Annotated in this window: 46 protein-coding genes (1 of these 46 running past the window's edge); 19 read left to right on the top strand and 27 right to left on the bottom strand. The window is 40.3% G+C overall.

Features of this window, described 5'->3' with window-relative positions:
• Positions 1-86: 86 nt before the first annotated feature.
• On the bottom strand, positions 87-833 hold the full coding sequence (locus GGR21_RS13585; protein WP_183307780.1) for a ThiF family adenylyltransferase: 747 nt from the start codon (positions 831-833) through the stop codon (positions 87-89).
• Positions 808-1,470: a multiubiquitin domain-containing protein gene (locus GGR21_RS13590; RefSeq protein WP_183307781.1), complete on the bottom strand. Its 663-nt coding sequence runs from the start codon at positions 1,468-1,470 to the stop codon at positions 808-810. Before GGR21_RS13590 ends, GGR21_RS13585 begins: the two co-directional genes overlap by 26 nt.
• 642 nt (positions 1,471-2,112) lie before the next feature.
• On the opposite strand from GGR21_RS13590, the gene GGR21_RS13595 reads away from it, so the two are divergent.
• A complete protein-coding gene (locus GGR21_RS13595) occupies positions 2,113-2,433 on the top strand; it encodes a helix-turn-helix transcriptional regulator (RefSeq protein ID WP_183307782.1) in 321 nt (106 codons plus the stop codon).
• Between the two features lie 5 nt (positions 2,434-2,438).
• Positions 2,439-2,960: an ImmA/IrrE family metallo-endopeptidase gene (locus tag GGR21_RS13600; RefSeq protein WP_183307783.1), complete on the top strand. Its 522-nt coding sequence runs from the start codon at positions 2,439-2,441 to the stop codon at positions 2,958-2,960.
• 282 nt (positions 2,961-3,242) lie between these two features.
• Here the strand turns inward: GGR21_RS13600 and scpA are convergent, their stop codons facing one another.
• Positions 3,243-5,390 carry a methylmalonyl-CoA mutase gene (gene scpA / locus GGR21_RS13605; RefSeq protein WP_183307784.1) on the bottom strand — a complete coding sequence of 716 codons (2,148 nt, stop codon included), beginning with the start codon at positions 5,388-5,390 and terminating at the stop codon, positions 3,243-3,245.
• 29 nt (positions 5,391-5,419) lie between these two features.
• Positions 5,420-7,306, bottom strand: a complete 1,887-nt coding sequence (gene mutA, locus GGR21_RS13610) for a methylmalonyl-CoA mutase small subunit (protein ID WP_183307785.1) — start codon at positions 7,304-7,306, stop codon at positions 5,420-5,422.
• A gap of 332 nt (positions 7,307-7,638) precedes the next feature.
• Here mutA and GGR21_RS13615 point away from each other — a divergent pair, with 332 nt between their 5' ends.
• From GGR21_RS13615 to GGR21_RS13640, 6 genes are all read left to right on the top strand, one after another.
• Entirely contained in the window at positions 7,639-8,241 is a 603-nt protein-coding gene (locus GGR21_RS13615) for a DUF4377 domain-containing protein (protein ID WP_183307786.1), read from the top strand.
• Positions 8,242-8,570: 329 nt separating this feature from the next.
• Entirely contained in the window at positions 8,571-9,344 is a 774-nt protein-coding gene (locus GGR21_RS13620; RefSeq protein WP_183307787.1) for a class I SAM-dependent methyltransferase, read from the top strand.
• Between the two features lie 4 nt (positions 9,345-9,348).
• Positions 9,349-10,377, top strand: coding sequence for a GNAT family N-acetyltransferase (locus GGR21_RS13625; RefSeq protein WP_183307788.1), 1,029 nt, complete (start codon positions 9,349-9,351; stop codon positions 10,375-10,377).
• Between the two features lie 166 nt (positions 10,378-10,543).
• Positions 10,544-10,930: a diacylglycerol kinase family protein gene (locus GGR21_RS13630; RefSeq protein WP_183307789.1), complete on the top strand. Its 387-nt coding sequence runs from the start codon at positions 10,544-10,546 to the stop codon at positions 10,928-10,930.
• A gap of 32 nt (positions 10,931-10,962) precedes the next feature.
• Positions 10,963-11,826: an endonuclease/exonuclease/phosphatase family protein gene (locus GGR21_RS13635; protein ID WP_183307790.1), complete on the top strand. Its 864-nt coding sequence runs from the start codon at positions 10,963-10,965 to the stop codon at positions 11,824-11,826.
• Between the two features lie 32 nt (positions 11,827-11,858).
• Complete coding sequence (locus GGR21_RS13640) at positions 11,859-14,669, top strand: M16 family metallopeptidase (RefSeq protein ID WP_183307791.1); 2,811 nt, start codon at positions 11,859-11,861, stop codon at positions 14,667-14,669.
• Between the two features lie 90 nt (positions 14,670-14,759).
• Here the strand turns inward: GGR21_RS13640 and leuB are convergent, their stop codons facing one another.
• The 7 genes from leuB to GGR21_RS13675 form a co-directional block, all read right to left on the bottom strand.
• A complete protein-coding gene (leuB, locus tag GGR21_RS13645) occupies positions 14,760-15,827 on the bottom strand; it encodes a 3-isopropylmalate dehydrogenase (protein ID WP_183307792.1) in 1,068 nt (355 codons plus the stop codon).
• Positions 15,828-15,846: 19 nt separating this feature from the next.
• Positions 15,847-17,865, bottom strand: a complete 2,019-nt coding sequence (locus tag GGR21_RS13650) for an LTA synthase family protein (protein WP_183307793.1) — start codon at positions 17,863-17,865, stop codon at positions 15,847-15,849.
• A gap of 46 nt (positions 17,866-17,911) precedes the next feature.
• The gene (locus GGR21_RS13655; RefSeq protein ID WP_183307794.1) at positions 17,912-19,423 is read right to left on the bottom strand and encodes an alpha-isopropylmalate synthase regulatory domain-containing protein; all 1,512 of its coding nucleotides are present in this window, start codon (positions 19,421-19,423) and stop codon (positions 17,912-17,914) included.
• Between the two features lie 71 nt (positions 19,424-19,494).
• A complete protein-coding gene (gene leuD, locus GGR21_RS13660) occupies positions 19,495-20,085 on the bottom strand; it encodes a 3-isopropylmalate dehydratase small subunit (RefSeq protein ID WP_183307795.1) in 591 nt (196 codons plus the stop codon).
• A gap of 50 nt (positions 20,086-20,135) precedes the next feature.
• Positions 20,136-20,486, bottom strand: coding sequence for a four helix bundle protein (locus GGR21_RS13665; protein WP_183307796.1), 351 nt, complete (start codon positions 20,484-20,486; stop codon positions 20,136-20,138).
• Between the two features lie 46 nt (positions 20,487-20,532).
• A complete protein-coding gene (gene leuC / locus GGR21_RS13670; protein WP_183307797.1) occupies positions 20,533-21,927 on the bottom strand; it encodes a 3-isopropylmalate dehydratase large subunit in 1,395 nt (464 codons plus the stop codon).
• A gap of 101 nt (positions 21,928-22,028) precedes the next feature.
• Complete coding sequence (locus tag GGR21_RS13675; RefSeq protein ID WP_183307798.1) at positions 22,029-23,519, bottom strand: 2-isopropylmalate synthase; 1,491 nt, start codon at positions 23,517-23,519, stop codon at positions 22,029-22,031.
• 336 nt (positions 23,520-23,855) lie between these two features.
• Between GGR21_RS13675 and GGR21_RS13680 the strand changes: the two genes are divergently transcribed.
• Both GGR21_RS13680 and GGR21_RS13685 read left to right on the top strand, forming a co-directional pair.
• On the top strand, positions 23,856-24,590 hold the full coding sequence (locus GGR21_RS13680; RefSeq protein ID WP_183307799.1) for an HAD family hydrolase: 735 nt from the start codon (positions 23,856-23,858) through the stop codon (positions 24,588-24,590).
• A gap of 280 nt (positions 24,591-24,870) precedes the next feature.
• Positions 24,871-25,329, top strand: a complete 459-nt coding sequence (locus GGR21_RS13685; protein ID WP_183307800.1) for a DUF937 domain-containing protein — start codon at positions 24,871-24,873, stop codon at positions 25,327-25,329.
• A 27-nt stretch (positions 25,330-25,356) separates the two neighbouring features.
• On the opposite strand, the gene GGR21_RS13690 is transcribed toward GGR21_RS13685, so the two are convergent.
• From GGR21_RS13690 to GGR21_RS13700, 3 genes are all read right to left on the bottom strand, one after another.
• Entirely contained in the window at positions 25,357-27,045 is a 1,689-nt protein-coding gene (locus GGR21_RS13690; protein WP_183307801.1) for a B12-binding domain-containing radical SAM protein, read from the bottom strand.
• Positions 27,046-27,097: 52 nt separating this feature from the next.
• A complete protein-coding gene (locus GGR21_RS13695) occupies positions 27,098-28,234 on the bottom strand; it encodes an LA_2272 family surface repeat-containing protein (protein WP_183307802.1) in 1,137 nt (378 codons plus the stop codon).
• A gap of 424 nt (positions 28,235-28,658) precedes the next feature.
• Positions 28,659-30,038: a C1 family peptidase gene (locus GGR21_RS13700; RefSeq protein WP_183307803.1), complete on the bottom strand. Its 1,380-nt coding sequence runs from the start codon at positions 30,036-30,038 to the stop codon at positions 28,659-28,661.
• Between the two features lie 243 nt (positions 30,039-30,281).
• Here GGR21_RS13700 and GGR21_RS13705 point away from each other — a divergent pair, with 243 nt between their 5' ends.
• A complete protein-coding gene (locus GGR21_RS13705; RefSeq protein ID WP_183307804.1) occupies positions 30,282-31,487 on the top strand; it encodes an MFS transporter in 1,206 nt (401 codons plus the stop codon).
• 5 nt (positions 31,488-31,492) lie between these two features.
• Positions 31,493-32,263, top strand: a complete 771-nt coding sequence (locus tag GGR21_RS13710; RefSeq protein WP_183307805.1) for a class I SAM-dependent methyltransferase — start codon at positions 31,493-31,495, stop codon at positions 32,261-32,263.
• Here GGR21_RS13710 and GGR21_RS13715 read toward each other — a convergent pair.
• The 4 genes from GGR21_RS13715 to GGR21_RS13730 all read right to left on the bottom strand — a co-directional run bounded on the left by GGR21_RS13715 (position 32,260) and on the right by GGR21_RS13730 (position 36,223).
• The gene (locus GGR21_RS13715) at positions 32,260-33,159 is read right to left on the bottom strand and encodes a PfkB family carbohydrate kinase (protein WP_183307806.1); all 900 of its coding nucleotides are present in this window, start codon (positions 33,157-33,159) and stop codon (positions 32,260-32,262) included. The genes GGR21_RS13710 and GGR21_RS13715 overlap by 4 nt on opposite strands.
• Positions 33,160-33,308: 149 nt before the next feature.
• The gene (locus tag GGR21_RS13720) at positions 33,309-34,547 is read right to left on the bottom strand and encodes a nucleoside permease (RefSeq protein WP_183307807.1); all 1,239 of its coding nucleotides are present in this window, start codon (positions 34,545-34,547) and stop codon (positions 33,309-33,311) included.
• Positions 34,548-34,630: 83 nt separating this feature from the next.
• A complete protein-coding gene (locus GGR21_RS13725) occupies positions 34,631-35,452 on the bottom strand; it encodes a bifunctional metallophosphatase/5'-nucleotidase (RefSeq protein ID WP_183307808.1) in 822 nt (273 codons plus the stop codon).
• A 21-nt stretch (positions 35,453-35,473) separates the two neighbouring features.
• Positions 35,474-36,223, bottom strand: coding sequence for a 5'-nucleotidase C-terminal domain-containing protein (locus GGR21_RS13730; protein WP_183307809.1), 750 nt, complete (start codon positions 36,221-36,223; stop codon positions 35,474-35,476).
• A gap of 357 nt (positions 36,224-36,580) precedes the next feature.
• Between GGR21_RS13730 and GGR21_RS13735 the strand changes: the two genes are divergently transcribed.
• A complete protein-coding gene (locus GGR21_RS13735; RefSeq protein ID WP_221233006.1) occupies positions 36,581-37,006 on the top strand; it encodes a helix-turn-helix transcriptional regulator in 426 nt (141 codons plus the stop codon).
• 391 nt (positions 37,007-37,397) lie between these two features.
• Here GGR21_RS13735 and GGR21_RS13740 read toward each other — a convergent pair whose 3' ends face one another.
• The 5 genes from GGR21_RS13740 to GGR21_RS20795 all read right to left on the bottom strand — a co-directional run bounded on the left by GGR21_RS13740 (position 37,398) and on the right by GGR21_RS20795 (position 40,961).
• Positions 37,398-38,417, bottom strand: a complete 1,020-nt coding sequence (locus GGR21_RS13740; protein WP_183307810.1) for a radical SAM/SPASM domain-containing protein — start codon at positions 38,415-38,417, stop codon at positions 37,398-37,400.
• A complete protein-coding gene (locus GGR21_RS13745; protein ID WP_183307811.1) occupies positions 38,414-38,884 on the bottom strand; it encodes a carboxypeptidase-like regulatory domain-containing protein in 471 nt (156 codons plus the stop codon). The genes GGR21_RS13740 and GGR21_RS13745 overlap by 4 nt, the downstream gene beginning before the upstream one ends.
• A 6-nt stretch (positions 38,885-38,890) precedes the next feature.
• Positions 38,891-39,790 carry a TonB family protein gene (locus GGR21_RS13750; RefSeq protein ID WP_183307812.1) on the bottom strand — a complete coding sequence of 300 codons (900 nt, stop codon included), beginning with the start codon at positions 39,788-39,790 and terminating at the stop codon, positions 38,891-38,893.
• A gap of 40 nt (positions 39,791-39,830) precedes the next feature.
• Entirely contained in the window at positions 39,831-40,568 is a 738-nt protein-coding gene (locus GGR21_RS13755) for an energy transducer TonB (RefSeq protein WP_183307813.1), read from the bottom strand.
• Positions 40,569-40,790: 222 nt separating this feature from the next.
• A complete protein-coding gene (locus GGR21_RS20795) occupies positions 40,791-40,961 on the bottom strand; it encodes a hypothetical protein (RefSeq protein WP_221233007.1) in 171 nt (56 codons plus the stop codon).
• Positions 40,962-41,383: 422 nt separating this feature from the next.
• On the opposite strand from GGR21_RS20795, the gene GGR21_RS13765 reads away from it, so the two are divergent.
• Positions 41,384-42,835: an amino acid permease gene (locus GGR21_RS13765; protein ID WP_183307941.1), complete on the top strand. Its 1,452-nt coding sequence runs from the start codon at positions 41,384-41,386 to the stop codon at positions 42,833-42,835.
• Between the two features lie 46 nt (positions 42,836-42,881).
• Here GGR21_RS13765 and GGR21_RS13770 read toward each other — a convergent pair whose 3' ends face one another.
• From GGR21_RS13770 to GGR21_RS13780, 3 genes are all read right to left on the bottom strand, one after another.
• A complete protein-coding gene (locus tag GGR21_RS13770) occupies positions 42,882-44,423 on the bottom strand; it encodes a family 43 glycosylhydrolase (protein ID WP_183307815.1) in 1,542 nt (513 codons plus the stop codon).
• A gap of 114 nt (positions 44,424-44,537) precedes the next feature.
• Positions 44,538-45,887: a 3-keto-disaccharide hydrolase gene (locus tag GGR21_RS13775; RefSeq protein ID WP_183307816.1), complete on the bottom strand. Its 1,350-nt coding sequence runs from the start codon at positions 45,885-45,887 to the stop codon at positions 44,538-44,540.
• Between the two features lie 43 nt (positions 45,888-45,930).
• A complete protein-coding gene (locus GGR21_RS13780) occupies positions 45,931-47,349 on the bottom strand; it encodes a Gfo/Idh/MocA family oxidoreductase (protein WP_183307817.1) in 1,419 nt (472 codons plus the stop codon).
• A 450-nt stretch (positions 47,350-47,799) separates the two neighbouring features.
• Here GGR21_RS13780 and GGR21_RS13785 point away from each other — a divergent pair, with 450 nt between their 5' ends.
• From GGR21_RS13785 to GGR21_RS13805, 5 genes are all read left to right on the top strand, one after another.
• On the top strand, positions 47,800-49,485 hold the full coding sequence (locus GGR21_RS13785; RefSeq protein WP_183307818.1) for a tetratricopeptide repeat protein: 1,686 nt from the start codon (positions 47,800-47,802) through the stop codon (positions 49,483-49,485).
• Between the two features lie 167 nt (positions 49,486-49,652).
• Positions 49,653-52,916 (top strand): SusC/RagA family TonB-linked outer membrane protein, encoded by a 3,264-nt coding sequence (locus GGR21_RS13790; protein ID WP_183307819.1) that lies wholly within the window; start codon positions 49,653-49,655, stop codon positions 52,914-52,916.
• 21 nt (positions 52,917-52,937) lie between these two features.
• Positions 52,938-54,350: a RagB/SusD family nutrient uptake outer membrane protein gene (locus tag GGR21_RS13795; protein WP_183307820.1), complete on the top strand. Its 1,413-nt coding sequence runs from the start codon at positions 52,938-52,940 to the stop codon at positions 54,348-54,350.
• A gap of 17 nt (positions 54,351-54,367) precedes the next feature.
• Entirely contained in the window at positions 54,368-55,543 is a 1,176-nt protein-coding gene (locus tag GGR21_RS13800; RefSeq protein WP_183307821.1) for a redoxin family protein, read from the top strand.
• A gap of 14 nt (positions 55,544-55,557) precedes the next feature.
• The gene (locus tag GGR21_RS13805) at positions 55,558-57,525 is read left to right on the top strand and encodes a protein-disulfide reductase DsbD family protein (protein ID WP_183307822.1); all 1,968 of its coding nucleotides are present in this window, start codon (positions 55,558-55,560) and stop codon (positions 57,523-57,525) included.
• 104 nt (positions 57,526-57,629) lie between these two features.
• On the opposite strand, the gene GGR21_RS13810 is transcribed toward GGR21_RS13805, so the two are convergent.
• Positions 57,630-57,671: the end of a GNAT family N-acetyltransferase gene (locus GGR21_RS13810; protein WP_183307823.1), read on the bottom strand. It continues 606 nt past the right edge of the window; only the last 42 of its 648 coding nucleotides appear in the window; the start codon falls outside the window, past its right edge; its stop codon occupies positions 57,630-57,632.

The raw sequence follows: 57,671 nt of genomic DNA on the forward strand, positions 1-57,671 counted from the left end.
ACAGAGCTTTATTATATGCTCTCCTAAATTTTACTTAACTGGTGGTATACTTTTCAATTATTTTAGTGGACTACTTTTCAATTATATTATACAATCCCTTTATGCATATTCAGATATAAACTGGCAAAATAATCAGCTTTATATTTTTGACTACTTAGAATCTCCTTACTAGGGGCACCAGGTGCTCTGAACGCATTATGTTGTAGAAATTTATCCCCATCATAAAGGTGGATTTCAGATACAGGTGTCTTTGCCACTAAATCCAAGATATATGAACCGGTACCACCAAGTCCAATAATAGCAATTTTTTGCCCTCTAAACTTATTGTTCAGATAGTAAGTATTTGCACGACTGGAGCATGTATCAGCATACTGGAAAACATCATCGTCTGTACTATCAATAACCTTATAGGTCCGAACTTCAACTGAAGGATCAAGAGATATCGCCGGAGATGATATTATTTCAATATACCTTGTAATCTGTTCATAATAATCCTTATAACCTTTTGGCGGTTTATTAGAGAAGGAATAATTCATTATTATATCATCTGTTAGTTTCTGATTAGGATTCGCATGACTAATAGCTGATATCGGAGAACCATCTTTATGGCATGGAAAATCACCCATAAACTGGATAACATGATTACCAGAATACTTTGCAATATTATTGTTTAAAGTAAGCGCAACAATCAGTTTCCCATACTTAATACATCTATCTTTATCTACATAAGGTATGTGGTGGGTAATTAGATACCCACCTTTTATTTCAATTTCATACCCTTCATCTTGCAGCCTTTTAAGGTCTGGACTATGATCTATTAGTTGGAGTGACATTGAAAATCATTTTATTTTTAACATAAACAATATCTCCTTTATCCATAGAACCCTTAGGATTTTGACGAGGTCCGTTGCTATACTTCACCGGATATGCTATCTGATCGTGATTAATAGACGAAAAAGCCAAAGAAAGTACTTCCTCAAAAGAAATTACGCTCTTTTTCCATTCCTTTTCATCTCCATTAACACGAATGATATAGCTAGTCGGTTTTGCGACAGTTACGAATCGCTCTTTTCCTGGTCTAGCCAAGTCTACAAGCTCGTCATCTTCAATAAAGTCATCCTGCCAGCCTTCATCCACTTTGAGGTAAATATCCATGTTTGCAGGAACATCTCCTTTCTCTCGCAATTCAGCACCGGAAATCCATTGTTTATATGAAGTGTATTCTACCTCATTTATAAAATAATATAATTTTCGTTGCTTTGTAAAGAACTGTTCGATATCAGGTCTTGCCAGATTTACACGAGTTTCGTTCTCTATAAGCTCGTCCTCGAAGGGGCTTTTTATAGCAAGATATAATTCTACTTCAAGCGGAATACCCCCTTGCTTTTTTAGCTCAGCACCAGTAATATACTGTTCTGTTGTTTTGAAGGTTTTCCCTTCGATTTTATACACTAATAAATTATTATTCATTTTGTTTGAATATTTAAATTTGTAAAAAAAGTTAATTTCAATATAATACACTTGAAATAGTAAATTTATTCTGAATAGATTTATCTATATCTAAAAACATTGAATTTCACTCATTTATAAAATTAAATATTCAACATGCCAGCAGCAACTATTGACACTTTAAGTATCTCAAGTTGTGTTAAAAGAAAGGAGAGGCTCGGAAATATTTATAAAGTTTGCTACATTTACATCGTCACAACATAAAAATTAGCTGAAGAAGTTACCTGAGTGAGGGTTTTCTTCCTTTAGTAAAATTTCTAGCCAGGTTTCTTTTAACCTGGTTTTTTTTTATCTCTACAAAGTAAAAATACTTTTTTTTAATATCCAAATAAAAACCAACAAAAAAATGAATACCCTGTTTGTATTCCAAACTACAATATTTATTTAATTGAACTATAGGTTGTTATAATTATAATTAAAAAAACAAATAATATGACGTTTATTTTGTAAAACATTATTAACTTTGTGTTGTTAATAAACAAATGTCTTTTTATTAATAGAGTTAGTAGAGAAAATCAAGAAAGGAGGTTTTGAGTTAACTGTTTATGAGATTCTCCTGACGCTAATAAAAAAACTATAATTTGAATTTAAAAAGAGCGACCTATGGAAACAGATTTTTATTATTCTCTATTAGGAGAAAAGATTGCAGTATTGAGGAGCTCTATGAATATTAAACAAGAGGAGCTCGCCGAGGTTTTGAATATTTCACGACCATCAATGGTAAATATAGAGAAAGGACGTCAACGCCCATCAATCTATATGCTTCAGTTAATCGCTGAATACTTTAGTGTTGAAATTGAAAGTTTGCTGCCGGATATGCAAAAACGTCCATTAACTCAAATATATGCAATTGGTGCTGATGAGACAATGTTGCAAAGTGCTACAGTCAATAGGTTTTTTAAACTTGTTACATCTGGAAAATAATTATTATGGCTATCTTGAAAAGTATTGTAGAAAAAACTAAATCGTTCATTGATAAATATGTTAATGAATTGACATTTCTTCCAATTGACATTAAACAAATAATCGAAAGCGAAAAAATATCAGTTAGACCTTACTTTTTTGATAATGACTTATCTGGTATTTTAGTTTTGGATAATGGGACTAAGACAATTGGGTATGATATGAGCGAGTCAGAGGTCAGACAAAGATTTACTCAAGCGCATGAATTGGGTCATTATGTTTTACATAGTGCCAAATCTAATGTGTTTATGGATGCTGTTTTATTTAAGAGACAATCCGAAGGTTATACAACACAAGAGGCGCGTATGGAACAGGAAGCTAATTATTTTGCTGCAAATATATTGATGCCAGAGATGTTAGTTAGGAGAGAAGTAGAATCACTTCATAAAGATTTGCATGATGAAGAAAATGTAAGAGAATTGGCGGATCGGTTTCAAGTAAGTTTACCAGCAATGACTTTTAGGTTAATTAATCTTGGGCTGATCTGAAAAATAATATAATGTAGAAAAATAATTTCTAACCAAACGAAAACAAAAAGCCTATAAATGTAAGACTTCAAAATCTTATCATTTATAGGCTTTTAAATTAAAACAAACTGTATATATTTGCATTCATATAAATGTAGTAATAACCAAGCCATTATGTAGAAATATATGTAGGATATGGCAAAAATCACAAGTATCTACATCTGATATACAGTATATTACTCTTTAAAAGGGTTATCTCAAAAGTAGGACAGCCTCTTTCTGATATTATTGTGTCAGCTAATTTTATTCAGCCAACAAAATTTGCATTATCTGCACGGCGGCCTTAGTCACCGATGTACCCGGGCCAAAGATAGCAGCAACACCCGCTTTGTACAGGAAGTCATAGTCTTGTGCAGGAATCACACCACCGGCAATTACGATGATATCTTCACGTCCCAGTTTCTTCAATTCTGCTATTACCTGTGGTACAAGCGTTTTGTGTCCTGCTGCAAGAGAAGATACTCCAAGCACATTCACGTCGTTTTCTACAGCCTGACGGGCAGCTTCTTCCGGAGTCTGGAACAATGGTCCCATATCTACGTCAAAACCACAGTCGGCATAACCTGTCGCTACAACTTTTGCACCACGGTCGTGTCCGTCCTGCCCCATCTTAGCGATCATGATACGTGGCTGACGGCCTTCTTTCTTAGCGAATTCCTCAACAAGCTTCTGAGCTTCGTGGAATGTAGGGTCTTTTTTACTTTCTGATGAATACACGCCTGAAATTGTTCTGATTACAGCTTTATAACGTCCTACTATTTCCTCGCAAGCATCGGAGATTTCGCCCAATGTAGCACGAAGACGGGCAGCTTCAACAGCAAGTTCGAGTAGGTTACCTTTCTTGGTTTTCACACATTCTGTGATGGCAGCCAATGCTTTTTTCACAGCTTCATTATCTCGTTTCGATTTCAGATCGTTCAAACGTTCGATCTGCTGGCGGCGAACTTCGGTGTTGTCCACGTCAAGAATATCGATAGGGTCTTCTTTTTCAAGACGGTATTTGTTGATACCTACAATAGTCTGAGTTCCCGAGTCGATTCTTGCCTGTGTACGTGCGGCAGCTTCTTCTATACGCATTTTAGGAAGACCTGTTTCGATAGCCTTAGCCATACCACCCAGTTTCTGAACTTCCTGAATCAGATCCCATGCCTTGTGCACAAGCTCGTTAGTCAGTGTTTCCACATAGTAAGAACCTGCCCAAGGGTCGATTTCCTTAGTGATATATGTTTCTTCCTGAATGTATATCTGAGTATTACGTGCAATACGTGCTGAAAAGTCGGTCGGTAATGCAATAGCCTCATCCAGTGCATTGGTGTGCAATGACTGAGTGTGACCAAGTGCGGAAGCCATCGCTTCGATACAGGTACGGCCAACGTTATTGAACGGATCTTGTTCTGTCAGTGACCATCCCGAAGTCTGGGAGTGAGTACGAAGTGCAAGCGATTTCGGATTTTTTGCTCCGAAACTTTTCACGATCTTCGCCCACAACAGGCGTCCGGCACGCATTTTAGCGATCTCCATAAAGTGGTTCATACCGATAGCCCAGAAGAAAGACAGGCGGGGTGCGAAGGCGTCCACATCGATACCGGCGTCGATACCAGCTTTCAGGTATTCCATACCGTCGGCAAGGGTATAAGCCAACTCGATATCCGCTGTCGCTCCGGCTTCCTGCATGTGGTAACCCGAGATAGAGATAGAGTTGAACTTCGGCATCTTTTGAGATGTATATTCGAAAATATCAGCAATGATCTTCATCGAAAATTCCGGTGGATAGATATATGTATTACGCACCATGAATTCTTTCAGGATATCATTCTGTATTGTTCCGGCCATTTCTTCCAGTTTAGCACCTTGCTCAAGACCTGCATTGATGTAGAATGCAAGTACAGGAAGCACAGCGCCGTTCATTGTCATCGAAACCGACATCTGATTCAATGGAATTCCTTCGAACAATACTTTCATATCTTCTACCGAGCAGATAGATACCCCTGCTTTACCAACGTCACCTACTACACGGGGATGGTCGGCGTCGTATCCGCGGTGTGTGGCAAGGTCGAATGCTACGGAAAGACCTTTTTGTCCCGAAGCAAGATTACGACGGTAGAATGCATTCGATTCGGCTGCGGTAGAGAATCCGGCATACTGACGGATCGTCCACGGACGCATAGCGTACATACCAGAATATGGCCCGCGAAGGAATGGAGGGATACCCGAAGCATAATTAAGGTGTTCCATACCTTCAAGGTCTTCTTTGGTATAAACAGATTTAACCGGGATCAGTTCGGGAGTCATCCAGTCAGCCTCTATACCATTATCAGCAGCCCATTTCGCAGCATTTGTAGCTGCAAAACCTGCTTTGTTAATGTCTATATCTTTAAAATTTGGTTTCATTTTTTACTTTAAATTTTTTAGCTACTTAATTATTCGATTCCCAGTTTAGCATTGAACATCTTTAAAGTTTCAAGGACATTGCTCTTCACATTCACGAAGTGTTCTATTCCCTGAGCTTTCAGTTCTTCCATAGAAGCCGGAGCACCTGCTACAACAAAATGTGCTTTACCTTGTATAAGCTTGTAAGCTTCCGGTGCATAAGTTGCATATTCATCGTCACTCGAACAAAGAACGATGATATCAGCTTTCTTGTCAAATGCAGCTTTCACACCATCTTCTACTGTTTGGAATCCTAAGTTATCGATAACCTTGTAGCCTGCACAAGCAAAGAAGTTGCTGGAGAATTGTGCACGAGCAAGGCGCATACCCAGATTACCGATAGTAAGCATGAATACTGTAGGAGCGCCATGTTTTTCGGTAGCCAGACGCATTTCCTCGAATGCCGTTCCTAAGCGGTCTGTAGGAAGAGCCATGTATGGAGCATCTTTTCCACATCCGCACCCGCAAGCTTCTTTTTCAACGATCTTGCTTTCGGCTTTTTCGGTGAAATTAGGGAATTGATTTGTTCCCAACAGCACTTCACGGCGTGTTGCTAATGCTTTGAAACGGTTGTCGGCAGATGCTTTTACTGCAGTCTGTACAGTTCCGGCTTTCAATGCATTGTAGAAACCTTTCTCGTCTGTTTCGAGGAATAATTTCCAGGCCTGTTCGGCGATCGATTTCGTAAGGTTTTCTATATAATATGAACCAGATGAAGGGTCTGTGATCTTATCGAAGTGGCATTCTTCCTTCAACAATAATTGTTGGTTACGGGCAATACGTTCCGAGAAGTCATCGGATGTTTTATATGTTTCATCAAACGGACGCACAGTAAGTGAATTAACACCTGCAATAGTTGCAGACATAGCTTCGGTTTGCGTGCGAAGCAGGTTCACATGGGCGTCATAAATTGTCTTGTTGAATGTTGATGTTTGCGCGTGAGTATATATTTTAGATGCGCAACGGCAAATACCATCTTCTGTTTTGCTCGGGCAGTCGTTAGGACAGATAGGGTTGTAAGCATTTACAATTTCGGCCCATAACCAGCGTGCCGCACGGAATTTGGCGATCTCCATAAAATAGTTTCCGCCGATACCGAAATTGAACTTAATCTTCTTAGCAACTAAAGTTGGATCGAGTCCTACTTCAACTAATGCACCCAATAACTGGTTGCCATTAGCCAGAGCATAGCCTAATTCCTGGAAGATGTATGATCCGCCATCGTTCAATGCGTGAGCGTTAACAGCTAATACACGGAAACGGGGTAGGGGAGCGGCAGCCTTCACTATTTCGGCGGCCTTTTCTACCCAGCCTTCTGCATCACGGCCTTTTTTCAAAAGAGGTTTGAATGGGTCGTAATTTACAGAACCGAAGCATTTCATAACGTCTGCTCCTGTGCCCTTGATGTATTCAACAAGGATTTTGGTCAGTTCCAATGCTTTACGGTGGCATGTGTTAAAATTTAATTCTACGGCTTCGGGATGGATGTCTTTCAACAAAGTCTTGATGTTTTCGGCACTTACATCATCTCCGTCTATTTTAAATCCGATAGAGTTGATGCCTTTGTACAATACGTCAAGAGCCTTTGCATTGGCAGCCTTGAAGTCATTAACGCAAATATCCTGACGGATGTACCAGTCATTGTCTTTCTTGGTACCGCGAACGTAAGGAAATTCGCCCGGAAGTGAATCGGTCGTTTGCAGGCCTGTTGTGTTTTCACTTCTGTAGAAAGGGTTTACATTGAACCCTTCGTTTGTTCTCCAAACAAGTTTTTTCTCAAAGTCAGCGCCTTTCAGGTCGGCTGTGATCTTCGCCATCCACTCTTCTGTCGAAATAGGTGGAAAGTCAGAAAAAAGCTTTTCTTTTTGATTAGCCATGATTCTTATTAATTGTTTATATATAGGTTATATTGTTGATCCATAATTATTTACAGAATAGCTCTCTATGTCTGTATAAATGGTATTTATAAGTGCTTATTTTCAAATAGTTATCTTTTTCGAAAATGCACTGCAAAAGTAAGTTATTTTGTTTGGTTAGTAAAGTTTTTAAGTATGAAAATTTGTTATATGATGAGGTTAATTGTAAATGGTGATGAAATAAATATAAAGAATCTGGCGTTGCATTGTTTTTGTTGTTTTACTGTATGCAACTTTATGGAACATTATAGCATCATTTATATAACATATTATCTATTCTTAAAACAAAAACTATGAAAAGGCTGTTTTTTCTTTTATTTCTTGTTCCCTTCATTTGTGGTGGACTTGTATCGTGTTCGGATGATGATACAAAGGTATTTGATGTGACCATATCTTCTGTAAAGAAAGTATATGATGGATCTTATGTGTTCAGCCCTTATTTTGCAAAACAGGAAGGCGATAATACATGGAAGCCTTTTGGGTATATTGAAGGTTTCGAGCACGAAGAAGGCTATGAGTATATGCTGAAAGTGAGACAGGAGAAAGTGCATGACGGAGAGATCGCAGACGCTCCCACTCATAAGCAAATTCTTCTGGAAGTTTTATCAAAAACAAAAAAGGAATCCGAAAATATTCCAATACAAGGGGCTCATGCACTCATAGCATCGAAACGTCCGCAAAATACTGCTACGCCATCTTATTACATAAAAATAATGAAAGACTGGGAGGTATATGAAGGTGAAATAGAAGGTTTTGAATATGAGGAAGGTTACGAATACCGAGTGTATTTAGGTTTGACATTTATGGGGCATGAGGCTGATCCAAAATACAGTTACAGTATTATAGATAGCTTTAAAAAAGAACAGAAAGATTCGGAAGGATTGCCTGTGGATTGACGTTTACGGGAAAATGTTATAGTATTTCCGGTAGTCAGAATATTTTTTTTACTTTGGTTGCCGGAAATAGAAAAATAGGGAATTTTGTTATTTAATCGATAAAATAAATTATCTTTGCCCCTGAAATACAATTTATGACTACAAAAGTTAAGAATATATTGGTGAAGTAAATAATTTGATTCCTGTATAGGAAACAAATTATCCCTCCGTTTATCCCGAACAATAAATTTTGTTCGTGGTTTTTTATATCCAAATATCAATAAATTTAACAACTGAATATTTCATATGCCGGCTGGGCATGTGCAATAATCATAAATAGTATTACAACAATGAAAGATAATTCAAAAACTATAGTAGACTTTAATTTTTCACTGATCGCAGATTTTTTCGCACGCCTTAACAGACAAGGCCCAGGTAGCGAAGACGTAACAAAAAAAGCTTTAAGCTTCATCGATAACCTGGCCGACGTAAAAAAAATGGTCGATCTCGGTTGCGGAACAGGTACCCAAACGCTCACTCTTGCCGAAAATACGGATGCCCACATTACGGCTATCGATCTGATACCCGAAATGATAGAGGTATTCGACGGCAGGATAAAAGAAACAAAACTGGAGCAACGGATTTCTACAGTTGTAGGCTCTATGGGCGAATCACCTTTTGCCGAAAACTCGTTAGACCTTGTATGGGCCGAAGGTTCGATCTATAATATCGGTTACAATTATGGTCTAAAATACTGGCACCAGTATCTCAAAAAAGGATGCTACATCGGTGTCTCGGAAGCTTCATGGTTCACGGAGGAACGTCCTGACGAAATTCAGGAATTCTGGGACGCCAACTATCCGGAAATAGATACTATTCCAATTAAGATAGCGCAGATGCGTGACGCGGGATACACTCCTGTAGCTCATTTTATTTTGCCGGAAACTTGCTGGCTTGATGAGTTTTACGCACCAATGCCAAAAGTTGCTGAAGAATTTCTGATAAGGAATGCCGGAAATAAAATTGCCGAAGAATTTATGCAGATGAATAGTCATGAAGTAGAGTTATATAAACGCTACAAAGAATATTATGGCTATGTGTTCTATATCGGTAAAAAAATCTGATAGCATGCTGTTAGAAACCAATAGGTTGAAAATTATTCCTCTGACAATCGGGCAATTTAAGCTTCTGTTGTCGGGGATGGAAAAATTAGAAAGGGAGTTAGTTTTAACTCCCTCTAATTATATCCTGGAAGAAAGAACCTGTGAGGCAATGGAATGTCAGTATAATCTGGCAGCCGGGAATCCGGATAATCATCTGTGGCATACCAATTGGCAGATCGTATTGAAGTCTGAAAACAAAGCTGTCGCTTCTTTCTGCTTTAAGAATGCACCCGATGAAGCAGGGTTGATTGAAATAGGTTATGGTACAAATCCCGGTTATCAAAACAAGGGAATAATGACCGAGGCTGTAAAGCTATTATCTGATTGGGCTTTCTGTCATATGTCGGTAATTTCTGTAATTGCAGAGACTTACAGAAATAATATCCCTTCACAAAGGGTTCTGCAGAAAAATGGAATGGCCATCTATAAGGAAACGGAAGAATCATTATGGTGGAAACTGGAAAAACAAATGACAGTGGATTATGTAATAAGACAGGAAACGGAAAAAGATTTTTCTGAAATTTATGCATTAATAAAGACGGCCTTCGAGACAGCAACGGTGAAAGACGGAGACGAACAGGATTTTGCAGATAATCTGCGAAAGGGAAGTCGTTATATATCACAACTGGCCTTAGTCGCCGAAGTTGAAGGGAAACTTATTGGGCACATTATGCTTACTAAAACCTATGTGATGCAGTCAGACGGCACTGAATATGAAGGGCTGTTGATTGCTCCCGTGTCGGTCTTGCTCGAGTACAGGAATGTAGGTGTTGGTTCGGCGTTGATCCGGAAAGGAATGGAACAGGGGAAAGAGCTGGGTTATAAGGCTGTTTTTCTGTGTGGCGATCCGGCTTACTATCACCGTTTCGGTTTTGTGCCTACTTCCAACTATGGGATAAAATATATTCATGATGTGCCAGAGCAATATATTATGGCCTGCGAACTGGAAAAAGGTGCACTGGATAATGTCTTTGGCTCAATAGATTGCCAGTAAAAGTACATTTTTAACTTTAGCTCCGGTAAAACAATTTACCGGAGCTTTTTGGTGTGTATTTGGCTTATAAACAACGATGAGGCAAAAAAAAACATTTTTTCATTCTTTCCTGACAATTATTTTATACTTTCGTTCTGTCCATACTTGTTTATTAACAATTACAGGAATGAATAATAAAGGCTTCGAAAAATTCTCAATCAACAAGCGTATTAAATCTGCATTTTACGCCCTTAATGGACTGAAGGTCTTATTGAGGGAAGAACATAATTCACGAATTCATGTCGGAATTGCAGTAGTCGTGATAGGCGCAGGATTCTTGTTTGGCATCTCGGCTACCGAATGGATGATCGTATGTTTGCTCATCGCCCTTGTTTTTGGCCTCGAAATAATGAATTCGGCTATCGAAAACCTGTGTGACTACATATCTCCCGAATGGCGCGAAGCTATAAAAAAGATAAAAGACCTGGCGGCTGCGGCCGTATTTGTGGCATCCGTGGTATCTGTGATATGTGGCGCTATCATTTTTTTGCCCAGAATATGTGATTTTTTTTAATAATAGAAGACTAATAAATTATAAAACGCAAAATGAAAAAATTATCTTATCTATTGATTATTTCTCTGCTGGCTGTTTTCAGCAGTTGCAACAAGAAAGAAGTGCTGTTAGACCTGAACGTTATGACATTTAATATACGGCTCGATGTTGCCAGCGATAGCCTCAACAGCTGGCAGTACCGTAAGGATGTAGCCGCTGAAGTGATTAAAGCGAACAATGTAGACATACTGGGCATGCAGGAAGTTTTGCCCAACCAGATGAACGATCTGAAAGAAAGACTTCCTGAATACACAGCTATAGGTGTAGGCCGTGAAGATGGGAAAGACACCGGCGAATATTGTCCCTTATTCTATAAGAAAGACCGGTTTGAAGAGATAAAATCCGGTAATTTCTGGTTGAGTGAAACGCCGGATGTGCCATCGATGGGATGGGATGCAGCCTGCAAGCGTGTGGCTACATGGGCTGTGCTGAAAGATAAAACAACAGGCAAAGAGTTTATCGCTATCAACACTCATCTCGATCATATAGGAGTAGTTGCCCGTAAAGAAGGTGGTGACCTGATGCTCAACAGGGCAATGGAACTGGGCAAAGACTTGCCGGTAATGCTAACCGGAGATTTTAATGTAACTCCTGATTCGGAAACAGTGAAGAATATAACCGATACAACTAAAGAGTTTTATCTGGTGGACAGCAAAAGCATCGCTGCAAAAACCGAAGGTACTGACTGGACTTTCCACGACTTTGGCCGTCTGCCTGTAGAAGAACGAGTATTGATCGATTATGTGTTTGTAAGCAAAGATGTTACTGTAAATGATTATAAGGTGTTGCCTGATAAATTAAATGATATCTTTGTATCAGACCATACACCTGTTGTCGTTAAGATCACTATAAAATAAAATGGCTATTCACATTTATAAAACCAATCTATATGAGGAAATCAATTATTCTTTTAACTCTGATCTTCCTGGCCGGAATGGCTAAAGCTCAGATGCCTCAGCCATTGCCTGTAGATTCACAGGTGAGGTATGGGACGTTAGAAAACGGCCTGACGTATTACATCAGGCACAATGCCTACCCCGAAAAAAGGGCAGACTTCTACATTGCCCAGAAAGTGGGCTCTATGCAAGAAGAGGACGACCAGGCCGGGCTGGCTCACTTCCTCGAGCACATGGCTTTCAACGGATCGAAAAATTATCCGGGCAAAAAGACCATGCTCAACTATCTGGAGACTATAGGTGTTAAATTCGGCGCGAATGTTAACGCTTACACATCTTTCGACGAAACGGTGTATAACCTGAACGATGTGCCTGTTATCCGTGAAACGATAATAGATTCCTGTCTGCTTGTATTGCACGACTGGTCAGGCTTTATCGCACTGAAAAATGAACAGATCGATGAAGAACGCAAGGTGATTAAAGAAGAATGGCGTACCCGTAGCGGTGCGCAGTCACGTATATGGGACAAGCAATTGCCTGTGATCTTTGCCGGTAGTAAATATGCTGACCGTATGCCGATAGGTAAAATGGAAGTAGTGGAAAACTTCCCGTACCAGACATTGAAAGATTATTATCATAAATGGTACAGACCCGATCTTCAAGGTATTGTCGTTGTAGGTGATATCGATGTCGATCAGGTGGAAGCTAAGATAAAAACTATGTTTGCCGATATACCTAAGCCTGTAAATGCTGCTGTAAGGGAATATTTTCCGGTTCCGGATAACGAAAAACCGATCGTATCTATTGTAACTGATCCCGAAGCTACAAGAACACAGATAAATCTCTATATCAAGCACGACAAAATGCCGGAGGCATTGGAGAAAACAGAGGCCGAACTTGTAATGAGTGTTATAAAATCGTTGGCTTCATCCATGATCAATGACCGTCTGAATGAGATTACTCAGAAAGCAGACGCTCCTTTCACTGCATCGTATGCTTATGATGGTGAATTTTTTGTTTCCAAAACAAAAGATGCATGGACATCTATTGCACTTAGCAAAGAAGGAAAGATCGATGAAACACTGGCAAGTCTTGTGCGTGAGAATCTCCGTATCAAGAAATTCGGATTCACCGAAGCTGAGGTTGAGAGAGCTAAAGCAGATTTGCTGAAGCGTTATGAAAATATGTATAACAACCGCAACAAAGAACTGAACAGGCGTTATGTTCAGGAATATGTACGCAGTTTCATAGACAATGAAGGTATACCGGGCATCGAATTCGAATACGATTTTATCAAGAAGTTTACCCCTATGCTCAATGCTCAGGCAATAAACATGACTATACAGCAGCTGATTGGGGATAAGAACATTATCATCACTGTGACAGGCCCTGAAAAAGAAGGACTCGTTTATCCGACCGAAGCCGACCTGCTGGCTGTGATGGATGCCGTTCAGAAAGAAGATATTACTGCTTATGTGGAAGAAGTATCCAACGAGCCGCTTATACCGCAGTTGCCTGCAGCCGGTAGCGTTGCGAAAACAGAAAGCGATGCAAAATTAGGTACTACAATCTGGACCTTGTCTAACGGTATAAAAGTGGTTATCAAGAAAACAGATTTTAAAGATGATGAGATCAGAATGACATCTGTAGGTTACGGAGGTACATCTATTGTGGCTGACGCTGATATTAATAATGCCAATATGGCTTCGATGGTTCCTTCTGTGGGAGGTATAGGCAGCTTTAGTGCTACCGACCTGAAAAAAGCCCTTGCCGGAAAATCGGCCAGTGTGAATGCAAACATTTCAAGCTGGACACAAGGAATCAGCGGATCTTCTACTATCAAGGATCTGGAAACAATGATGCAGCTTACATATCTGTATTTCACAGCGCCACGTAAGGATGAGGGAGCATATTCCAATATTCTCGACATGATTAAATCCCAGTTGAAAAACCTGACTAAAGAACCTTCATATATCTTCAATATTAATGCGGTAAAAGCTATGTACGGAGACAATCCGCGCATGCAGCAAATGACCGCCGAAGATGCCGAGAAACTGGATTACGATCGTATAATCGAAATATATAAGGAAGCATTTGCCAATCCGGGATCATTTACATTCACTTTTGTGGGAACAGTAGATGAAGCTGCCTTGAAACCACTGGTTGAACAATATCTGGCGTCTTTGCCATCGGGTGATAAAAATGCTACATACAAAAAGGTAGATACTTCGATACGTAAAGGTAAGTTCGATAATATATTTGAACAGGAGATGGAAACCCCTAAAACGTCGGTATTCGAACTATACAGCGGAACTCTGAAACGTGATCAGAAAACACAAATTTCACTATCTGCACTCAAACAGATACTCGATATCGTGTATGTGCGCACAGTAAGGGAAGAAGCCGGAGGTACGTACGGAGTAAGTGTACGCTCGGCCATCAGCCGTATACCGGAAGGACAGACAACTCTGCAAATGTCTTTCGATACCGACCACGAAAGGGTAGCAATTATTTCACCGATCATCAACCGGGAAATAAATAAGATAGCCGAAAACGGGCCGGAGGAAGCCGACTTCCAGAAAGTGAAAGAATATATGCTGAAAAAATTCCAGGAAGACGAAAAACAGAACGGATACTGGTCTGGTATTCTTTCAACCAATTATTTCTATGGAGAAGACAATCACAGCAATTACCTGTCTGTTGTGAATGCTCTGACTCCTGCCGATATCAAGGCTGTAACAAAAGACTTGATATCACAGGACAACTTCATTCAGGTGATAATGAATCCTACAGAGAAAAAGTAACCAGTTACTTTATATATAACAAAAAAACAGGTTGCTGACCAGCAACCTGTTTTTTGTTTTGAGAAATTAATAGACCTCTGTAAATCAGTATTATTTCTTAACATAATCAACGATCCAGTCACCGACAGCCGATGTCAAATGTGCTTTACCCGAAAGCGAGATATCTTCGGTAACTACTTCTGCATCCATCGATGCAGCAACAGCGTTGCGTATCAGTTCACTTTCTTCTTTCAGCTCGAATGCATATTCAAACATCATAGCCACCGACAGGATTGTAGCCAACGGGTTGGCAATATTCTTTCCTGCTGCCTGCGGATACGATCCGTGTATAGGTTCGAAAACTGAAGTATGGATACCTATAGAAGCTGACGGTAACATGCCAAGCGATCCTGTAATGACAGATGCCTCATCGGTAAGGATATCCCCGAACAGGTTTTCGGTAACAAGCACGTCGAAACGCTTAGGCCATTGTATGATTTGCATGGCAGCATTGTCGACAAACATATATTCAGTTTCCACATCCGGGTATTGTGGTGCTATTTCCTGCGCAATCTGTCTCCACAAGCGTGATGTTGCCAGTACATTCGCTTTGTCTACCACAGTTACTTTTTTGCGGCGCATCTGTGCATACTTGTATGAAAGGTGTAGAATGCGTTCTACTTCTTCACGCGTATATACGCAGGTGTCGTAAGCCGTATTTCCATCTTCGCTACGACCTTGCGGGCGACCGAAATACATCCCGCCTGTCAGTTCCCGCACACACATGAAATCGGCACCATCAACCAGATCGGCACGTAATGGCGATTTATGTATCAGTGACGGGAAAGTGCTTACCGGACGGATATTTGCATACAAGCCTAATTTCTTGCGCATGGCCAATAGTCCTTGTTCAGGCCTTACTTTCGCCGATGGGTCATTGTCGTATTTAGGGTCGCCGATAGCTCCGAACAACACGGCGTCGGAAGCCATGCACAATTCGTGTGTTCCATCGGGATAAGGATTTCCTACCTGATCGATAGCCGATGCTCCTACTAATCCGTATTCGTAGCTCAGTTCATGTCCAAATTTTTCACATACGGCTTCTGTTACTCTCAGAGCCTGTTCAATTATTTCCGGGCCTATTCCATCCCCCGGTAGTACTGCAATGTTTAGTTTCATTATATCTAAAATTATTAATCTAATCTTTATATAGTCGTTTAACACCTTCCAGCATCGATCCGGAATATGTTTTCATACTGTCCACCAAATGTTTGTATTTACTCATTTCTACTTCCTGCAGTGGGCGCTTGCCCAACTTATACAAAAATTCCTGATTGTAAATAAAATCATTTATGTAGTAGAAATTATTACTGCTGATGCACCCTAATTTTTCGTCAGATGAAAAATAGATAAAATCTCTCTTCTTTTTAAAGACATCTATACCAAAAGTATTGTAATGTGCACGATGTCCCATAAGTCCCATCAGGGTAGGGTATAAATCTATCTGTCCCATCGGGAAAGAATATCTTTGCGGCGCATTTTCGAATAGAGGAGAATATATGATCAGAGGTACATGGAAAAACGATAAAGGAAGGCTTTCTTCTTGGTTAAATCTTTTTCCATGATCACCTAAAAAGACAAATATTGTGTTGTTATACCATTCTTCTTTAGAAGCCCCCTCCATAAATTCTTTCAGGCAGTTGTCAGCATAAGCCATCGCACTATCGTCTTCATTGTTGCTCACATTTTTAAATTCTTTGGGATAAACATAAGGAGGATGATTACTTATCGTTAATATTGAGGCAAGGAACGGTTTGTTTTGCCCGGCTACAGAATCAATGACGTTTTTAGAATAATCAAACAGATATTTATCTGAAACTCCCCATGTGTTTACGTTTTCCGATTCAGGATAATTCTCCGAGCCATATATCAGATCAAATCCATTTAAGGGGAGAAAATTATTTAGATTATCAAAATTTATGGTATGTGTTACAAAAAATAGGTTTGTGTAATCCAGTTCTTTCAGATTATTTGGTAGGCCGTGGAGATAAGGAGATTTTTTGCGGATATCATTATATTTTTCCTCTCCAAACATACCTAAATCTAACTGAATTGGGGCTTTAATAGTCATTACCTTTTCAAAAACAGATGGTATTCCATACAATGAAGCTGTAATTCCCTGGTTAGTGTGGATTCCATGAGAGTAAAAATTATCGAAATAAAGAGATTTATTGATTAGTCCCTTTATAAAAGGAAACAGTGGCTTTTCTCCCTGGTTTCTCTCAATATATTCATGAGAAAAGGATTCTATAAATATAAAAATAATGTTGGGCTTATTTTTATGGTCAAGAGAGTCTGTAGAATGGTTGTTTATATAATATTTTTCGTCGAATATATCAAAACCCAACTCTCTTTTTATTACATTACCGTATTCATTATCATCGACTAATGTATGTAATTGAGACGAATATTGAGTTCCTGCGATGTAATAAACCGGGTTCATTACCATCTGGCAAATTATTAAATGCTGGCAGAATATGGTATCGGGTTCTCTTAGTTTTCGTGTAAACAACCATCCTCTTGTTCCCCATAAGCAGAGTAAATAAAATAGCAATAGAATAGGTATGTATACATAATAATTTTTATAGACTTTTACCCTTTGTCCGATGTGCTTTGTGATTAACCGGCGAATTATTATAAGAGAAAATATAAAGACTAGAAAGATGAAGATAAATAGTAAAAAATAATATAAATAGATTTTTTCCCCGGTGAGCATTCCAATTATCTGGTCAGAGTACTCAAACCAATACAACGCGGAAAGAGGAATGTATTGGTTGAAATATTCAAAATAAGGAATATTTGCCATAGAAAGGCCCAATAAAACAAACGCACAAAGAGAGAAATAAATATTTGCCGCTATTATTAATTTTTTATTAAAATAATTGAAAAGAGCAGCTATAGGCAGTATTATCAAAGGTATAATTATTACATAGCTGGTTACAATATTATCGAACCGTATACCTTTGGTTATTGCTTTGAATATATAATTGTATAAAGCAGGATCGTCTATTATGCTTATTGTTGGCCAATTAGTTATAATATTGATTATTCTAAATATAGAGAAAAATATAAGGAATAGCGCATTGACAGAAAGAAGATAAATTAATGAACCTGCAAACTGGTTATTAAATTTATCTTTTATGTTCTTTATTCTCATTCTGATTAATGAATTTTTGTATTCAATATGCAAAGATCGTTTTTTTTTACATATCCTCTATCAGATTCAACATCTTTTCCGTGGCTTTCACGGCAGCTTCAGTCTGGTCAGCATCCAATCCTCTGGTTTTGAAAGTTTTGCCATTGAATTCCCATGTGATAACCGTCTGCACTAATGCATCGGTACGTCCTCCCGGCGGAATGAACACAGCATAGTTGGTAAGGGTAGGGGTTGGCTTGTTCAACCGGCTGTATATTTTATACAGAGCTTTTGAAAAAGCATGGTATTGCCCGTCCCCGGGTGCTGTCCATTCATATTCGTTTCCGTCTATTTCTACTTTAACAGTAGCTGTAGGGCGAAGTCCTTTGGTAAGCAGGAATGCAAAAGATAGTATTTTAATTCGCTTTTCTTTATCATTGTTCTTCAATACATCTGCGATGATATAAGGCAGGTCATCCTGAGTGATGATTTCTTTCTTGTCACCTAATTCAATCACCCGGTTGGTTACTATCTGCATATCTACCTCATCAAGTTCTATACCCAATGCCTCTATATTCTTGCGGATATTAGATTTACCCGACAGTTTACCGAGGGCATATTCCCGTACACGGCCGAAACGCTCAGGGAAAAGATCGTTGTAGTACAGATTATTCTTATTATCGCCGTCTGCATGGATTCCGGCGCATTGAGTAAAGACATTGTCTCCCACGATGGGCTGGTTGGTAGAGATGATCTGCCCCGAATATGATTCTACTACACGGCTCACCTTATTAATGTTTTCTTCCTTGACGGTAGTCTGTAATTTCAACTGATCGTGAAATACGGCTATAACACTGGCCAGTGATGCATTTCCCGCACGTTCGCCCAGTCCGTTCATTGTCAGATGCACTCCTTTTACTCCCACTTCGGCGGCCACCATCGTGTTGGCCACGGCGAGGTCATAATCGTTGTGGGCATGGAAATCGAAATGCAGATTGGGATAGCGGCTTATCATCCTGCGGCATGCACGCCATACACTGTGAGGGTTGAGAATACCCAGTGTGTCGGGCAGCATGAAGCGTTTAATAGGCAGGTCTTTCATGCCGTCCATCATGAAATAAACGTAGTCTTCGGAGTGGATAATACCGTTCGACCAGTCTTCGAGGTAAACATTAACGGTAATGCCCATTTCCTGAGCCATATTCACTTCGGATCTTATATCTTCGAGGTGTTGCTCCGGTGTTTTCCTCAATTGCTCGGTAACGTGCTTGTAAGAGCCTTTTGTCAGCAGGTTGATAGTCTTGCATCCTGCGTCTTTTATCCATTGCAGGGATGCGCCCTTATCGATAAAACCCAATATCTCGATCTTATCGATATGGCCTGTTGCCTGAGCCCATGAGGCAATCTTGCTTACAGTATCAAACTCACCGTTAGATACCCTTGCCGAAGCTATTTCTATGCGGTTTACCCCCAGATCGACGAGCAGCAGGCGGGCTACGCTCATCTTCTCCTGTGTGGAAAATGAAACGCTCGCCGTTTGCTCCCCGTCACGCAGGGTAGTGTCCATTATTTCAATCATAATTCAATTAGCGAATTAGTCAATTAGCGAATTAGCAAATGAAAATAGTGTATTTGCTAATATGCTAATTTTCAAATTTTCGAATTAACTTCGTATTCCTCTGTCATTTCTTTTTTAGAGAGTAGATAGTCGATATCATCCAGACCTTTGAGCAGGCATTCTTTTTTATATGGATTGATCTCGAAATTTTCCGACTTGCCTGTTGCATTATTTTTTATTGTCTGTTTCTCCAGATCGATGGTCAGTGTCGCTTTCGGATCGGCCTTTACGCTGACAAAAGCTTCTGAGAGAAATTCAGGAGTGACAATAACCGGCAATACCCCGTTGTTCAATGCGTTATTCCTGAAAATATCGGCAAAGAAACTTGAAACTACTGCACGGAAGCCATATCCGGCAACTGCCCATGCGGCATGTTCACGGCTCGATCCACTACCGAAATTCTTACCTGCGACAAGTATTTGTCCGCTGTATGTGGAATCGTTCAATACGAAGTCGGCTTTAGGGCTACCGTCTTTGTTGTAGCGCCAGTCGGCGAAAAGATTGTTGCCAAATCCTTCTTTGTCAGTCGCTTTCAGAAAGCGTGCAGGTATAATCTGGTCTGTGTCCACATTTTCGATAGGAAGTGGAACGTATGTCGATGTAAGTGTTTGAAATTTTTCCATAAATATTAATTTGTAAATTAGCGAATTAGCATATTTTCAAATGAATAGTCTCATCCTTTTGACTTAGCCGTTCCGATAATTTTATTGATGATTTTTTGTAATATCTTTATATCTTCTAATAATTGAGAATTAAATGGATAATTCTCGGAGTTTTCACAAAGGAGCAACCAATATTCAGTTTCGTCAGCTTCTTTCGCCGCAATCTTTAGCTTATGAATAAAGTCTTGTTTACTCTCTCCATTTTGAACTTCCCTTATATTTGCCCCGATTGATGTTCCACTTTTTAGCAACTGGTTAGCAATTATGTATTTTCGTTCTTGCTCCAATATTTCAGCAAATGCAATAATATCCAAAGCGAACTTAAACGATAAATCAACAATTACATTTCCGGTTTCTTTCATACTCAATTAAGTAATTTTCAAATTTGCTAATTTCCGAATTTGCTAATTAGAAATTCCTCGGATCGGTTATCCGTCCAGTAACTGCTGCTGCTGCCGCTACCAATGGCCCTGCAAGGATAGTACGTGCACCCGGTCCCTGACGTCCTTCGAAGTTACGGTTCGAAGTAGATACCGCATATTTTCCGGCCGGAACTTTATCGTCGTTCATCGCCAGACATGCCGAGCATCCCGGTTGGCGAAGCTCAAAGCCTGCATCTTTCAATATATCGTAGAGACCTTCATCTTTTATCTGTTTTTCTACCATCCAGCTTCCCGGAACAAGCCATGCGATCACATTATCCGCTTTTTTCTTACCTTTCACAAAGTTGGCAAATACACGGAAGTCTTCGATACGGCCGTTTGTGCAACTACCGAGGAATACATAATCTATTTGTTTGCCTTCAACCCTTTCTCCCGGTTTGAAGCCCATGTAGTCCATCGATTTCTGGAATGATATACGTCCTGCTTCGTCGATTTCGTCAAGAGTAGGGATAGTACCTGTAATCCCCATTCCCATACCCGGATTGGTCCCATAAGTGATCATCGGCTGAATATCGGCAGCATCGAAAGTCAGTTCTTTATCAAATTTTGCACCCTCATCTGTTTTCAGGGTTTCCCAGTATGCTAGCGCTTTATCCCATTCTTCACCTTTCGGAGCGAATTCGCGGCCTTTCACATAGTTGAAAGTTGTTTCGTCGGGAGCGACAAGACCTCCACGTGCGCCCATTTCTATACTCAGGTTACAGAGCGTCATACGTTCTTCCATCGACATATTGCGGATAGCCTCTCCCGCATATTCAACGAAGTAGCCTGTAGCGCCACCTGTTGTCAGTTTCGAGATCATATACAGTGCCAGGTCTTTAGCTATAACACCTTCGTTCAGTTTACCGTTGAATGTGATACGCATGGTCTTAGGGCGGGTTTGAAGCACGCATTGCGAGGCAAGCACCATTTCTACTTCGCTGGTGCCGATACCAAATGCGATGGCTCCAAAAGCTCCGTGTGTAGAAGTATGGCTGTCGCCGCAAACGATAGTCATACCCGGCTGGGTGAACCCGTTCTCAGGGCCGATGATGTGAACTACACCATTTTTCTGATGTCCCAATGGATAGTATAGGTTGATACCGAATTCGTTTGCATTTTTCGAAAGGGTATCCAACTGATTTTTTGAAATCGGATCTTTTACGGGTTGATCCTGATCGATTGTTGGTGTATTGTGGTCGGCTGTAATGGTTGTCTTCTCGGGACGGAAAACTTTTAATCCCCGTGCACGTAGTCCGTTGAATGCCTGAGGGCTGGTTACCTCGTGGCAAAAGTGACGGTCTATGTACAACTGTGTGGGGCCGTTTTCTACGGATGATACGACATGCGCATCCCAGATTTTGTCGAATAATGTTTTCATTTTTTATTTGGTTTTAGTTAACAAGTATACAAGATACAAGATACAAGTTCTTTTTAGAGAAACTTGTTTACTTGTCTACTCGTTTACTCGTATCTCATTCGTTATTTCACAAACTTATTTACTGCATTAATAAAGGCTTCGACCGAGGCTACAATAATATCTGTATTTGCAGAAAACCCATAATAATTTATTCCCTCGTGCGATACCTGCATATGAACTTTTCCTGTATCGTCGCTTCCTTTGTTGATAGCCTGTATAAGGAACTCCTCGATAACCATCTGTCGCTTGATTATTTCCTTTACTGCTTTGATGGCGGCATCTACAGGCCCGTTTCCGGTTGCCGATGCCTGGAATTTCTCACCTGCGATATCAAGTCCTACTACTCCGATACATTTCACACCCTTCCCTGAGGTTGTCTGCATAAAGTCGAGCTTGATGCGGTGCATTTTATCGGTCTCTTTACCTGCCAGAATCAGAACATCTTCATCGGTAATATCCTTTTTGCGGTCGGCCAGATCAAGGAATCGCTGGTATATCTCAGCCAGATTGTCATCGTTTACTTCTATCCCGAGTAACGATAATCTGTTTTTCAATGCGGCGCGTCCGCTGCGTGCTGTCAAAACAATGGCACTGTCGTCGATGCCTACCTCCTTAGGATCGATGATCTCGTATGTAGACAGGTTTTTCAATACTCCGTCCTGATGAATACCTGATGAGTGGGCAAACGCATTACGCCCGACGATGGCCTTGTTTGGTTGCACTGGCATATTCATCAGGCTCGAGACCATGCGGCTGACAGGATATATTTTTTGTGTATTGATATTTGTTTCAATGTTCAGTTCCTTATGGCTCTTGATTGCCATTACGACTTCTTCCAGCGAGGTGTTTCCGGCACGTTCGCCAATACCGTTTATGGTTACTTCTACCTGGCGTGCGCCATTAAGAACTCCCATGATAGAGTTGGCTGTCGCCATTCCCAAATCCTGATGACAGTGTGTGGAAAGGATCGCATTCTTCATATCCACATGGTCGATCAGATATTTGATTTTCGCTCCATATTCGGTTGGCAGGCAATAGCCTGTGGTATCGGGAATATTCACTACGGTTGCTCCGGCATTTACAACGGCTTGAACCACACGAGCCAGATATTCATTGTCGGTACGGCCCGCGTCTTCGGCGTAGAACTCCACGTCTTCAACATAACGCTTTGCATATTTAACACAAGCTGCCGCACGTTCCAGTATTTCTTCCTGAGTGGAATTGAATTTATATCTGATATGGTATTCAGATGTTCCTATTCCTGTGTGGATGCGTTTATTCTTTGCATATTTCAATGCTTCGGCGGCTACTTCGATGTCTTTTTCCACTGCCCGTGTCAAAGCACATATGGTAGGCCAGGTCACGGCTTTAGATATTTCGACTACCGAATTGAAGTCTCCCGGACTGGAAACGGGAAAACCGGCTTCGATAACGTCAACGCCGAGCGATTCGAGGGCTTTGGCTACTTCTATTTTCTCAATTGTATTCAACTGGCAACCAGGCACCTGCTCTCCATCTCTCAATGTTGTGTCAAAAATAAATAACTTGTCCATGACTCTTTTTTAATTGGTTTATTAAATATATTCTCAAAAAAAAACCTTTCTCATCTTTTACAGAGTGAGAAAGGCTCAAGTTTATTCTTTATGATTATACTACATAGCAATGCTCACCCTAAATTTCTCCAGAGGATAATGAGTGAACTAATAATAATACTATGTACTGATAACATTTCTGTTTGATTTTATTTAATGGTTGACAAAGTTATTTCAAATTTTGATAAAAACAAATAAAAAGATCGCTTTTTTGATTTTAACTAGCATTTTTATATTTTAGGTCTTTTCGATTATTAATTTTACCTTTGTGCTGGCAAAATTAATATTACATTCATTATGATTACGGCATTCTCCGATTACCTTAATAAACACCAATATAAAAATTTCGATCTCAAAGCAGTCCTTTTCGATATGGACGGCGTGTTGTACGACTCCATGAAGTGGCACTCCAAGTCGTGGAAGCAAACAATGGACGAGTTTGATATACCGAGTACGCCCGAAGAGTTCTACCTGTATGAAGGAATGGTAGGCAAGAGCACAATAAACCACCTTATGAACAGGGAAAGAGGCCGTGATGCCTCGCAGGACGAGATAGAAAAAATATATAAACGCAAAACAGAGTTGTTCTCTGAATATAACGATGGCAGTCTTATTCCTTATGCTCATGATTTTGTAAAAAAAGTGCATGACGAGGGATATACATGTGTGATAGTCACGGGATCGGGACAACCTACCCTCATCGATAAGATAGAACATAATTTTCAGGGACTGTTTACCAAAGAACGTATGGTGACAGCATTCGATGTGAAGCATGGCAAGCCTCATCCCGAACCATTCCTTATGGGACTGGGAAAAGCCGGGCACCTGAACCCAAATCAGGCTGTGGTGATAGAAAATGCGCCGAGAGGCGTGGAAGCGGCATCGGCGGCGGGAATATTCACCATCGCTATAAATACAGGCCCGTTGGATGAAAAAGTATTGTGGGATGCAGGTGCCAATATTGTATTACCATCTATGGAAGCTTTGTATAATAACTGGGATGAGTTTGTGAAAATATTGAATGCCCGGTAAATTACAGAGCTGTTAAGTACTATCGATTGCCGCGCCTTTTAACGCGTGGATAAAAACACTTTAGGAAAAGACTTTAGTCGAAATTCCATTTGGCTAAAGCCAATTTCAGATATCTGATCTTATTCCTCCACTTAAAAGTGGAGGCAATTGAAGTTCAAAAATCCCTCGACAGGTAGGCTGAATTACCCCAATAGAACGTTAACATAAAACAACTTTACGGACTGAACCTATTTAGTCCTGAAACGTTCAAACCTTATTACAAACTTAATACACAACAATTATGTTAGATCAGATTTTAAATCTTGTAAAAGATCAGGCTGCAAATGTCATTACAAATAACTCGCAAGTGCCGGAAGATAAAAAGGATGCAGCAGTGGAAACAACTACTCATGCTATCGCTGATGGTCTGAAAAGTCAGCTTACATCCGGAAATATTTCAAATGTAATGGCTTTGTTTGGTGGCGAATCGGGTGGTAGCAATGCGCTTTCTGGCTCTCTTCAGAATTCGGTAGTATCAGCTTTAGCTGAAAAAGTAGGACTAAGTCAGGGTGTTGCCACTACTATTGCTTCTACAGTAGTTCCTGCGTTGATAAGTTTAGTTTCGAAAAAACATAACGATTCGAACGATTCTTTCGATCTGGGTTCTATCCTTAGTTCTTTCACCGGAGGAGGAGATGACGGAAAGAAAAGTGGTGGTCTGATGGATATGATAGGCGGATTATTCGGTGGAGGCAAATAAAAAGACAAGACAAATTTAAAGAGTGGCTTATGTGAGCTGCTCTTTTTTGTTTTTGTCAAAACAGTATTTAAATGTAGTATTTCCCTCCGGTAAAAATATTGTGAGCAGAAAAATATCTTCGGAAAGCATATCTATTACTGTAAGTTTTTCAATGACTTTCCTGTTTAGCCCATGTTTTTTCAAGAAGATTTTATCTTGTCCAATTTGATAAAGTAATTGTTTTCTTCGTTGTTTGCCTATTGTATCTTCCCAGAATCCCTGTGGTTTACGGCTGAAGTTGTTATAGTAATCTTCCCTTAATGTTTCAAATAAATCTATATTTTTCGATAGCAGAAATTCATGTAAATACCTGAACAGGTCTTCCAATTGATAACCCCGGTGGGGATATTGCCTCTCTTTATAGAATTGGCCAACTTCATCGAAAAGCTCAAAATATTTTCCTTTATAATAAGACCTGAAAACAATATCCATTGTCTCAGGAAAACGCCCGCTGTTCCAGAATTTTTCGAGGGCGTGCTCTGCTTCATGGATTCGTGAGAGTTCTTCGGCTGAAATATCACTGTTATAAAAGATTTCGTATGGCGCTTCATCATCATACTTATATCCATATTTATCCGCATCTTTCCGGAGATTGGTTCCCCGCAGCATTTTCAGAAAACCGAGCTGCACTTCTTTCGCTCCCAATTCGAAAACATCATTAAACGATTTGCGAAAACGTTCTAATGTTTCGTAAGGAAGTCCGGCGATCAGGTCGAGATGCAGGTCTATCTTTCCACCCTGCATTATTTTCTGCACATTACCTGCCAGTAATGGAAAATCCTGTTTCCGTTTTACAGCGACATTCGTAGGTTCGTATGTCGATTGAATCCCGATTTCGAAGCGGAAATAATTCTCCGGAAGGTTATCATTCAGATAATCTATCATCTCATCTTTCAGGAGATCGGCATATACTTCAAACTGGCAACTGAGGTTCGGGCGATAATTCTTTATCAGGAAGCCGAAAACCATGAGTGTATGCTCTCTGTTGAGGTTAAATGTGCGGTCGAGAAATTTTATTTGCTTAGCCTTACTTTCTATCAGATATTTCAGATTGCCCAGGATATAATCTTTGGGAAAGTAACGCACGCCTTTTTCGAGCGAAGACAGGCAGTATTGGCATTGATAGGGGCATCCCCGTGAGGTCTCGAAATAGACAAGCTTATTGCCCATTTCCTCTGCATCTTGTGGCAACATATAAGGTGAATCCAAGCGGCTGAGTTTTTCTATATCGGCCTGTGCGATAGCTTTACTTATATGTTTCCGGGATGATATGCCAGGGATTTCAGTCGATTTTTCATGCTGTATGGCATCGAGCAATTCGCCCAGAACAAATTCACCTTCGCCGCTTATCACATAATCGATATTCCATGTATCGAGGAAGAATTCGGGCTCGTATGAAACTTCGGGGCCACCCAGAATGATGATTAGGCCGGGTTTATTCTTTTTCAGTACAGAGACCAGTTCTTTGGTTTGCTTTACATTCCATATAGATACGCTCAGTCCAAGAATACTGCATTCTGTGCCCAGTAATTCATTCGCAATCTTATTTATATTTTCTTTTATGGTATATTCTCTGAGCGATACATCGAACCTGTCTTTGTTAGCTACATAGAGCCAGCGAAGCGCCAGTGATGTATGGATATATTTTGCATTCAGCGTAGAGAGTACCGTTTTCATTTTTATCGTCGGATTGAAAAAGATACAAAAGTAATGGTTTTAAGTGAGAATATTACAAAGTGTATTGTACTCCTGCAGTCCAGCCTATATATAATTGCCTCATGCGGTCATCATTAAAGTCTTTCCACAGGCTATACGACGGGAATAGCTTTTTGTTATCCCGGCTTCTGCTGGTGATATAATTGAGGGTGGGGCCGGCAAAGAAATTTATTTCCTTATTTATTTTTATATTGGGCAGAATCCGCAAAGCATAGTGATTCATCCTTTTATAATTATATTCTTTTGCTTTCTGTTTTACTTTTTCATCATCGACGTTTCCCATCTGTATAAGGACCTTGGTTATCATCCCCGCTGTAACTTCTGTGTCTATTCTGAACCTGTCCGATATATGAATATGTGCGCCTATTCCTCCACTGACATATAGCTGGTTCATGGATTTCAGGTTATAACCCAATGTTGCAATGCCATACAAATATTTTCCTCCCGAACGGAACGTAGGAGATAAGTTGCCCAGATCGTCATACATCAGCCCCACATGCATGCTGCCGCCTGCACTTTTGGGGACGATATTGACCAGTCCGATAGGGAACTTATTATTGTTGCTTATATTGAGTAGTCCTATCTGAAGACCTCTTAAATGCCTGGCCGAATTATATAATCCTATCTGAATCCCATTCAGCGTGTCGGCTTCGTTCCCTAATACAGCTATTTGCATACCATTGAATTTCACTTTGTGGGAGGAATGATCCATTGAAAAATTGCCAAACCCTATTTGCAAACCGGAGCCTTCAATATCAACATGATTAAAACCTCCAATTTGTACCCCTGTCATATAAGTACTTTTATTAAAAAAAGCTATTTGCAAACCTCTGCTGTCTTCAACTCTATTATATAGTCCTGCTATTGTAATTCCTTCGGCTTTCTTTTCCACATAGTTTAGAAGCCCTCCTATCTGTACGCCGCGCATATTTTTTGTTTCGTGAAAAAGACCTGAAAAGGAAAACCCATAATTATTGATAGAGCTGCCATAAATCAGATTTAACGAAATATTGTTCCTGTAAATAGTGTCATGCTTATTTAAACTCCATTTAGGGATAACCCCCAGGTTGAGGAATTTCTTCTCTTCCTGTGCAAATAGCAGTGCTGTAACAGAAAGTGCGAATAGGAGAGTGCAGAGTGTCTTTTTCATATTTCGCAAGATATATAATTTTAATGATATTTATTGTTGTTTAATCAGGGAAGTTATAAAATGTGAAAGTGTGAATCTTCCTTAATGCCTGTGAAAAATAGTAATGGCCTAAAAGACATAAGAGGAGGCTTCTGACTCGAAACCTCCTCTTATGTGTGAGTTAATTAGGTATTAGGCTTTAAGGTAAATAAAGATTGTTTGGTTATCGATACAAAGGAACGACTTTTGACCAACCTCTGCAAATAAAAAAACATATTATAAAACATATTTTTTATAAATTTTGCTAAGCGGTTTTAATTATCATCCTGTGTTTTTTAACATTTACAAATATAACCATCTTTTTCCGAAAAGTCACAGTTTTAAACTATAACTAATAGATTTTGTGTGCAAAAGCTATTTTAATAGCAAATCCCGTGCCAATTTTCTAATTCATGTAATCCCACATAGGAAGTTGTATTGGTTTTTGTTCCAAAGAATTTATGGCTTTTGCATCCAAATATCTTTTGTGGATCACCACACGGAACATATATTCACTAAACCATTCGTCGGTAAAGGTCAGATATCCTTTATTTCCGGAGGCTGCTCCCCAACTATTTTCAAATTCCCATTTCACAGGATTATCACTTTCGTCCGTATCGCATCCTATCAGTGTCATGGCATGACTCGATCCGCTCTGGCGGGTAAGTATGCGGGCTTTCTTGTCCATAGATAGTTTAACACCCAGTAACGATTCGTAATCATACATTTCAGGATCGAGTATGCCTTTTTCCCTGTTCAGGTATTTACCCACATCGCATGATGCATACATGGCTTCATTATTCTTGATAGATGCCAGTGCTGCCTTTTTAATATCTTCATTCGGCAGGTTCAGGTACAACCAGTTGACTCCCTCTATAGTATTCCTGTAATTATCTATTTCATACAGTTTATAATATTCCCTTGTAGGATCGTTCATCACCATTATATAATTATCGGGCGAATAGTCGGCCGGAGTGATTTCTTTATAAAACTGTTGTGGAGTATAATCTTTGAGTTCCTGTATATTCCCCGATTTATCCTTATATCTCCACGTGAAGGTTGTCGGCGGTTCACCCAGGCATAGAGCCAGTATACGGTACACATCTTTCAGTATTGATATTTTCTCTGTCCGCTGCTCTTGTACCTTTTTGCCTGTTGCCGCCAGCTCTCTGACTGCATATCCTCCGGCACGCAAACGTTCATTTATCAGGCTCAGCATCTGACGTGTACTATTCGAATGCGCTGTTTCGGGCATCACCTCTTTAGGTACAACCCCATATTTTTCGGCAGCATTGTAGTACAGGTTCCAGACGCCGCCATCGCCTACCGGAGATTTGAACAGGTAAGCTACAGCACGGCTGTCCATATCTTCTTTTTCCGTAGCAATAATATTTTCGAGAAACAGGTTTGCCTTTTCAAATATATCCCAGAAATAAAGGTAATTATGTGAAAAATCAAATTCATTGAGGTTATACCGCTGCATAATAGACGGACGCAATACGTTCATCGATGTGAACATCCAGCAACGTCCCGAACTTTTCTGATCGGTAATTCCTTTCACATTCACCCTGTACTTGAAATAGTGGTCTATCCGGCCTTCCATCTCATGATTGAGAGCGGCGGCGGTGATATTGGATGTTGTGGTCAGAATGTTCTGGATAGCTTTTGTAGAAGCATCTTTGTTGAAGCCCGACTGTATTTCCTTTAAATCATTCTGCGTAATACTTTGAGCAGACAATGCAGATGACAAGCATAACAAAGCCCCTGCTAATACTAGTTTTTTCATGGTTACCTGTTTTAGTTTCGGATTATGTGTTTCCACAAAATTACAAATTAACAGGTAATCATTCCTATCATTTTAATATTATATTTTTTTTAAGCAGTATTTTATTGAGCAGACAACCCGAAAAATTCTTTTATATAAGAAATCCTTATAGCAATTTGCCATAAGGGAAAAGACATTCTCTCATATACTATACATATTCCTGCTTTTTACTATTTTTGCACTATTGTAAAAAAACAGAAGAAAATGACCGATACTATACCTGCCCATTATTCCAAACAGCGGATCAGATATGCCGTACTGGCGCTTTTTATAGCTCAGGGATTGTGCTTTGCCAGTTGGGCAAGCCGCTTGCCGGATATTAAAAATGACTACAATGTAGAGTCTTTCCTGCATTACGGACTATTGATGTTCCTTATACCGATCGGTAAATTTGTTGCCATACCTGTTGTAGGATTCCTGTTGCCACGCATCGGCAGTAAAAAGACTGTGCTGATAAGTATTTCAGGCTTTGCCGTGTCTTTACTCCTGGCCAGTATAGCACCGGGGATCACAGGACTAGGCATAATACTTTTTCTTTTCGGAATGTTCTGGAATATGACCGATATCTCGCTCAATACACAAGCGATAGAAGTAGAGCGTATATATGAAAAACCTATTATCGCCACATTTCATGCCAGTTGGAGCCTTGCTGCCTGTATAGGTGCGTTGATAGGATATGGGATGATAAATCTGGGTGTGAGCACATTCTTCCATTTCTTCATCATAACGGTTGTTGCGCTGGCAATTATACTATTCAATTATAAATACCTGCGGGAACCGGCTATAAAAACCGAAAAGAAAGAAGAAAAACCTTTGGCCGGAAAGAAAGGTTTCCGTATGCCCGAAATGCTGCTTATACAGCTGGGATTGATTTGGTTACTTGCTTTAGTTGTGGAAAACACGATGTTCGAGTGGAGTGATGTCTATTTTCAATCGGTGATAAAAGCGCCCGAATCGTTGCAGGTAGGCTTTCTTGTGTTTATGGTAATGATGTTTACGGGGCGTATGCTGACGAATCTGGCTTATCGCATGTGGCAGAAAAAGACTGTGTTACAGATCGCCGGCTCGCTTATTTTCGCGGGATTTGTTATTTCGTCATTGTTTATCGGATATTCAGACTCAATGGTTGTCAAGGTTATAATCAATTCTGTCGGGTTTATGCTTATCGGATTGGGAATATCCTGCGTAGTGCCTACCCTTTACAGTATTGTAGGAGATAAGGCGAAAACTCCTGTGGGTACGGCGTTGACCATTATGTCGAGTATCAGCTTCATCGGGCCGCTGGTTGCTCCGTTGTTAGTCGGCGCTATTTCTCATAATTACAGCCTCGAATGGGCTTACCTGGCAGTAGGACTTTTAGGGGCATGCATTATTATCATTCCTTTTGTGAGCAAGACATTGAAGAGATAAATGAAATGAGTGAAAAGTATAAAGTAGGGAAATTGATTTACGATGGTAACATTTATGATGGCATGAATGTTGAAGTAGCTGATTTGCCATTTTATTCACGTTGGCTCAAAAAAAGGAAGAATGGTCGCATTCTTGAATTATGTTGCGGGACAGGCAGGCTTACTATCCCTCTTGCACAAGAAGGATATAATATTACCGGTGTCGATAATAGCACATCGATGTTGAAACAAGCCAAAGCGAAAGCAAATGATTTGAAGGCTTCTGTAAAGCTTATCAAATCTGACATAAGATATTTGGATTTACCTGAAGTTTATGATATTATTTTTATTCCATTTAATTCGATTCATCATTTATATACTAACCAGGACTTTTTTAATGTATTAATAAGCGTAAAGAAACATCTGAAAAATAATGGATATTTCATCTTTGATTGTTTTAATCCTGATATTCAATATATTGTAAATGCAGAAAAGGAAGAACAGGTTATTGCTGAATATTCGACCAAAGATGGTAGAAATGTTAGTGTAAAACAGACAATGATTTATGAAAGTAAAACTCAGATTAACCGTATAAAATGGCATTATTTTATAAATGGAGAATTTGACTCTATTCAGAATCTGGATATGCGGATGTTTTTTCCACAAGAATTAGATGCTTATTTAAGCATGTATGGATTTAAAATTATTCATAAATTCGGTGGATTTAACGAAGAAATATTTGAAGACAAATCAGGCAAACAGATATTTGTTTGCAAGCAGGACAACTTGAGTATCTAAAATACGGGAATAATTTCTTCGGCTGTGGTTATCCTCTTTTCCACCTCTTCTTTCGTTCCACAGAAAGGGCCCGACACCTCGATCTTTATAGTAGCCATCGCAGCGGCAAACTTGCCCGCTTCTTCTATCGATGCTCCCTTTGCCCGTTTATACAGATAACCTGTGACATACGTATCGCCGCAACCTGTGGCGTCTACTATCTGCTGAGGTTTATAGGCCGGAATCGGATAGAAATCTGTACCGTCATATATCACGGAACCCAGGCTACCGAGTGTCACCAGTACTTCGCGTACCCCCCAATCATATAATTGATATGCAGCTTCACGAATATCGGTCATTCCGGTCAGCACTTCCATCTCCAGTTCATTTACTTTCAGAATATGTACATATTTAAGCGTTTCCAGCTTATCTTCCCAGTCCACAGGATATACATTTTGGTCTCTTACCTCACGAAGATAGCCCTGAGAATCGATAGCAATCAGTCCTCTCGATGACAAATGTTTTACAAGTTTCAGCGGAAAATCATCGGCAAGCAATGCTCCCAGCAGATAATAACGGGACTCTATGTTATTCAATGAATCTACTTTAAACGGATCAGCCTTTGCAAGGACGCGTTGTGTGCGGTTGTCCTGATTCTCTTCATATATGTTCTCGAAATAAACCGAATGCCTGCTCGGGATAACATGAGCGTCAACTCCTTTCGTCCGCAGATCATCTACAACCTTCATTTCCGATTCGGCCAATGAAGTTACCAGTGTGTAGTCTATATCATCGAAATGGCGAATGGCATGTGAAAAATAAAAAGCCGTTCCACCGGGCATATGTACAGTACTTTCGGGAGTTACTACTTTATCGAGTGTTATGTGTCCCACACAACAAATATCATATTTATGCATCGTCTCTTTTTTTTAGATATGCAAAAATAGTAAAATAAAGAATATGCAAAGAAAACATGCAGGAAGTAATCTTATATATAAAGACGCAGAGACGCAGTTATTCTTTGAGTATGTATTATAACTGCGTCTCTGCGTCTTTGCGTGAAATTTTATTTTTCCTCTTCCGGTGTATATTTATATTTGAAGAATATGGCGAACAATATAGCCACAACCAAAGCATATCCGGCAAAGCAAAGCCAGATAGACTGCCAGTCTTTCATGCCATCGGCACCTGTAAAGAACCGTCCGATAATAATGCCGCTAGTCCAGCTACCGATTACGGCACCGAAACCGTTTGTCATCATCATAAACAGTCCCTGAGCCGAAGAACGGATTTTAGGGCTGGTAGATTTTTCCACAAACAGTGAACCCGATATATTGAAAAAGTCGAATGCCATGCCATAGACGATGCATGAAAGAATAATCATCCACAGTCCGCCCTCGGGATCGCCAAATGCAAATAACCCGAAGCGGAGCACCCATGCCAGCATACTTATAAGCATCACGGTTTTTATTCCGAAACGTTTCAGGAAAAACGGTATGGCTAAAATGAACAGGGTTTCTGATACCTGCGAAATAGAGAGTATTATGGTGGAAAATTTTACTATAATCGAATCGGGATAAGTATATTTAAAATCGTCGAGGAATGTGTCTCCATAAGCATTTGTCAACTGCAATGCTGCTCCCAGCAACATACTGAACAGGAAGAACAAAGCCATTTTGTAATCCTTGAATAGTTTGAAGGCGTCCAGTCCGAGCATCTCGGTAAGCGTTTTTCCTTTACTTTCGGTATTCTGTGGTGGCGATGCAGGTAGAGAGAAGGCATATAAGCCCAGTAAAATAGCCGCAACTCCGGCGATATAAAATTGATTTTCAGAGTATTTATTGTCTGTCAGGTTGGTTGCCCACATGGCAGCGATAAAACCTATTGTTCCCCATACACGGATAGGAGGGAAATGCTTAACCGTATCAAGATTATATTTGTTTAGCGCACTGTAAGCTATTGAATTTGCCAGAGCCAGTGTAGGCATATAAAAAATCATTCCCAACAGTATTACCCAGAAGAATGTAGTGGGATTGTCGACCATTGGCAGCGACATAAATGTGATTCCGCAAAGGATATGCAATATACCATACAGCCTTTCTGTGTTTATCCAACGGTCGGCTATGATACCACACAGGGTAGGCATAAAGATGGAGGCGATCCCCATTGTGGAAAAGATAAGCCCGAAATCTTCACTTGCCCATTGTTTTGTACTAAACCAGTAATTGCCAATAGTAATCATCCATGCTCCCCATACGAAGAACTGGAAGAAATTCATTATTATAAGCCTTAATTTTAAACTCATGGTATTGTATTTTAGTTATTTGGCTAAAGCCGTTTTAATTTATTCTTCTTATTCCTCCACTTTCAAGTGGAGGAATAAGATATTTATTTTTCAGCTAATTCAATCTCTATTTTCCCTATATAAACGCCATTTTTTCCTACCTGGTATACAAAAACATTTTTTCCTGCCTGATTAGGGATCATATCGGGTGCTTTCATAAAAGTATGCGAATGTCCGCCAATAATAATATCGAGATATCGGGACTTTTCGGCAAGCAATTTATCGGGATTGTAACCCACATGCGAAAGGCAGATAACAATATCGCATTTATCCTTTAGCTTCAATTGCTCTGCGTAGCGGTTAACTGTCTCTATCACAGGTAAGAATCCCATTCCTTCATATTTATCTTTTTGGATCATTCCGTCAGGATCGACTCCTGCTCCGATAATACCGATTTTGACCCCTGCTTTTTTCAAGATAATGTAAGGCTTTACCTTGTCTTTGAGTACGGTTTTCGAAAAATCATAATTACAACATACAAGAGGGTAATCGAGCAGGTCGAAAACCATTTTCATGCTGTCGAGGCCATAGTCGAATTCATGGTTACCGATTGTGCCCACATCGTATTTCATCATATCCATCGCTTTAGCTTCAACTCTGCCTTTAAACAGGTTGAAATAGGGTGTGCCCTGCACAAAGTCGCCAATATCGAACAGCAGCACATTCTTTTCTACTGTGCGTATACTGTCAATCACGGCTTTTCGGTTCACCACCCCGCCCATATTAGGGTTGCGGATGTCAGTCGCAGGCATAGGTTCAATGCGGCTGTGTGTGTCGTTGGTGTGTAGTATAACGAGTTTCTTTTGAGCGGCAAGGCTCAAAGAAAAACATACGAGAAGTAAAAAGCAGATATATTTTTGATTCATCACATTTAAATTTTTCCTTTTTTATCTTACCGTAATACGCCCGTCGAGTTTCGAATCGATTACATTTCCTTTGGCAGTCTCACTTTTTATGTAATTGAGAATATAATCACGGAGTGTCATTTTGGTATGGGTTACCGATTGGGCTTTCTTCAGTGCCTCCATGCCATCGTTTCCTTCAGCCAGGTAATCGAGGGTTACAATAGTATATATTTTATCCTTATCCACAGGTTTGCCATCTACAGAAGAAGATGTTATTTTTCCGTCTTTTATATCCAGACGCACATTACCTGAAATTCCGGCTCCTCCCATCTGCGCATATTGGTCGAACAATTCGTTGAGGTCGGTTCCTTTCAATCGCACAACTACCAGTTCGTTTTCAAAAGAATAAGTGCTGAATATGTCGCCCACGGTAATATCTCCTTTGGCAATGGGCGCACGATGGCCGTTCACATTCATCAGGGTAATATCCACAGGAAGGCCGTCGGTATAGCGGGTGTCGAGTAATTTCATCACGTCGGACGTAAAATTAGTCAGTAGACTTTCGGGCTTGCCATATGGCATATTCTGGGTTGCCTGTCCGATAATCACCCCCATACTTTGTTCCATTTGCTGTTTATAACCGTCTACCAGTGCGGCCAGTTTAGGGTCGGGATGACTTGTGTTGGTTACGGGAACGTATTCTCCTTTGATTGAATTTATTACGTATTGTTTCCTGCCACATGAGGATAAAATAAGTAAAAATAAAACGGGATATATGATAAAACGCTTCATGTACATCTTTTTAAAACGACATCAAATATAAAAAATTAATAACGTAAAAAGTAAAAAAAGGCTTTGATTTATCTTTGTCTCCACAGCTTTTTTATATTTCATGTTGTCTCACGATCGAATGTCATCGTGTAAAAAATGATTATTAAAAAAAGAGCGCCCTATATCACATGGGGCACCCTCTCAAAAGTAGTGTTTGTAAGTGATTATAAAATCACTTGTCATTCGATTATAAAATTAAAACAGAGATGGCTTGTATTTTACAATTCATAGTTGTACGATACGGATAAAAGGTTGTAAAACAAAACAGTAAAAAGTATTGTTATTTTTTTATACATTTGTTACAAAAATATACAATCCATGGATATAGAATCTCAAATGAATAAAAAGATCCATCACGGACATAATATCAAACGGTTGCGCGAAATGCTGGGTATCAAGCAGGAAGCAATCGCCGTAGAACTGAATATTACACAACAGGCTGTTTCAGGGCTCGAACAGAAAGAAGAGGTTGATGAACCTACACTGGAAAGGATAGCCCGAATAATGAATATACCTGTTGAAGCCATCAAGAATATGACTGAGGATACTACTTACAACTACATCAATACCTTTAACGATGAAGTAACAAACCATAACGGATTTTATAATTTCAACTGCTCGTTCAATCCTATCGATAAAATCGTGGAACTCTATAACGACAAGATAGAATTGTATGAACGGATGCTGAAGTCGGAAAAGGAAAAAGCAGACTTGTTTGAAAAACTGTTGAACGATAAGAAATAGTCGTATTTAAAATAAAAAAGCCCCTTGATACAGTAGTCGTGGTCGGAAGATTTTAAGTTGTTTATTTATAATAAATTGCCACGGCTTTTAAGTCGTGGATAAGGACTATCTGAAAAAAAAGGCTTTAGCCAAACATCTATTCATATTTGATTTTTGACTAAAGTCTTTTTTATCTGTCTGATTTTAACCTCCACTTGAAAGTGGAGGCAATTGAAAACAGAGTATATGCCATATCAATCTGTTGATGTATAAATAGTTAATCGAATAAAAACCTTCCGGCCACGACTACTGTATCAAGGGGCTTTTCTGTTCTATATATACTGGCTAAAAAGAGCTCTGGTTGATAGGAGTTTCGCGTGCGTCAGCTCCGTAATATTTCCCCATAAAAGAATTAAAATAAAAGTTCTGTTTCGGTCAGTATCGGGTCTACATGTTCCAATCCCAACCCGCATTGCTCCGAAGCCGCCCGGCATCCGCCCCGGCATTTTTCCCACGCCTTGCACGAAGCACAAAATTCGGGGGTGATTTCGTTCCATGAGTTGGCATATGGTGAGTAGAGTATTTCTTTTATATCCTGCTCGAAGATATTACCTGCCACCACTGGCGAATGGTTACACAGGCGGATATTGCCATTGATATCCATGGTGATGGGCTTTAGCAGCACATCTGCCGAACAATGGCCGAACATCAGTTTAGGATAATCAGCAGGGTTGATCAGGCAGTCCGGCGAACAAACATTCGAGGAAATCACCATGTCCAATTCTTTAGCCTTGTTATTAGCCGTGCGGAAGGCATTGCACAACTGACTGTGCGTGCCTGACACAGATGCCGGATCGGCCGTGCCACAGCCTCCGATGTTGTAGCGGTTCATCATCACACGTTTCAGCCCCAGGAATGAGATAAAATCGAGTGTGTCGCCAATCAGATCTATATTGTATTTGGTCATCACAATTACAGGCACGGGAAATCCTCCGAGTTTCTGTATGGCTTTAATGGAGGCGATAGACTTTTGCCAGCTGCCTTTTACCTGTGTAATATGATCATGTACAGCTTCATCTGCCGAATGGATGGGAAATTCGAACAAAGTGATGCCCATGGCCGTAAGGCTTTGATAATCTTGCTCCGTACCCAATGATCCGTTACTGATAATGGTAACGGTTTTTCTTTCCATACGGCAAAGCAGGGCGATCTCTTTCATGCGCTGCGCCATAAAGGGTTCACCTCCTGTCAGCGTCACATTGCGCACATTGGCTTGCGAAAACAAAGTTTTGAGAGCTTTTTCTGCTTTTTTGTACGAATCGAACGACTTACGTTCCGCCCCGGGAATTTTCCACACGTTGTAGCAGTAGCGGCAGCCGAGGTTACACTTATCGGTCAGTTCGAAAGCTATATTGAGTAGTCTTATTTTCATTTTTCTTCAAATACAATCTGATTAATTTCATCTTTTTTCATCTTCGAAACAGGAATATCTATCGGCTGGCTTACATAAGTAAATCTGAGTGTATCATTGATTCCTGCTTTCAACGCAAAGTTTCCATCCAAATCGGTATAAACCATTGCCTGATAATTATTCTTTATATAAACCGAAACTCCGGCCAGGGGTTCTTTATCATGATCCACTACATTACCTCTGACCATAACAGAATCGTGAACAGGTACAGCAGGCTCATAGCACATAATCTGATGCTCGGGTTCGGGAATAATCATATAGCATAACACATCATTTTTTTTGGATTTGCATCCTGCCGAAGATGCTGTCAATCCGATGATAAGTGTACCCAGTAACAATTTGTATTTCACAAAAAAACGGGTGCCATTGGTTTTGTCCGACAGATAGGAAAAGATGCGAAAGAGTATTTTATATGATCTTATTTTCATCGTATGTTATTTATTTTCAGGTAAAATAAATTTCACCGTGATTGTCATTGTCGTTTTTATCTTTTTGCCGTTATGCTCGCCCGGAGTCCATTTACCTGATGTGGACAAAAGTCTCAGCACTTCGGCATCGGCATAAGGATGTAGTTTCCGGGTTATTTTCGCATCTTTGATGTTGCCTTTCTTGTCAATAGCGAAACTGGCTACGACTTCGCCCTCTATCTTATCTTTCAGCATTTCATCGTTATATCGCACTTCATCGTTTACCCAATCTTCGAATGCGGGTAAATTACCGACACGCGACACAGGAGGTGTTTGTGCTTCTTCATACGAAAATTTGGTTATTCTTTTAGGGGTACGCCTGTAAATATCATCGTTGTCGGGAAGGCTGATAATCACCACCTCGTAACAAAGGATCATTTCATCCTCTTGCATAACCACTTTTATGTCATTGGCTCTTACTTTAGGTAATGCTACTTCCTGCTGTTTAAATCCTATGTATGAAAACACGAGTATATCGGATTGTTTTACCTTTTTCAGGATAAAATTACCTTTTGCATCGGTAACAGTTCCGTTTCTTGTATTTTTTACAACCACAGTAACACCTATTACCGGCTCTCCACTTGGGTCTGTTACGTTTCCTTTTGCTTCTACTTCTCCTTTCTGATCTTCCTCTGGCGGAATATAGACTTTGTAGCAAGTAACCTGAGCCTTTGGCAGGATAATTGTGTCATTGCCTGTATATGAACTGTCTTTCTTCTGTGCTTTGACATTGGCTACTGAGCCTGTTAATCCGATAATAAGTGTTCCCAGCATCAGTTTGTATCTGACGAAAAACGATGCGCCGTTGGTCTTATCCGACAGATAGGAGAAAATACGGAATAACAGGGTGTACGACTTTATTTTCATAGATATGCAGATTTATACAGTGTTTTACGAAGATATAATTTTATTCTTCGGGTAAGACAAATTTCACGGGAATTAATATCGATGTTTTTACTTTTTCGCCATGATGCCATGCCAGAGCCCATTTGCCGCAGGAAGTGATCAGCCGCAGCACTTCTTTGTCTGCATCGGGAATAATATTCTGTACGATCTTCGGTTCTGTGATATTTCCGTCCTCATCTACAATAAAGTTCACAACGATGCGCCCCTGTATTTTGTTATCCAGCATTATGCGGGGATATTCGATGTTGTTCTGCACCCATGCAATGAATTTATCCAGGTCGCCCACAGGCGACACGGGAGGATGTTGTACCGATCCGTATAACATAACAGGCTCTGATAGCGGTTCCGGAATATCAGGTTCATCCAATATTTGTATATAGCACATAACAACTTCCTGAATTGTATCAATCACTGCAATATCATAGCATGTTATATGTAGGGGAATGGGCAATTCCTCTATTTCAATACAAGGAGGTGCTGTTTTTTCTATACTATCCACAGTCCTTTGTGGAGAAGCGATGCTATCGTAACAGGTAATTTGTGAAATATCCGGTTTGGGAACAATGGGTTCGTTATTGAACGGCTGTTGAGGTTTCGATTTTCCGCACGATATGCCTGACAACCCGATAATCAATGTACCCAGTATCAGTTTGTACCTGACAAACAGTGAAGCACCATTGGTTCTGTCGGCCAGAAAAGAAAAGATGTGAAATAAAAGTTTGTAAGATCTGATTTTCATGTTATCGGTTTTGTTTTATAGAGATATTTTGGCCTGTTTTTCCATAAATAATGCGAATCGGCGGTTAAATTTAATAGTTCAATTTTATACTGCGCGTAATCGAAGATTACTTGCCATCCTTTTTTCCTAAGCAAAAAAAGGATGCAAAAATGCTTTGGTGGCTCACCCTCCGTGCGACCCGTTACAGGCTCACGGACTAAACCAAATAAACTCGCCTGCGGCTCAGACAGTATTTGGTTTCACGCCCCTTTCACCTGACGGGGATCCCGCACTACGGCTTAATGCCACTGGGCGAAGCCACCCCAAGGCCGGGTAATCCTTGTCGTCGCATTGCGACTCCGGCATACATTCCGCAGGCGGGGCACCCAATCCGGCAGTGGAGGCGTAGAACAAAAAGCTGTTCGAGCTTACACGTAAGATTCGTATTTAGCCCTGCTGATGAGCGAGTTCTTTTTGTTCAGCCGCAACGCCGGTTTTGGGTCGCCGGAGGAATGAAGCCTTGAAATACACGTTTAAGTGAGAGTAAAGTCAAGCTTGCTTGAAATTTACCGAACGTAGTGTATTCAATCTTAATTAGTTTTTGTAACTTTTTTATCAAGAAAAAAGTTGAAAGAAGACAAGCCGGAAGGCGCGTTAGTAAAAACGAACAATTATTTATTACAATCATAATAATTTCAACTCCTGATTGGCATTAATTGTTATACTCATTGAAAAATCTACCCTGAATTATATGAAAATGCCACATATTCTACTAAATAATCTTCAAAAAGGAAAGATACAATATAGATTCATTACTTTTGTACAAACTCCCGATGATGATAGAAAGATTATTTAAGAAAAAAGATATATCAGCCGTATTGAATGAGCCTAACGAAGGGCGAAGCGGCCTGAAGAGAAGCCTCTCGGCAACCAATCTTGTTACATTAGGTATCGGTGCGATAGTAGGTACGGGCATCTTTGTGATCACCGGACAGGCGGCCGCCCTGTATGCAGGGCCTGCACTGACTATATCGTTCGTTATATCGGCACTTGGTTGTGTAATGGCCGGATTGTGTTATGCTGAGTTTGCTGCCATGATCCCTGTATCGGGAGGTGTTTATTCATACAGCTATACTACGATGGGCGAGATACTTGCCTGGTTTGTGGGATGGATACTCATTCTTGAATATCTTTTTGCCTGTTCGAGCGTCGCTGTGGGATGGTCGGGCTATATGCTCAGCCTGCTGAACGGGTGGGGGATAGAATTTCCCCAACAGATAGCCGGCGCTACTTTCGACCATTTGAAAGACGGTAGCTGGGTATGGACCGGGCGTATCATTAATTTCCCCGCCGTATTCATTATCGCTATTGTGTCGGCATTCCTTATCGGAGGCATAAAGCAATCGGCTTTTGTAAACAATATAATTGTAGTTATCAAGGTTGGAGTTATATTGCTGTTTATAGGCTTCGGGCTATCGTATGTTGATACGAGTAACTGGGTTCCGTATATCCCCGAAAACACAGGTGGTTATGGTAACTTCGGCTGGACGGGTATTCTGCGCGGAGCGGCTGTTGTATTTTATGCTTATCTCGGTTTCGACGCCCTGTCTACGGCTGCCGGAGAAGCTAAGAATCCGCAAAAAGATATGCCCAAAGGAATACTGATTTCATTATTGATCTGCGCTTTGCTATACATTGCTGTGACAACAGTTTTGACAGGTATTGTCAATTATAAAGAACTGAATGTGGATGCTCCTATAGCATTGGCCATCGACCGTGCAGGCTCGGGGCTGGCATGGTTGAGTCCGTTCATCAAACTGGGAGCTATCGCCGGCCTTAGTTCGGTAATACTGGTTATGATGCTCGGTCAATCGAGGGTTTATTATTCCATTTCGAAAGACGGACTGCTGCCGAAAGTGTTTTCGAAAGTGCATGATAAGCATGGAGTACCTCACAATGCTACGATATTTGCCAGTATAGTCACAGGTATCATTGCCGGATTATTTCCCTTGCATGTGCTGAGTGAACTGGTCTCGATAGGTACACTGATGGCCTTTACGATAGTTTGTATATCGATTGTTATTTTACGCAAGACACAGCCCGGACTGGAACGTCCGTTCAAAACACCATTTGTGCCCTATCTTCCGCTACTGGGTGCGGCTATCTGTATTATTCAGATGCTTTCACTTCCGTGGAGTACATGGGCGAGACTGATAGGATGGACAATACTTGGGTTTTTAATTTATTTTACTTACGGTATAAAGCATAGCAAGCTGAATAATAAGTAACAAAAAGGCTCTGATGGTACATTTTCATAGCCTTTCTGCTACTTATTTATTTACTTGAATTTTCCAGTTTAAAATATGAAAATCCTGCAGGTTGTTCAACATCTCCTATATGCATCAATCCCGGACGGGCTACACGATCCCAGCGGACGAGGTATCCGGCATCCCTGGCATTAGTGCTTATCTTTTCCCATTTTCTTCCGTTAGTGCTTTTGTAGAAATATAATAAATGCCCTCGCTCAACAGCAATTTTCAGATATAGCTTTTTAGCAGGAGCATACGTCTCGTAAACATCGGATTCCTGTCCGTCTTTTACCTGCTTTAAAACAAATCTGTCATCTATTATACCCCATATAATCATATTCTTGTCATCACCATATAAGGTAAGGCCTTTCATACTGTTGTTTTTGTCAGTGACAGCTGTGTGAAATTCATAATCGGGCGTTGTCGCTCTTACGCACAAAGCCGTTGCGGGATAGCTCTCTCCTATAGGCGTGCCACTCAACAATAGCTTCCCTTTCCCGGTTTCCGTTTTTATATCTGCGTAGGGGTAATTCCATGTCCATTCTACTTTCAGGTTTTCATTTCTAAATTTATCTTCAAAATCCGCGACAGGCTTTTGTTTAGTATTTGGAAAAGGCATCGGTTGCTCTATTTTCGTAGTCTTACCCGTGCTGAAATGTACCCAGTTATCGTCTCCGACATACATTTCCTGCAGGATGGGCTGGCGTCCCATATATGCCTCATCACCTTTCACATAGGCATGGCACATATAGAACATGCGCCCGTCAGGAGTAGTTACTGCTGTACCATGGCCGGAGGAGATAAAATCCATATTTCGTGCATTCAGTATAGGGTTGCCGCTATATTTCTCATACGGGCCTTCAAAGCTTTTCGAACGGGCGGCATATACATCATAATCGCTGCCAAAGCCACAACATCCGTGAGCCGCATATACCAGATAGTAATAGTCGCCATGTCTGAAATGGTACTGGCCTTCCATCCCTATATCTTCATCATCGACCAGTAGGGAAAAGATTTCCCCTTCTAATCGCAGGCCATCGTCCGACAGCTTGCTGCCTACAATTTCGATATGCCGTTTATCCAGGCCATAAGCCTTCCATGTAATGTACAACTGACCATTGTCATTGTATATAAATGCATCTATGGCTTCTGTACCATGTTCTATCAACAGTCCGTGATCAGTGAATTCTTCTGTCGGATTATTGGCTGTCGCCACTCCGATACAAGTAACATTATCCGATGCACGGCGGGCTGTATAATAGCAGTACACTTTCCCGTTGTGGTAATAAAGTTCGGGAGCCCAAAACGAATTTTTCGTCCATTCCGGCTTTTTGTTGAAAATATGTCCCGTTTGTGTCCAATTTACCAGATCCTTAGATACAAAGACCGGATAAAATGGCGCCCACTCTGATGATGTGGCGGTAGCATAGTAAGTGTCATCTATTCTTATGACCGACGGATCGGCCATGTCGCCGTGTATCACCGGATTTCTGAACATTTCCTGCTGGCAATAAACGTTGAAACAGAGCGCTGAAAAGAACAAAAAAATCGGGATGGTTTTATTCATAGGTATTTGAGTCTTTATTTATGAACGAAAGAAAGATGTTTTTCCACTAAAGTTGATACAAAAACAGGTACGAATAAGTTCCGTACCTGTTTTATATTATCATATTTCAGATTATTATTTCAGTTCTTTGATTTTTACATTCTTGAACCATACCTCATCTCCATGATCCTGTAAAAGGATATATCCCTCAGCAGCATTGCCAAAGTTAGGCCAGTCGTGGTATTTACTGTAAGCTACCAGTGCATTCCACATTGCATTATTACGATCATATTCCAATAATTTCACACCATTGAGCCAGTGTTCTACATGATTACCTTTTACAATAACCATTGCTGTATTGAACTCTTTCTTTTTGAATGGTTTGTTATCCGGCGCAGGAATAAGGTCATAGAGCGCTCCCAGTTTGCGGTTTCCTTTTACTCCCAGTTTGGCATCAGGGTGTTTTTCGTCGTCCAGAATCTGGAATTCGCAACCGATGGAAGATCCTGCTCCTTTATTCAATTCTGTGTCAACAAAATACTTAACACCACTGTTTGCACCTTCGGTTATCTTGAAGTCTACTTTGAGCATAAAGTTCTTATACTTGCGGGTAGTAACAATGTCGCCACCGTTGGTAGATTCTCCTCCATCGCTTTTCATTACTTTCAAAAGACCGTTATCGACAACCCAGCCCTTGGTAGGGAAAGTTGTGAGTTTACCGCCTCTCCAGCCGTTTGTTGTTTTGCCGTCCCACAGCAAAGCCCAGCCGTCTTTGGCCTCCAGTGGCGAGATGGTGTTCACTATGCAGTTTACCTGAGGTGCATCGTTCGTTTCGGGAGTTTTATATTTTTCTACATCTGTTGTGCAGATACGTATATCTTTCCAGCTAACGGTTTTCCCTTCCAGTTTTTTATCCCATATGGCGTGTACCTGCAAGGCTATGAAACCGCTTAATGTCATATCATCCCATATATTGGCACATGCGATACCGTTTACCCATGTGCGGATGGTGTTGCCAATGGCTTCTATGCGGGCTTTGTTCCATTCATTGTTTTTGAATGCAGATTGAGCCGGAGGGTTAACTGTCATAGGATAGAGCCAGTTGCGGCGCGCTTCGTCATATATACCCCCTGTCCATGCCCGTTGCGACGGGTCTATTTCAAACTGGTAACCATGTACACGCCCGTTCTGATAGTCTTTAAGACTAAGGCTGCGGAACTGTACACCCGAATTGAGTCCGTCGTCTACTTTAAAATCGAATTCGAGAATAAAATCGCCATAGTTTTTTTCTGTTGCCAGAAATGAGTTGGGTGTATCCATTTTTGAGGTGCCGACAATGGCGCCATCAACAATTTTATATTCGGCTTTGCCATTGAGTTTCTTCCATCCTTTCAGGTTCTTTCCGTTAAACAGGGGTTGCCATTCCTGTGCTGATATGGCAGCAGTAAACAACAGAAGGGCTGCCAGTAATATATTTTTTTTCATTTTTTTCTTGACTTCTTTTACTATTATTTTTTTAATCAGTATTTTACACAATATAAAAATCTTCCCATCCTTTGCGTGGCGGTATTCCGGTCAGCATGGCATTGGCAAACTTATCATTGGTGATCTGATTGGTGCGGCTGTCGAAATACAATTTGCGATTGAGTCTTTGTGCCATAACGCCTAATGAGAATACCTGGCTGAGCGGCCCGTGTATTTCGAACGGAGAACGGGTTTTCTCTAGTCCCTGACAAGCCAGCAGGAAGTTTTCGAAATGGTTTGACGGGCTTTTCGGTACCTCCGGCAGTTTCGACTGCATTTCCTTCGCTTTGGCCTCCGGTATGATGGAGAGGGTACTGCCATGAGAAGCACCTTTAAATATCAGGTCTTTACCATAAATGATCTTGCCCGGATTGATCTTTTGTTTTACGATCTCTCCTACACTCGATGCCGGAATATTGGCGTCCATTGCCGATTCGCCGTAACCATCAGGTAGTGGGGGAACATTGTTCACTCCGTCGTACCAAGTTACATCACAGGCCGGCATTTCTCCTCTCGGTCCGAAACGGAACAGGATAGTAGAATCTGTAGGGAAGAAATAATCGTTATGTCCGGTCAGTTTCACCGGATTTACTTCGTAAGGCAGACCCAGGTCAAGAAATTCATGTACTGTGTCGAGTATATGTGCTCCCCAGTCTCCGAGCGCTCCCATACCGAAATCGTACCAGCTACGCCATTCGCCGTAGTGATATTTTTCGTTATATTCATGATATGGAGCAGCACAATGCCAGTTGAACCAGTCTAAAGTGGAAGGTATAGGTTGAGCTTCGGGATATTTGTAGATATTCACATCCCAGCCATGCCAGCGGCGCGGATTGTTCATGTGTGCTGTAACAGCTGTCACATCTTTTATTATGCCTGCATCCTGCCATGCTTTGAACTGGAAGTAATTGGCTTCGGAATGTCCCTGGTTACCTACCTGTGTCACCACATTCGGATATTTACGGGCAGCTTTCATCATCAGTTCGGCTTCGAGGAAAGTACGCGCCATCGGTTTCTCTACGTATACATGCTTTCCGTAGGCCATAGCCATCATACAGATAGGAAAATGGGAAAAATCGGGAGTTGCCACTGTAACGGCGTCAATCTCATTTTTCATCTTGTCGAACATCTCCCTGAAGTCCTTAAACTGTTTGGCCTTAGGGTACATGCCTATTACTTTTTGTGTGTGTTTAGCTCCCATATCTATATCGCACAGGGCAACTACATTCACCATTTTTGTTTTGGCAAAATCGTTGATGATCTGTTCTCCCCGGTTACCGATGCCGATATAGGCAATGTTTACTTTTTTTGCTGCGCCTGCCACCCTGTTGTAGCTTCCGGCGGGCATTGCATTAACTCCACTAACGGCCATGCCTGCTGAAGCTAATGCTGCTGTTTTTAAAAAATTTCTTCGCGTTACCATGATTTTTATTTCGATTGAAAATTAGATTTCTGCTTTAACATATAAAATTTATCGGGCTTTTACTCTTTTGTTAAGATCATTGGTCTTTATTTGTTATGTGTGCGCACACACGATTGCAAAGATACAAAAATCTTCACTTTTATGGCTATTGTTTCTTATAAGACATTGGTGTATTTATATGTTATAAAACATATCAGGTTTGTAGTAATATATGGTTCAAAAAATAATTCCGAATGATGTGCCGGATTACCTGTTAAAAAATATTTCATTACCTTTATTTATATAAAATGATAATGTCAGAGTTCTTTTTTTAAATTTGTAATCTGATTAAATTGTTTGGTTTATTTTATGCGTAATCTCTTTGTCTCAAGATATGTCTTTCTAATTGCCCTGATTTTATCATGCAGTTTCACTAATGTTTTTCCCCAACAAAGAAAAGCAGTAAAGGAAGTGATTGCAAATTTAAAGACAGACCTAAGCAAAGATATTACAGATATACAATCACTAAGGAAGATCAGCGAATTATTGATTAACAGTGGTGATTATACCCAGACTATATATTATGCGCATATACTGGACAGCATAGCCCGGATTGCTAATGATGAAGCTGGCCGGATGTATGCTTATATATACCTTGGCCAGGCAATGATGATGAATGGGGAAGAACTGGAATCTAAGCATTATATGGATAAATCGCTGAAGCTGGCAATGGAATTATCTAATGATTCGGCGCTGGCATCGGTGTACAACGGCTTGGGATTATATGCATCTAATGTGGAGATGGATTATTACCGGTCTATTAATTATTTCTTTCAGGGTATAGAAGCTGCAAAACGAAGTTCCCATGAACGGCTGTATTCTATACTGCTTTGTAATATATCCGGAATATACTATTTGAAAGGTGATACCGAAGGCCTTAAATATGCGTTGGAATGTTATAATCTGGGACATGAAAAAGGCGATGCCTACCTTATTTATTGCGGCTCTACCAATTCGGCCTATATGTTCTTTTTATTGGGAGATTACGATGAAGCGCTGAAGTATATTAAGGAAGCAGAATTTATCACCGAAAAAAATAATTTCCACGACAAAACGAATTTATACAACTTATATGGAAATATATTATTCAAGTCGGGTGATAATAAGGCCGCAATAGAAGCTTATAACAAGGCTTTGGAATTTAAAGACCAATCCCAGATTTCTTCCATAGCCAGTACATACCTTGGTATGTCCAAAGTTTTTATACAACAAAAGCAATATAAGGAGTCTGTCCGGTTACTGCAGCAAGGGCTGGATATTTCTTTAAAAAACAAAAATACGATTCATGTCCCCGAATTATATGAATATATATCCATCTCTTATGAACTGGATAACGATTACAACAATGCATTGAAGTATTATAAGATATTCCAATCTTTCTCGGATAGTATATATAATGCGGATAAAGAGCGTACCCTGAGCGAATTGAGGATAAAATATGATACTGAAAAACAAGAGAATGAGATAAAACAGGGTAAATTGGTTTTATTGCAAAAAGAAAAAAAGTTTCAGTTACTCCTTTTTGCTTTCATTCTAATCTTTCTTGTATTGGGAGGAACGTATATCTCATATTATAAGAAGAATAAATTATACCTTCAAATAGTAAAGCGAAATCAGGAAGCAATAAAAAGGGAAGCGGATCTGAGGGAACAGATTGATGAGTTCAAAAATAAAGTAGAAAAAGAGCCTGTTGCTGAAAAGTATTCCGTATCGTCGATGACAGAAGAAAAAGAAATAAAGCTATACGAGGAACTCTCAAACCTCATGCGCAATGAGCGCATATATAAACAAAAAGACCTGACTAAAGAAAAGCTGGCTGCGCTCCTCAATACAAACAGAACATATCTGTCGCAGGTAATAAATAAATATTCCGGTTTGTCATTTACTCATTTCATCAATACCTTTCGCATCGAAGATGCCGTTCGGGTTCTGTCCGATCCCGGCAACGACATTCCGCTCAAGGCTCTTTCTGCCGATCTTGGATTTAATTCGGCGACTACTTTCTACACCGCATTCCAGTCTTCGGTTGGTATGACACCCTCCCTTTACCGGGAAAAAGTGCATCAATTGGAAAAGCAGGAGCGAAAGAAATTGTGACCGAATGCTTGCTTATTGCTGATAGTTGTGTCATTTTATTACTAAAAGTTTTACAAAAACGACAATTGCCAATATTGACGTCGTGTTTTCACTTGCTTTAACAATCATTTTCTTTTATTTTACCTTCTCTCTTATATTATATATATTATTTGAAATAAAGGTCTAATATGAAGAAAACCGTAGCTTTTAGTATTCTTATGCTCTTTATCTTGTCAGGTATAGATAAAGCAGATGCACAAAACAATGCGAAATCTGAATTTACAGTTTCCGGAATCGTTACTGATGAAGATCAACTTCCTGTAATAGGATTAGTTGTTTCAGTAAAAAGAGATGGAAAAATTGCAGGTGGTACAACAACAGATATTGATGGACATTATTCCGTAAATGTCCGATCTGAATCAGACTCTCTCGTATTTTCATATTTGGGATATATTACCCAAAGTTATATTGTCGGAGGAAAAAGGCGTTTAAATATTGAAATGCAATCGTCGACAACAGATCTGGACGAAGTCGTTGTTACAGGTTATCAGACCATATCCCGAGAGCGTGCTACAGGATCTTTTTCCAAAGTTACATCCGCAACGCTTGACAAACAAAGGTTAAGTAACCTCAGTACGCTTCTTGAAGGACAGGTAGCCGGTTTCACTGGAGGGTTGCTTAGAGGAACGACATCGATGTATGGTGCAGCGCAGCCTTTATATGTGGTAGATGGGTTCCCTATCGAAAATGTAAGATATGATGGCTCTACCAGTAGTGCTATAGAAGGTTTGCCTGAACTGAATATGGAGGATATAGAAAGCATTACCGTATTGAAAGATGCTGCGGCAACATCCATATACGGAGCCAGAGCTGCAAACGGGGTGGTTGTTATCATTACAAAAAAGGCTGCAAAAGGAAAGGTGCAGGTGTCTTTCTCCAGTACATTTACTTTTTCTCCCTATTCTTACTATAAGGACGGGTTGACCGATTCGGCTGATATGATAGATATTGAAAGGGAATGGGCTGCAAATAACTCATCATTGCAGGGAACCGATGCTTCGACTTATGCGCAGCGCATGCTGGATTCAAATATATACCCTACACAGGGAATATCTTCTATTTTGAACTATTATGCAGGCAAAATGACGGAATCTGAGTTACAGCAAAAATTGAATAATCTTGCTGCTCAGGGTTACAGTTATTATAATGATGTGGAAAAATATGCGAAACGGAATCCGTTCTATCAACAATATAACTTATCGATAGGAAAGACCACAGATAATAATATGTTTAAAGCCTCCATTACATATCGTGATAATAAACAGGAAAACCGCTACACCGGTGATCAGTCGGTGGGTATAAATATCACCAATAACCTGGAAATAACTAAATGGCTGAAACTGGATCTGGGAACTTTCAATTATTATCAGGATCAAGATACACAATCTTATGACGCTTTATCTCCGGGGTATAAATATATGCCGTATGATGTGCTGAAGAATTCAGATGGCAGCAATTATACATCACTGGCCTCATCACGTCTTACTAAAGACAATTATGCCTTAATAGACAGTTACGGCTTATATAATATGGATATAACACCGCTCGATGAATTAGGCAGGAATATAGTGAAGAATAAAAGTTTTCAAAACAGAACATATGGTAAACTGGGTATTGAATTCACCGAATGGCTGAATTTCAGCAGTATGTTCCAGTATGAATATGGATCTGACCGTTATTCTAAGTTGTCGGATAAAAATTCGTATGCGGTGCGGTCGCGAATAAATAATATGGCATCACGGAAAGATAATGCCACCGTATTTAATTTACCGTATGGAAATATATACAACACCGTCAATTTCTACTCTAAAGCCTATACATCTCGCCAACAACTCAATTTCAATAAAACCTTCGCAGGAAAGCATCAGGTAACAGCTTTACTCGGAAACGAAGTCCGTGAAAATAAATATGAGTTTTCCAATAATACGTTGTTTAATTATGATCCAGATATATTATCATATACTCTGATCGATGCCGCAACATTAGCCAAAGGCGTAAGCCCATTCTGGGGAGGAACGTTCTATTCGTCAGATGTTGCTTCAAGGAAGGAGATCACAAACAGATTTGTTTCTTATTATGGAAATGCAGCTTACTCTTACGATGACAAATACCTGTTTACAGGAAGTTTGCGCTGGGACAGGTCAAACCTTTGGGGAACGGCTTCTAAATATCAGAATAAACCGATCTGGTCAACCGGCCTGGGCTGGAATGTCGATAAGGAATCATTTATGAACATTGCATGGATAGACCGCCTGAAATTGCGTATGTCGTATGGTATTGGCGGAAATATAGCTAAAAATAAAGCCCCGTACATGGTCGCCTACTACTCTACAAATGCAAATGTAGGAGGAACGCAAGGGTCTATATCTTCGCGACCTAATCCTTCTCTATCGTGGGAAAAAACCACCACCACAAATATAGGTATGGACTTTGCTTTGTTTAAGAACCGGTTAACCGGAACTATCGAGTATTATAATAAGTATGGAAAAGATCTGCTTTCCAGTACCATGGGAGTTCCTACCGAAGGGTTTGGTTATTCCACTTATCAGATTAATAATGGAGAGATGAGAAACAGGGGTGTGGAAATAACCTTGTCGGGAGATATTATCCGCACTAAAGATTTCGCTATAAACTCGACCTTTATTTACGGATATAATAAGAATAAAGTAACGTATGTAAATGTTGAAGCTCCTGTCTATTATCTCCAGATAGACTATCCTACAGCCTATCCCCGCACAGGAAACCCTTATCAGGCGATATATGCTTACAAATGGGCCGGACTTAGTGCCGAGGGGCTTCCTCAGGTATACGACGAAAACGGAGATGTTGTATCATCGGTACCTACAAACCTCGATGCTATTGTGTATGCCGGTACTACCGTGCCTGTTCATAGTGGCTCATTTAGTAGCTCTATCCGTTACAAAAACTTTGACTTGTCGTTTATGCTGATATATGAAACAGGGCATAAGATGCGAAATACATTCCTGCCAACATTAGGTACTTCATATTCCAGCGCGGCTTATTCCTATATAACCAATATAACAGCAACCAATAAAGATATAGTAAACCGTTGGCGCAATCCGGGAGACGAAGCTCATACCAATATCCCGCGTATAATTTTTGCAGAAAGCCCTTTCTACAGCAGTGATTTGTATAGTATATATGCCAATGCGGATATAAATGTAATTGATGCAGCCAATCTCAGACTGAGTAATATTTCCCTGTCATACAGTATTCCGGCTCAGATTTGTAAGAAAGCATTCCTGCGAAATGCACGTTTGCAGTTCAATATAGAGAACCTGATGACCCTGACAAAAAGCAACGAAGCTAAATACTTGTTGGGAGGATACAACAGCCCTAACTATGTATGGGGATTATACTTAAACTTTTAAATAATTAAATACAACTGATATATGAAAACCAATATATTTCCCGTAAAATTATTACTTGTATTTGTCTTCATTTTGTCGTTTACAGCATGCAACGACTACCTCGATATTTTGCCAAAGGGTGAAAGGATTCCTACTACCCTGGCCGATTTCGAGGCCTTACTGAGAGATGAATACGGAGTTCACAGGCTGGATGCATCCAATGCTGTCAACCTGCTGAATGACAGGTATCAGACAATTGCCAATTTGAATTATTATCCTTTAACCAAGGCTAACTATATGTGGGATGAAAGCGCAGACCGTATCAACCTGAATAATTCGGACGAAACGATGTATTACGCCAGTTATGCATCCATTTCCACCTGCAATCTTCTCATAGAGCATGCGCCTACGGCAACTGAAGCTACCGACGCCGAACGTAACGAAGTGATTGCTTATGCGAAAGTATTGCGCGCCATGAATTATTTTTATCTGGTAAACTTCTATGCCGACACTTATCAGGAAAGCGATGCGTCTGCTAAAAATGCAGTTCCCCTGATAACAAGCGCAGATATTAACGCTCCATACCAGCAACTGACCGTGAAGGGGATATACGATTTCATTCTGAATGATATGCAGGAAGCTTTACCTTTCCTGAAGGAGGAATCGCCAACACCATTACATCCTAACCTGGGGGCAGCTTATGCATTTTATGCCCGCCTTTATCTCCAGATGAGCAATTACACCAAAGCTTTGGAATATGCAAACCTTGCTTTGGCCGAGAATGACCAGCTATATGATTGGACGGCATACTATGCTGAAAATAAAACACAGATTGAAACGCCTGATTCATATACCACTACGGCTTCACCCACAGGGCATTATTATGTTGAGAATTATTATTTCCGGCATGGAGCCTCGTCTTATTCTTCTACAGAAAACTCTATTCCTGTCGAACGCAAGGCTCGGTTCGAAGAAGGGGATGCAAAAGCTGCCGCACGCTGGAAAGTAAGAACCGTAGGAACAGAAACTTATTGCGTAAGCACTACCCGTGGCTTTTTCAACGCAGGAGGTATTACTACCGCAGAGGTATATCTTATTAAGGCGGAATGTCTTGCCCGCAGCGGAAAGTATGATGAAGCGATGGATGAACTGAATAAAGTACGGGAAACCCGCATCTTGTCTGACCAATATGTGCCGCTTACAGCATCCACTGAAGAGCAGGCAATTGAATATATCCGTCGTACAAAGGACAATGAACTGATATTAACCATCATTCCTTTTGCCGATGCGCGCCGGTATAATCTTGAGACTAAATATGCTCGGACATTAAGCAAAGTGGAGGACGGGCAAACGTTGACATTGTCTCCGTCGTCGCATATGTGGACAATGCCTTTCCCGATGGGGGCGATTAAAAATCCGGGTAATGGTACAATCACGCAAAATGTAAGTAAATAATAATAAAAAACACAACCATGAAAATTTTAGAAAAACTATCAGTTTTATTTGTGGCAGGAACAATAATGATTTCCTGCACAGAACAACCGGCTACATCGTACACAATTGAAGGAAATCTGCAAGGCATTCCCGAAGGAGCTAAAGTAGAATTGATTCCCGGAGCTACCCATAAGGATGAAAAACCAGTGGCGGAAACGATTGTGAAAGATGGCAAATTTACTTTTACGGGCGTGGCCGATGAACCCCGGATGTTTTATATCCATGTGGCTGAAAGCCGTGGCCTGGCTAAACTTATGGTTGAGAACGGAAAAATCGGTTTGACAGGAGATGTAAAAAAAAGTGAACAAGGCGATAACGTTACTTATAATTTCGACAATATCGTGGTAACAGGCAGTAAGTCGCATGACTTGTATACACAAAAAATAGCTCCGCGCAAAATGCTGGATTCTTTGTATACAGCCTACCATGATAATAATAAGGAAATATCGGAAGCCATCGGTCAGGCGCGTATGGCTAAAAACCAGGTTCTGCTAGATTCATTGAATCAAACTGATGCCGCCAAGAAATTTGCTGCGGACGAAAAGAATTTCTTCGAAACCGTGGAAAAGACAATGAAAGGAATTATCATGGATAATAAGGATTCGTGGTGGGGGCCAATGTTAATGATGGACGTTATGTCTTATTTTACACCTGAGCAAAATCCATGGTATGAAGAATTTTCGCAGGAAGCGAAAGACAGTTATTATGGTAAGATCGTAAAAGAAGAGTTATTCCCTGAAGGTTTTGTCGGAAAAGCTCTCCCTGCGTTTACCCTTGTCGGCAAAGACAATAAAGAAACTACGGTGGCTGAAGTAAGTAACGGTAAGAAATATACACTTATCGATTTTTGGGCATCATGGTGTGCTCCGTGCCGCAAAGAAATACCTAACCTGAAAAAACTATATGAAAAATATTCATCGAAAGGATTTGAGATCATCAGCATTTCGATAGATAAAAAAGAAGCAGACTGGGAAAAAGCCCTTAATGAAGAAAAACTGGTGTGGCCTAACTATCTGGATAGCAAAGGAGCTAGTGATGCCCTTAATGTAAAAGCCATTCCGGCAATGTTCTTAATAGATGATAAAGGTATTATTGTTGCAGAGAAAATAAGAGGCGAAGAACTGGAGAATAAACTTGCAGAGTTGTTTAAGTAAACGATAAGTAGCCTATGAAAAGAATATTGTTTGCATTATTATTTTCTTTTTTAACTATCGGTGCCATAGCTCAGATCCAGGAGCCTGTGAAGTTTTCAGCTGAATTGAAAATTATATCAGACTCCCAAGCGGAAATAATCTTTTCCGGAACTATCGACGGCGGCTGGCACGTTTACTCCACCGAATTGCCTTCCGGAGGGCCTGTTTCCACATCCATTACGATAGAAGAAATAAAAGGCGCCGAGACAGATGGAAAGCTTACATTCAGAGGGCAGGAAGTGAAAGCATTCGATAAAGTATTCGATATTAACCTTCGCTATTTTGAGAAGAATGCTGTATTTGTCCAGAAAATAAAGATTACAGAACCTGAATATCTTGTAAGCGGATATCTCGAATATGCAGCTTGTAATGACGAAAGCTGTCTGCCGCCGACAAGTGTTCCTTTCGATTATACAAACGGAAATGTAGAGGTTACAACCGGAAACAGCGAAACTGTTGTTTCCGGTGTATCCAGTATCCAGGGCGATAGTCCCGATTATTGGACACCTGTGATCAAGGAGTTGAATAGCTTTGGAGAAACTCTGGGGAAAAACGATATATCCTGGATATATATTTTTATCACCGGTTTTCTGGGTGGATTGCTGGCTTTGTTTACGCCGTGCGTATGGCCGATAATTCCAATGACTGTAAGCTTTTTCCTGAAAAAGAATAAGGATAGGAAAAAAGGTATTAAAGACGCTATTACTTATGGCGTGTCTATAATTGTGATATACGTTCTGCTGGGATTGGCTGTAACCCTCATATTCGGAGCCAGTGCACTTAACGCATTGTCTACAAATGCAATATTCAATATATTGTTTTGCCTTATGTTGATTGTATTTGCAGCTTCGTTCTTCGGTGCGTTCGAAATCACACTGCCTTCCTCGTGGAGTACCGCAGTAGATAGCAAAGCAGAAAAAACAGGAGGCCTTATAGGTATTTTCCTTATGGCATTTACCCTGGCTTTGGTCTCTTTTTCGTGTACAGGCCCCATTATAGGATTTCTGTTGGTAGAGGTATCTTCCACCGGAAGCATTATAGCTCCGGCTATTGGTATGCTTGGATTTGCGATAGCCTTAGCTTTGCCTTTTACATTCTTTGCGTTATTCCCGTCTTTTCTGAAGTCAGCTCCAAAGTCGGGTGGATGGATGAATGTGGTGAAAGTATTCTTAGGCTTTATAGAACTGGCGTTCGCTCTCAAATTCCTGTCTGTTGCCGACCTTGCATATGGCTGGGGAATCCTTGACAGGGAAACGTTTCTTGCGTTGTGGATCGTTATATTCGGTCTGCTGGGAGTATATATGCTTGGTAAGCTGAAGTTTCCTCACGACGATGACAGTACAAAAGTGAGTATTCCCCGTTTCTTCATCGGATTGGTATCACTTGCTTTTGCCATATATATGATCCCCGGGTTATGGGGCGCGCCATTGAAGGCGATCAGCGCATTCTCACCTCCTATGAATACGCAGGACTTTAATCTCTATACAAAGGAGGTTCATGCCAAATTCGATGATTATGATATAGGCATGGAGTATGCAAAAAAGAACGGGAAGCCGGTCATGCTTGATTTTACGGGATATGGTTGTGTCAACTGCAGAAAAATGGAGCTGGCCGTCTGGACTGACAGCAGGGTAAGCAGTATTATTGATAATAAATATGTGCTTATTACTTTGTTCGTAGATGACAAGCGCCCGCTGCCACAACCTGTAAAGATAACTGAAAATGGAAAGGAAATCACCCTGAAAACAATTGGCGATAAATGGAGCTATCTGCAACGCGTAAAATTCGGGGCGAATGCCCAGCCATTTTATGTACTACTGGATAACGACGGGAAACCCCTTAATAAATCTTATGCCTATGACGAAAATATAGACAAATATGTCGATTTTCTGCAAACGGGGCTGGGTAATTATAAAGAATTCGAATCAGTAGTTCAATATTAAAGAATAAAAAATACACTTTTCTTACATACAACTTCGGAGGGAATTTTATAGTATTAATATGACTAGAAATTCCCTCCGCCTATAATATTCAATTTTTTCGTGTATCAATGTATCTTTAACCCCATATTGTAATTATAATAACTATC

This window comes from Dysgonomonas hofstadii (assembly GCF_014196915.1).
In the GTDB taxonomy this organism is placed as follows: Bacteria; Bacteroidota; Bacteroidia; order Bacteroidales; family Dysgonomonadaceae; genus Dysgonomonas; species Dysgonomonas hofstadii.

What these genes read in the sequence shown, in the direction of transcription:
- GGR21_RS13690 (WP_183307801.1), bottom strand. Translation starts at nt 27,045, where the DNA reads ATGAAAACGGTACTCTCTACGCTGAATGCAAAATATATCCATACATCA.
- GGR21_RS13675 (WP_183307798.1), bottom strand. Translation starts at nt 23,519, where the DNA reads ATGGACAAGTTATTTATTTTTGACACAACATTGAGAGATGGAGAGCAG.
- GGR21_RS13715 (WP_183307806.1), bottom strand. Translation starts at nt 33,159, where the DNA reads ATGCATAAATATGATATTTGTTGTGTGGGACACATAACACTCGATAAA.
- GGR21_RS13615 (WP_183307786.1), top strand. Translation starts at nt 7,639, where the DNA reads ATGAAAAGGCTGTTTTTTCTTTTATTTCTTGTTCCCTTCATTTGTGGT.
- GGR21_RS13700 (WP_183307803.1), bottom strand. Translation starts at nt 30,038, where the DNA reads ATGAAAAAACTAGTATTAGCAGGGGCTTTGTTATGCTTGTCATCTGCA.
- GGR21_RS13745 (WP_183307811.1), bottom strand. Translation starts at nt 38,884, where the DNA reads ATGAAAATAAGATCATATAAAATACTCTTTCGCATCTTTTCCTATCTG.
- mutA (WP_183307785.1), bottom strand. Translation starts at nt 7,306, where the DNA reads ATGGCTAATCAAAAAGAAAAGCTTTTTTCTGACTTTCCACCTATTTCG.
- GGR21_RS13705 (WP_183307804.1), top strand. Translation starts at nt 30,282, where the DNA reads ATGACCGATACTATACCTGCCCATTATTCCAAACAGCGGATCAGATAT.
- GGR21_RS13755 (WP_183307813.1), bottom strand. Translation starts at nt 40,568, where the DNA reads ATGAAAATCAGATCTTACAAACTTTTATTTCACATCTTTTCTTTTCTG.
- GGR21_RS13765 (WP_183307941.1), top strand. Translation starts at nt 41,384, where the DNA reads ATGATAGAAAGATTATTTAAGAAAAAAGATATATCAGCCGTATTGAAT.
- leuC (WP_183307797.1), bottom strand. Translation starts at nt 21,927, where the DNA reads ATGAAAACATTATTCGACAAAATCTGGGATGCGCATGTCGTATCATCC.
- GGR21_RS13585 (WP_183307780.1), bottom strand. Translation starts at nt 833, where the DNA reads ATGTCACTCCAACTAATAGATCATAGTCCAGACCTTAAAAGGCTGCAA.
- GGR21_RS13790 (WP_183307819.1), top strand. Translation starts at nt 49,653, where the DNA reads ATGAAGAAAACCGTAGCTTTTAGTATTCTTATGCTCTTTATCTTGTCA.
- scpA (WP_183307784.1), bottom strand. Translation starts at nt 5,390, where the DNA reads ATGAAACCAAATTTTAAAGATATAGACATTAACAAAGCAGGTTTTGCA.
- GGR21_RS13630 (WP_183307789.1), top strand. Translation starts at nt 10,544, where the DNA reads ATGAATAATAAAGGCTTCGAAAAATTCTCAATCAACAAGCGTATTAAA.
- GGR21_RS13740 (WP_183307810.1), bottom strand. Translation starts at nt 38,417, where the DNA reads ATGAAAATAAGACTACTCAATATAGCTTTCGAACTGACCGATAAGTGT.
- GGR21_RS13685 (WP_183307800.1), top strand. Translation starts at nt 24,871, where the DNA reads ATGTTAGATCAGATTTTAAATCTTGTAAAAGATCAGGCTGCAAATGTC.
- GGR21_RS13695 (WP_183307802.1), bottom strand. Translation starts at nt 28,234, where the DNA reads ATGAAAAAGACACTCTGCACTCTCCTATTCGCACTTTCTGTTACAGCA.
- GGR21_RS13780 (WP_183307817.1), bottom strand. Translation starts at nt 47,349, where the DNA reads ATGGTAACGCGAAGAAATTTTTTAAAAACAGCAGCATTAGCTTCAGCA.
- GGR21_RS13720 (WP_183307807.1), bottom strand. Translation starts at nt 34,547, where the DNA reads ATGAGTTTAAAATTAAGGCTTATAATAATGAATTTCTTCCAGTTCTTC.
- GGR21_RS13635 (WP_183307790.1), top strand. Translation starts at nt 10,963, where the DNA reads ATGAAAAAATTATCTTATCTATTGATTATTTCTCTGCTGGCTGTTTTC.
- leuB (WP_183307792.1), bottom strand. Translation starts at nt 15,827, where the DNA reads ATGAAACTAAACATTGCAGTACTACCGGGGGATGGAATAGGCCCGGAA.
- GGR21_RS13710 (WP_183307805.1), top strand. Translation starts at nt 31,493, where the DNA reads ATGAGTGAAAAGTATAAAGTAGGGAAATTGATTTACGATGGTAACATT.
- GGR21_RS13590 (WP_183307781.1), bottom strand. Translation starts at nt 1,470, where the DNA reads ATGAATAATAATTTATTAGTGTATAAAATCGAAGGGAAAACCTTCAAA.
- GGR21_RS13730 (WP_183307809.1), bottom strand. Translation starts at nt 36,223, where the DNA reads ATGAAGCGTTTTATCATATATCCCGTTTTATTTTTACTTATTTTATCC.
- GGR21_RS13680 (WP_183307799.1), top strand. Translation starts at nt 23,856, where the DNA reads ATGATTACGGCATTCTCCGATTACCTTAATAAACACCAATATAAAAAT.
- GGR21_RS13620 (WP_183307787.1), top strand. Translation starts at nt 8,571, where the DNA reads ATGAAAGATAATTCAAAAACTATAGTAGACTTTAATTTTTCACTGATC.
- leuD (WP_183307795.1), bottom strand. Translation starts at nt 20,085, where the DNA reads ATGGAAAAATTTCAAACACTTACATCGACATACGTTCCACTTCCTATC.
- GGR21_RS13735 (WP_221233006.1), top strand. Translation starts at nt 36,581, where the DNA reads ATGGATATAGAATCTCAAATGAATAAAAAGATCCATCACGGACATAAT.
- GGR21_RS13795 (WP_183307820.1), top strand. Translation starts at nt 52,938, where the DNA reads ATGAAAACCAATATATTTCCCGTAAAATTATTACTTGTATTTGTCTTC.
- GGR21_RS13625 (WP_183307788.1), top strand. Translation starts at nt 9,349, where the DNA reads ATGCTGTTAGAAACCAATAGGTTGAAAATTATTCCTCTGACAATCGGG.
- GGR21_RS13600 (WP_183307783.1), top strand. Translation starts at nt 2,439, where the DNA reads ATGGCTATCTTGAAAAGTATTGTAGAAAAAACTAAATCGTTCATTGAT.
- GGR21_RS13725 (WP_183307808.1), bottom strand. Translation starts at nt 35,452, where the DNA reads ATGAATCAAAAATATATCTGCTTTTTACTTCTCGTATGTTTTTCTTTG.
- GGR21_RS13750 (WP_183307812.1), bottom strand. Translation starts at nt 39,790, where the DNA reads ATGAAAATAAAGTCGTACACCCTGTTATTCCGTATTTTCTCCTATCTG.
- GGR21_RS13800 (WP_183307821.1), top strand. Translation starts at nt 54,368, where the DNA reads ATGAAAATTTTAGAAAAACTATCAGTTTTATTTGTGGCAGGAACAATA.
- GGR21_RS13640 (WP_183307791.1), top strand. Translation starts at nt 11,859, where the DNA reads ATGAGGAAATCAATTATTCTTTTAACTCTGATCTTCCTGGCCGGAATG.
- GGR21_RS13775 (WP_183307816.1), bottom strand. Translation starts at nt 45,887, where the DNA reads ATGAAAAAAAATATATTACTGGCAGCCCTTCTGTTGTTTACTGCTGCC.
- GGR21_RS13805 (WP_183307822.1), top strand. Translation starts at nt 55,558, where the DNA reads ATGAAAAGAATATTGTTTGCATTATTATTTTCTTTTTTAACTATCGGT.
- GGR21_RS13655 (WP_183307794.1), bottom strand. Translation starts at nt 19,423, where the DNA reads ATGATTGAAATAATGGACACTACCCTGCGTGACGGGGAGCAAACGGCG.
- GGR21_RS13665 (WP_183307796.1), bottom strand. Translation starts at nt 20,486, where the DNA reads ATGAAAGAAACCGGAAATGTAATTGTTGATTTATCGTTTAAGTTCGCT.
- GGR21_RS13595 (WP_183307782.1), top strand. Translation starts at nt 2,113, where the DNA reads ATGGAAACAGATTTTTATTATTCTCTATTAGGAGAAAAGATTGCAGTA.
- GGR21_RS13770 (WP_183307815.1), bottom strand. Translation starts at nt 44,423, where the DNA reads ATGAATAAAACCATCCCGATTTTTTTGTTCTTTTCAGCGCTCTGTTTC.
- GGR21_RS13650 (WP_183307793.1), bottom strand. Translation starts at nt 17,865, where the DNA reads ATGAGAATAAAGAACATAAAAGATAAATTTAATAACCAGTTTGCAGGT.